Source organism: Kitasatospora sp. NPDC008115 (assembly GCF_042957205.1).
In the GTDB taxonomy this organism is placed as follows: Bacteria; Actinomycetota; Actinomycetes; order Streptomycetales; family Streptomycetaceae; genus Kitasatospora.
On the sequence record NZ_JBIBHU010000026.1, the window covers coordinates 1 to 57,671 of the forward strand.

At 74.7% G+C, this 57,671-nt stretch carries 43 protein-coding genes and 1 pseudogene; 27 read left to right on the plus strand and 17 right to left on the minus strand.

From position 1 onward, the window contains the following. Positions 1-102 precede the first annotated feature (102 nt). Positions 103-846 carry a PIG-L deacetylase family protein gene (locus ACFZBX_RS28215; RefSeq protein ID WP_391536608.1) on the minus strand — a complete coding sequence of 248 codons (744 nt, stop codon included), beginning with the start codon at positions 844-846 and terminating at the stop codon, positions 103-105. 217 nt (positions 847-1,063) lie between these two features. Here ACFZBX_RS28215 and ACFZBX_RS28220 point away from each other — a divergent pair, with 217 nt between their 5' ends. The 6 genes and pseudogenes from ACFZBX_RS28220 (at position 1,064) to ACFZBX_RS28245 (ending at position 7,194) form a co-directional block, all read left to right on the plus strand. Then, complete coding sequence (locus ACFZBX_RS28220) at positions 1,064-2,083, plus strand: MDR family NADP-dependent oxidoreductase (RefSeq protein ID WP_391536609.1); 1,020 nt, start codon at positions 1,064-1,066, stop codon at positions 2,081-2,083. Positions 2,084-2,119: 36 nt separating this feature from the next. Continuing rightward, positions 2,120-2,248: pseudogene (locus tag ACFZBX_RS28225) on the plus strand (MerR family DNA-binding transcriptional regulator); the annotation flags it as partial. A gap of 94 nt (positions 2,249-2,342) precedes the next feature. Continuing rightward, positions 2,343-2,501 carry a hypothetical protein gene (locus ACFZBX_RS28230; protein ID WP_391536704.1) on the plus strand — a complete coding sequence of 53 codons (159 nt, stop codon included), beginning with the start codon at positions 2,343-2,345 and terminating at the stop codon, positions 2,499-2,501. A 79-nt stretch (positions 2,502-2,580) separates the two neighbouring features. Continuing rightward, a complete protein-coding gene (locus ACFZBX_RS28235) occupies positions 2,581-3,252 on the plus strand; it encodes an ArsR/SmtB family transcription factor (protein WP_391536610.1) in 672 nt (223 codons plus the stop codon). Continuing rightward, positions 3,249-4,547, plus strand: a complete 1,299-nt coding sequence (locus tag ACFZBX_RS28240) for an MFS transporter (RefSeq protein WP_391536611.1) — start codon at positions 3,249-3,251, stop codon at positions 4,545-4,547. Before ACFZBX_RS28235 ends, ACFZBX_RS28240 begins: the two co-directional genes overlap by 4 nt. 664 nt (positions 4,548-5,211) lie before the next feature. Beyond that, entirely contained in the window at positions 5,212-7,194 is a 1,983-nt protein-coding gene (locus ACFZBX_RS28245; RefSeq protein ID WP_391536613.1) for an FUSC family protein, read from the plus strand. Positions 7,195-7,274: 80 nt separating this feature from the next. Here the strand turns inward: ACFZBX_RS28245 and ACFZBX_RS28250 are convergent, their stop codons facing one another. Next, positions 7,275-8,681 (minus strand): amidase, encoded by a 1,407-nt coding sequence (locus ACFZBX_RS28250; protein ID WP_391536614.1) that lies wholly within the window; start codon positions 8,679-8,681, stop codon positions 7,275-7,277. A gap of 241 nt (positions 8,682-8,922) precedes the next feature. Here ACFZBX_RS28250 and ACFZBX_RS28255 point away from each other — a divergent pair, with 241 nt between their 5' ends. Further along, positions 8,923-10,719, plus strand: coding sequence for a beta-galactosidase family protein (locus tag ACFZBX_RS28255; protein WP_391536615.1), 1,797 nt, complete (start codon positions 8,923-8,925; stop codon positions 10,717-10,719). Between the two features lie 73 nt (positions 10,720-10,792). Here the strand turns inward: ACFZBX_RS28255 and glmS are convergent, their stop codons facing one another. Next, complete coding sequence (gene glmS / locus ACFZBX_RS28260; RefSeq protein ID WP_391536616.1) at positions 10,793-12,619, minus strand: glutamine--fructose-6-phosphate transaminase (isomerizing); 1,827 nt, start codon at positions 12,617-12,619, stop codon at positions 10,793-10,795. 93 nt (positions 12,620-12,712) lie between these two features. Beyond that, a complete protein-coding gene (locus tag ACFZBX_RS28265) occupies positions 12,713-12,997 on the minus strand; it encodes a hypothetical protein (protein ID WP_327683601.1) in 285 nt (94 codons plus the stop codon). Positions 12,998-13,199: 202 nt separating this feature from the next. Between ACFZBX_RS28265 and asnB the strand changes: the two genes are divergently transcribed. The 7 genes from asnB to ACFZBX_RS28300 all read left to right on the plus strand — a co-directional run bounded on the left by asnB (position 13,200) and on the right by ACFZBX_RS28300 (position 23,338). After that, a complete protein-coding gene (asnB, locus tag ACFZBX_RS28270; RefSeq protein WP_391536617.1) occupies positions 13,200-15,050 on the plus strand; it encodes an asparagine synthase (glutamine-hydrolyzing) in 1,851 nt (616 codons plus the stop codon). Between the two features lie 231 nt (positions 15,051-15,281). Continuing rightward, positions 15,282-16,412: a hypothetical protein gene (locus tag ACFZBX_RS28275; protein ID WP_391536618.1), complete on the plus strand. Its 1,131-nt coding sequence runs from the start codon at positions 15,282-15,284 to the stop codon at positions 16,410-16,412. Positions 16,413-16,561: 149 nt separating this feature from the next. Then, positions 16,562-18,034 (plus strand): pyridoxal phosphate-dependent decarboxylase family protein, encoded by a 1,473-nt coding sequence (locus ACFZBX_RS28280; RefSeq protein ID WP_391536619.1) that lies wholly within the window; start codon positions 16,562-16,564, stop codon positions 18,032-18,034. 56 nt (positions 18,035-18,090) lie between these two features. Continuing rightward, positions 18,091-19,548: a GNAT family N-acetyltransferase gene (locus tag ACFZBX_RS28285; RefSeq protein WP_391536620.1), complete on the plus strand. Its 1,458-nt coding sequence runs from the start codon at positions 18,091-18,093 to the stop codon at positions 19,546-19,548. A 337-nt stretch (positions 19,549-19,885) separates the two neighbouring features. Then, positions 19,886-21,148, plus strand: a complete 1,263-nt coding sequence (locus ACFZBX_RS28290; protein WP_380626515.1) for a MurT ligase domain-containing protein — start codon at positions 19,886-19,888, stop codon at positions 21,146-21,148. 64 nt (positions 21,149-21,212) lie between these two features. Continuing rightward, positions 21,213-21,941, plus strand: a complete 729-nt coding sequence (locus ACFZBX_RS28295) for a type 1 glutamine amidotransferase (protein ID WP_391536621.1) — start codon at positions 21,213-21,215, stop codon at positions 21,939-21,941. A 371-nt stretch (positions 21,942-22,312) separates the two neighbouring features. Then, entirely contained in the window at positions 22,313-23,338 is a 1,026-nt protein-coding gene (locus tag ACFZBX_RS28300; protein WP_391536622.1) for a 6-phosphofructokinase, read from the plus strand. 154 nt (positions 23,339-23,492) lie between these two features. On the opposite strand, the gene ACFZBX_RS28305 is transcribed toward ACFZBX_RS28300, so the two are convergent. Together ACFZBX_RS28305 and ACFZBX_RS28310 are read right to left on the minus strand one after the other, a co-directional pair. Then, positions 23,493-24,320, minus strand: a complete 828-nt coding sequence (locus tag ACFZBX_RS28305) for a tyrosinase family protein (RefSeq protein ID WP_391536623.1) — start codon at positions 24,318-24,320, stop codon at positions 23,493-23,495. Between the two features lie 46 nt (positions 24,321-24,366). After that, a complete protein-coding gene (locus tag ACFZBX_RS28310) occupies positions 24,367-24,795 on the minus strand; it encodes a tyrosinase cofactor (protein ID WP_391536624.1) in 429 nt (142 codons plus the stop codon). Between the two features lie 241 nt (positions 24,796-25,036). On the opposite strand from ACFZBX_RS28310, the gene ACFZBX_RS28315 reads away from it, so the two are divergent. Both ACFZBX_RS28315 and ACFZBX_RS28320 read left to right on the plus strand, forming a co-directional pair. Next, positions 25,037-26,038 (plus strand): 2-hydroxyacid dehydrogenase, encoded by a 1,002-nt coding sequence (locus ACFZBX_RS28315; protein ID WP_391536625.1) that lies wholly within the window; start codon positions 25,037-25,039, stop codon positions 26,036-26,038. A 158-nt stretch (positions 26,039-26,196) separates the two neighbouring features. After that, on the plus strand, positions 26,197-27,162 hold the full coding sequence (locus ACFZBX_RS28320) for a cytochrome c oxidase assembly protein (protein WP_391536626.1): 966 nt from the start codon (positions 26,197-26,199) through the stop codon (positions 27,160-27,162). A 70-nt stretch (positions 27,163-27,232) separates the two neighbouring features. Here the strand turns inward: ACFZBX_RS28320 and ACFZBX_RS28325 are convergent, their stop codons facing one another. After that, positions 27,233-27,946, minus strand: a complete 714-nt coding sequence (locus ACFZBX_RS28325) for a TetR/AcrR family transcriptional regulator (protein WP_391536627.1) — start codon at positions 27,944-27,946, stop codon at positions 27,233-27,235. Positions 27,947-28,087: 141 nt separating this feature from the next. On the opposite strand from ACFZBX_RS28325, the gene ACFZBX_RS28330 reads away from it, so the two are divergent. Further along, on the plus strand, positions 28,088-29,548 hold the full coding sequence (locus tag ACFZBX_RS28330; protein ID WP_391536628.1) for an MFS transporter: 1,461 nt from the start codon (positions 28,088-28,090) through the stop codon (positions 29,546-29,548). A gap of 95 nt (positions 29,549-29,643) precedes the next feature. On the opposite strand, the gene ACFZBX_RS28335 is transcribed toward ACFZBX_RS28330, so the two are convergent. Then, a complete protein-coding gene (locus tag ACFZBX_RS28335; protein ID WP_391536629.1) occupies positions 29,644-31,869 on the minus strand; it encodes an NADP-dependent isocitrate dehydrogenase in 2,226 nt (741 codons plus the stop codon). Between the two features lie 318 nt (positions 31,870-32,187). Here ACFZBX_RS28335 and ACFZBX_RS28340 point away from each other — a divergent pair, with 318 nt between their 5' ends. Further along, a complete protein-coding gene (locus ACFZBX_RS28340; RefSeq protein ID WP_391536630.1) occupies positions 32,188-32,505 on the plus strand; it encodes an SAV_915 family protein in 318 nt (105 codons plus the stop codon). Continuing rightward, entirely contained in the window at positions 32,502-32,813 is a 312-nt protein-coding gene (locus ACFZBX_RS28345; protein ID WP_391536631.1) for a hypothetical protein, read from the plus strand. Before ACFZBX_RS28340 ends, ACFZBX_RS28345 begins: the two co-directional genes overlap by 4 nt. A 67-nt stretch (positions 32,814-32,880) precedes the next feature. Here ACFZBX_RS28345 and ACFZBX_RS28350 read toward each other — a convergent pair whose 3' ends face one another. Then, positions 32,881-33,741, minus strand: a complete 861-nt coding sequence (locus tag ACFZBX_RS28350) for an EamA family transporter (protein ID WP_391536632.1) — start codon at positions 33,739-33,741, stop codon at positions 32,881-32,883. 470 nt (positions 33,742-34,211) lie between these two features. Here ACFZBX_RS28350 and ACFZBX_RS28355 point away from each other — a divergent pair, with 470 nt between their 5' ends. Further along, entirely contained in the window at positions 34,212-35,876 is a 1,665-nt protein-coding gene (locus tag ACFZBX_RS28355; protein WP_391536633.1) for an APC family permease, read from the plus strand. A 64-nt stretch (positions 35,877-35,940) separates the two neighbouring features. Here ACFZBX_RS28355 and ACFZBX_RS28360 read toward each other — a convergent pair whose 3' ends face one another. Further along, positions 35,941-37,566, minus strand: a complete 1,626-nt coding sequence (locus tag ACFZBX_RS28360) for an FAD-dependent oxidoreductase (protein ID WP_391536634.1) — start codon at positions 37,564-37,566, stop codon at positions 35,941-35,943. Positions 37,567-37,871: 305 nt separating this feature from the next. Between ACFZBX_RS28360 and ACFZBX_RS28365 the strand changes: the two genes are divergently transcribed. The 7 genes from ACFZBX_RS28365 to ACFZBX_RS28395 all read left to right on the plus strand — a co-directional run bounded on the left by ACFZBX_RS28365 (position 37,872) and on the right by ACFZBX_RS28395 (position 43,243). Continuing rightward, the gene (locus ACFZBX_RS28365) at positions 37,872-39,038 is read left to right on the plus strand and encodes a SchA/CurD-like domain-containing protein (RefSeq protein WP_391536635.1); all 1,167 of its coding nucleotides are present in this window, start codon (positions 37,872-37,874) and stop codon (positions 39,036-39,038) included. 49 nt (positions 39,039-39,087) lie between these two features. Continuing rightward, complete coding sequence (locus ACFZBX_RS28370) at positions 39,088-39,540, plus strand: cupin domain-containing protein (protein WP_391536636.1); 453 nt, start codon at positions 39,088-39,090, stop codon at positions 39,538-39,540. Then, on the plus strand, positions 39,537-40,796 hold the full coding sequence (locus ACFZBX_RS28375) for a beta-ketoacyl-[acyl-carrier-protein] synthase family protein (RefSeq protein ID WP_391536638.1): 1,260 nt from the start codon (positions 39,537-39,539) through the stop codon (positions 40,794-40,796). Before ACFZBX_RS28370 ends, ACFZBX_RS28375 begins: the two co-directional genes overlap by 4 nt. 5 nt (positions 40,797-40,801) lie before the next feature. Further along, positions 40,802-42,043: a beta-ketoacyl synthase N-terminal-like domain-containing protein gene (locus ACFZBX_RS28380; protein ID WP_391536639.1), complete on the plus strand. Its 1,242-nt coding sequence runs from the start codon at positions 40,802-40,804 to the stop codon at positions 42,041-42,043. Between the two features lie 102 nt (positions 42,044-42,145). Next, positions 42,146-42,406: an acyl carrier protein gene (locus tag ACFZBX_RS28385; protein WP_391536640.1), complete on the plus strand. Its 261-nt coding sequence runs from the start codon at positions 42,146-42,148 to the stop codon at positions 42,404-42,406. Position 42,407: 1 nt separating this feature from the next. After that, positions 42,408-42,863, plus strand: a complete 456-nt coding sequence (locus tag ACFZBX_RS28390) for an SRPBCC family protein (RefSeq protein WP_391536641.1) — start codon at positions 42,408-42,410, stop codon at positions 42,861-42,863. Between the two features lie 2 nt (positions 42,864-42,865). Next, the gene (locus tag ACFZBX_RS28395) at positions 42,866-43,243 is read left to right on the plus strand and encodes a TcmI family type II polyketide cyclase (protein ID WP_391536642.1); all 378 of its coding nucleotides are present in this window, start codon (positions 42,866-42,868) and stop codon (positions 43,241-43,243) included. Positions 43,244-43,309: 66 nt separating this feature from the next. On the opposite strand, the gene ACFZBX_RS28400 is transcribed toward ACFZBX_RS28395, so the two are convergent. The 7 genes from ACFZBX_RS28400 to ACFZBX_RS28430 form a co-directional block, all read right to left on the minus strand. Further along, the gene (locus ACFZBX_RS28400) at positions 43,310-46,141 is read right to left on the minus strand and encodes a condensation domain-containing protein (RefSeq protein ID WP_391536643.1); all 2,832 of its coding nucleotides are present in this window, start codon (positions 46,139-46,141) and stop codon (positions 43,310-43,312) included. Next, positions 46,138-47,979 (minus strand): amino acid adenylation domain-containing protein, encoded by a 1,842-nt coding sequence (locus ACFZBX_RS28405; protein WP_391536644.1) that lies wholly within the window; start codon positions 47,977-47,979, stop codon positions 46,138-46,140. Before ACFZBX_RS28405 ends, ACFZBX_RS28400 begins: the two co-directional genes overlap by 4 nt. 85 nt (positions 47,980-48,064) lie before the next feature. Next, positions 48,065-49,930: a non-ribosomal peptide synthetase gene (locus ACFZBX_RS28410; RefSeq protein ID WP_391536645.1), complete on the minus strand. Its 1,866-nt coding sequence runs from the start codon at positions 49,928-49,930 to the stop codon at positions 48,065-48,067. Between the two features lie 42 nt (positions 49,931-49,972). Further along, the gene (locus tag ACFZBX_RS28415) at positions 49,973-51,172 is read right to left on the minus strand and encodes an acyl-CoA dehydrogenase family protein (protein ID WP_391536646.1); all 1,200 of its coding nucleotides are present in this window, start codon (positions 51,170-51,172) and stop codon (positions 49,973-49,975) included. Beyond that, positions 51,169-54,348 carry an amino acid adenylation domain-containing protein gene (locus ACFZBX_RS28420; RefSeq protein ID WP_391536647.1) on the minus strand — a complete coding sequence of 1,060 codons (3,180 nt, stop codon included), beginning with the start codon at positions 54,346-54,348 and terminating at the stop codon, positions 51,169-51,171. Before ACFZBX_RS28420 ends, ACFZBX_RS28415 begins: the two co-directional genes overlap by 4 nt. Before the next feature lie 63 nt (positions 54,349-54,411). Then, entirely contained in the window at positions 54,412-55,713 is a 1,302-nt protein-coding gene (locus ACFZBX_RS28425) for a non-ribosomal peptide synthetase (RefSeq protein WP_391536648.1), read from the minus strand. Between the two features lie 583 nt (positions 55,714-56,296). Beyond that, positions 56,297-57,592 carry an MFS transporter gene (locus tag ACFZBX_RS28430; RefSeq protein WP_391536649.1) on the minus strand — a complete coding sequence of 432 codons (1,296 nt, stop codon included), beginning with the start codon at positions 57,590-57,592 and terminating at the stop codon, positions 56,297-56,299. Between the last annotated feature and the right edge of the window lie 79 nt (positions 57,593-57,671).

Genomic DNA, 57,671 nt, shown 5'->3' on the forward strand with positions numbered 1-57,671 from the left:
CCCCTGGCTCCACACCTACAATCACCACCGCGGACACACCGCACTCGCAGGCAAACCACCCACCAGCCGCGTTCCCAACCTCACGGGCCAGAACAGCTAGGCCTACCTGAGCGGGAAGACCTCGAAGGCGACGGCGAAGCGCGTCCCGAGCCGGGTGCCCGCGCCGCGGCCGGCGCCCTCCAGGAAGCCGCGGGCGTCCGACATCCCGCCGCCGAGGCCGGCCAGGTACGCCTTGTGGGCCTCCAGCGAGGCGACGCCGCGGTCGAAGTGCTCGGTGGTGTCCACCGCGTGGGCGGACTCGGGCGAGGACGCCGCCCAGATCTGCCGCACGCCGTTCCACGGCTCGTGGCCCTCGTCGACCAGCTCGCGGAAGACCCAGCGGTTGCCCGCGTCCCGCACCGCGTCCAGGGTGGCCCGGCCGACGGCGATGTGGTCGGCCTGGTTGAGGAAGACCCCGCCCCAGGTGTCGCGGAAGTTGCTGGTGATCACGATGTCCGGGCGGTGCCGGCGGACGGCGCGGGCGATGTCGCGGCGCAGCGGCAGGCCGTACTCGACGACGCCGTCCGGGTGGCCGAGGAACTCGACGATGTCGACGCCGACGACGGCGGCGGAGGCGATCTGCTCGGCCTCGCGCAGCGGGCCGCACTGCTCGGGGTCCATGCCGTCGATGCCGGCCTCGCCGCTGGTGACCATCACGTAGACGACCTTCTTGCCCTGGTCCGTCCAGCGGGCGACGGCGGCGGCGCCGCCGTACTCCATGTCGTCGGGGTGGGCGACGACCACCAGGGCGGTCTGCCAGTCCTCGTCGACGGGTTCGAAGGGCGCGGGTGCCTGCTGCTCGGTCATCGTGGTGCTGCCTCTCCGTGGTGCCGGTGCGTGCAGTCGTGCAATCGCTCAGTCGTGCGGTCGTTCGGACATTCGGTCGTACCGGACGCGACTCTAGAAGATCACCGAACCGGCCGCCGGGCGATCGCGGCACACGGAGTGACGCGGCTTGCCCTTGACGCGCACGTCAGGGGTTAGCGTCCACGCACCGCACGTCCTCACCGCCTGGAGGCCGCTCATGCCGTCACTGCCCACCACCACCCGCGAGGTCCGGCTCGTCGCCGTCCCCGACGGCCTGCCCACCCCCGGCACCTTCGCCCTGGCCGAGGCCCCTCTGCCCGCCCCGGGCCCGGAGCAGGTGCTCGTCCGCAACCGGGCCTTCCTGGTCTACCCCGGCCTGCGCACCCTCGTCGGCGGCGCGTTCGAAGGCGCGCCGTTCACGTTCCGGCCGGGCGACCCGCTGGCCGGGCCCGCGGTCGGCGAGGTGCTGGCCGCACCGGCCGACGGCCCGCTGCGGCCGGGCGACCTCGTCACCCACCTGCTCGGCTGGCGCGACCACGCGGTGGCCGGGGCCGCCGCGTTCACCCGGGTGGACGACGGCTTCCCCGACCCGGTCGCCCTGCTCTCCCCCGGCCTCGCCGCGTACGGCGCGCTGACCCGCGCGACGACGGTGCGAGCGGGGGACGTCGTCCTGATCACCGGCGCGGCGGGGGCGGTCGGCACGGTGGCCGGGCAGGTGGCCCGGCTGCTCAGGGCCGCCCGGGTGATCGGCACCACCGGCTCGGCCGCCAAGGCGAAGCGGCTGACCGGGGAGTTCGGCTACGACGCCGTGCTGGTGCGCGGGGAGGGCCCGATCGCCGACCAGCTGGCCGCGGCCGCGCCCGACGGCGTCGACGTACTGCTGGACATGGTCGGCGGCGAGCAGCTGACGGCGGCCGTCGACGCCGCCCGCCCGGGGGCGCGGTTCGCGCTGATCGGGGCGCTCGGCGGGCAGATGGATCCGGCGCGCCGCGGCGCCGACGCGCCGGCCGTGGTGGACACCTTCCGGCTGCTCGCCCGCAACGTCACCGTGCACGGCATCGGCGGGCAGCGCTACGACGCGCTGGAGCCGGAGTGGCGCGGGCGGCTCGGCGAGTGGCTGCGCGGCGGGGAGTTGAGCGTGCCCAGGACGGTCCTCACGGGCATCGAGCAGGCGCCCGGAGCGTTGTCCCGGCTGATCGACGGTGACGTCTTCGGCACCACGGTCGTCGAACTGTAGGCGGGACGCGCCCGGGGAGGACGGATGGCCGGACGGATGAGGATCGGCGACGCGGCGGCGGCCGCGGGCACCACACCGCGGGCGCTGCGCTTCTACGAGGAGCGGGGCCTGCTTCCGCCGCCCGCCCGCACCGCCGCCGGCCAGCGCGAGTACGGGCCGGAGACGGTGACCCGGGTGCGGGTGATCCGCACGCTGCTGGCGCTCGGACTGACCGTCGAGGACCTGGCGAGCCGGGCGCACCGGCTGGACATGCTCGCCGGTGGACCCGCCGCGCAGCTGCGGGTCCACCGGCGAGTACGGGCCGGACACCTTCGAGCCGGTGATCGAGCAGCGGCTCGCCGTCCTGGACGCGGAGATCGCCCGGCTGACCCGGCTGCGCGAGAGCCTGGCGCGGCACACCGGGACCGACACCCCGTAGACCGAACCCCAGGAAGCTTCCAGAGAGTTCTCTGCAGAGACCCCTATGCAGAGAACTCTCTGCATCCTACGATCCAGACATGCCCACCGAAGAACCCCTCAAGCCCGAGCGGCCGGCGCGCCGGCTCGACGCCCGCAGCCTGCGCGGGCTCGCGCACCCCCTGCGCATGAAGATCTTCGAGCTGCTGAACCTCGACGGCCCGGCGACCGCCACCCGGCTCGCCGAGCGGCTCGGTGAGAACACCGGCACCGTCAGCTGGCACCTGCGCCACCTCGCCGAGCACGGGTTCATCGAGGAGGAGACCGGGCGCGGCACCAAGCGTGAGCGCTGGTGGCGGCGCGTCCCCGTCACCAACCGGCTCGAAACCAGCGACTTCCGGAACGACCCGGACACCCGTGGCGCGGTCTCGCTCTACCTGCGTGAACTCGTCGGGCAGTACTTCAATCGGGTCAACACGTACATCACCGAGGACTGGCCGGACGAGTGGCGCAACGCCGGCACCATCTCGGACTGGAGCCGACTGCGGCTGACGCCGGACCAGCTCCTGACGCTCAACAACGAACTGTTCGCCGTGATCCAGCGCCACCTGCCGGACGAGAACACCGAGCCGGACCCGGCAGCGCTGCCGGTCGTCGTCCAGCTCCAGTCCTTCCCGCGCCGTCCGCAGCCCGCCCCACCGGCCCAGCAGCCGGCGAAGCCCGACGGCACCAGCAGCACCGGCGACACCGACGACACCGGGAGCACCGAGTGAACCGCGACGCCACCGCCCCCCGCGGCCTGCTGCGCCGCCACCGCGACTTCCGGCTGCTCTGGTGCGGCGAGACGGCCGGCAAGTTCGGCGCCTCCGTCACCGGCGTCGCCATGCCGCTCATCGCCGTCTCCGAACTGCACGCCTCCACGTTCGAGATCGGCCTGCTCAGCGCCGCCTCCTGGGCGCCCTGGCTGGTCATGGGGCTGCCGGCCGGCGTCTGGGTGGACCGCTTACCGCGCCGCCCGGTCATGCTGGCCGCCGCGGGCGTCTCGCTCGCGCTGTTCGCAGCCGTCCCCGTCGCCGGGTGGGCGGGCCGGCTGAGCGTCGGACTGCTGCTGGCCGTCGCGCTGCTCACGGGCACCGCCGCCGTCTTCTTCCAGACCGCCTACACCGCCTACCTGCCCGATCTGCTCTCCCCCGCCGACCAGCCCGAGGGCAACGCCAAGCTGCACGGCAGCGCCTCCGCCGCCCAGATCGCCGGGCTCGGCTCCGGCGGCCTGATCGCCCAACTCGCCGGCGCCGCCAACGGCATGTTCGCGAACGCCGCGACCTTCCTGGTGTCCCTGCTCTGCCTGGGCCGCATCCGGCACCGCGAGACGCCGCCCCGGCCGGCCGCCGAGCGCGATCTGCGCCGCGAGGTCGGCGAGGGCCTGCGACTGCTCGCCGGGGACCCCTGGCTGCGCACCTTCACCCTGTTCGGCGCCGCCTCCAACCTGGCGCTGATGGGCTACCAGTCGATCCAGGTCGCCTTCCTGGTCCGCGAGGTCGGGCTCGCCCCGGGCACCGTCGGCGGACTGATCGCGACGGCCGGCAGCGGCGGCGTCCTCGGCGCGTTCGCGGCCCGGCGGGTCGCCGCCCGGATCGGCACGGCCCGGGCGATGATCCTCTTCGAGCTGGGCCTGCCCTCGCTCGCCCTGCTCATCCCGCTCACCGGCACCGGCGCGGGCGTGCTCTGCTACGCCGTCGGCGGCTTCGGCGTCGCGGCGGGCGTGGTCGCCGGAAACGTCGTCAAGTCCGGTTTCCAGCAGCGCTACTGCCCGCCCGAGCTGCTCGGCCGGATCGCCGCGAGCGCGGCCGTCCTCAGCTACGGCACCATCCCGCTCGGCGCCCTCCTCGCCGGCGCCCTCGGCACCGCCCTCGGCCTGCGCCCCGCCCTGTGGATCACCACGGCCGGTGTGCCCCTGGCGGCGCTCGTCCTCCTCCTCTCCCCCATCGGCCGCACCCGCGACCTCCCCACCACCCCCCATTCGCCCCCGAACCCCACCGCCCCGGCCCCCGAACCCGCCACCGCCTGACGGGCCGCAGGGACCGCACCCGGGCACGGCGCGCCGACCGGCGGCGGCCGGGGAAGCGCCCACGGACGGCTCGACGCCGTCGGCCACGGCCTGCTGATCACCGGCCGGCCCCACCCCTGGCCGACCACCACGACAGCCGGAGCGGTCCCCGGCTCCGCCACGATCGCGACCCCGCATCCGTGACGTCCATGGCGCTGCCGGTCAGCAGCCGCGCGGCCCGACGCCCGGCCGTCGGCAGCCGTTCCGTCAGGAGCGCGGGTGGCCGGGCGGCGGATGGATGCGCGCCGGGCAAGGCGAAGGGCCGAGCGCGTGCACCCCTGGGCTCACCCCCCCCGGCCGAACACCGGGGCAGACTCCCCGCAACCCCGCACCATCCGGCCACCAAGGCCGTCGACGACCGATCAGCACACGGCAAAGCGGCACCCGCGGCGCGGACAGCCCGGGCACCGGCGAGGGGGTGCTCCACGACGATTCCTGGCCGCGCGGCCGAGCGTGCCACGTGCGGGGGCTGTGGGTGCACGGCATGGCGCAGGATGACGCGCCGACCGGCCGGCTCTCCCCTGCGAAGTGACCAACCGCCGGGATGCGGCCACGGCCGACGGCAATGCCGCAGGCACGCGTGCCGTGGCCCGGCAGGTACGGGCAGCGGCCGTAGGTTGACGGCATGGCACAGGATGACGCGCCGGCCGGCCGGCTCTCCCCTCCGAAGTGGCTGACCGCCGGGATGCGGCCGCAGCCGGCGGCGGTGCCGTGGGCGGCGGTGGCCCGGGCCGCCGTGGCGCTGGCGGCGCCGTTGGCCGTCGGGCTGGCGGCGGGGCGGCCGGCGTACGGGGCGCTGGTGTCGATGGGCGCGCTGTCCGCCGTGATCGGCGACACCGCCGACGCCTACCGGATGCGGGTCTTCAACATCGCCGTGCCGCAGTTGTTCGGGGCGGTGGGGGTCGCCCTCGGCACGCTGGTGTTCGGGCGCGAGTGGGCCGCGGTCGCCGTCCTGACGCTGGTCGCTCTGGTCTCCGGGATGATCTCCTCGATCGGCTCGGTCGCCTCCGTCTCCGGCCTGCTGCTCCTGCTCAACGCCGTCGTCGGGGCCGGCCTGCCGATGCCGCACCCGTGGTGGAAGGCGCCGCTGCTCCTGCTCGCCGGCGGGGCGGTGGTGCTGCTGCTCACACTGTTCGCCTGGCCGCTGCGCGGTGGCCTGCCGGAGCGGGCGGCGGTGGCCGACAGCTACCGGGCCGTCGCCGCGTTCGTCCGCGCCGCCGGCACCCCGGAGCACGACGAACGGCGGCTGGCCGTCACCCGGTCGCTCAACGCCTCCTACGACCTGCTGCTCGCCCACCGCACCCGTCGGCACGGGCGCTCCCCCGGGCTGGCCCATCTGATCGCCCGGCTCAACGCGCTGATACCGGTCGTCGAGGCGGCCTCCGCCGCGAAGCTGCGCCCGGCCCGGCTCGGCCCGCTGCCGGAGGCCTACCCGGCCGCCGTGCTGACGCTCGCCGACGCCGTCGAACGCGGCCGGACCGCCGCCGCCCCCGCACCGGGCGACGACCCCGCCGGCCTCCTCGCCCTGCCGGCGCCCACCGGCCCGTCGGAACGGGCGCTCGACCAGGCCCTGCGCTACGCGGCCGCCGTCGGCGCCGAGCCCGGGCCCGCGGACGCCGCCGTCCCCGACCGGCTCGGCCGCCCCGCCGCCCCCGGCGAGCGGGCCCGGCGCACCGCCCGGGCGGCGCTGCTCTCCGGCGCGTCCTGGCGGTACGGGCTGCGGCTGGCGCTCTGCATCGGCCTGGCCCAGGCGCTGGTCTCGGTGTTGCCGGTGCCCCGGTCGTACTGGGTCGCGCTGACCGTCACCTTCGTCCTGAAGCCGGACTTCGGTTCGGTGTTCTCGCGCGCCGTGCTGCGCGCCTTCGGCACCGCGCTCGGCCTGCTGATCGCCATCCCGGTGCTCGCCGAGGTGCCGCGCGGCTGGTGGGACGTGCCGACCGTCGCGGTGCTGGCCGCGCTGATCCCGGCGTTCTCGGCGAAGGGCTACGCCTTCCAGACGGCGGCCATCACACCGGTCATCCTGCTGCTCTCCGATCTGCTCAACCACGAGGGCTTCGGCCTGGTGCTGCCCCGGCTGTACGACTCGCTGATCGGCTGCGGGATCGCGCTGCTGGCCGGCTACCTGTGCTGGCCGGAGTCCTGGCACACCCGGATCGGCGACCGGCTGGCCGACGCCGTCGCGGACGCCTCCGCGTACGTGGCGCTGGCCTTCTCCGGTGCCCCGGGGCGCGACCAGCCGTCCCGGCCGCGCCGGCGCCGGCGGCTCTACCGGGACCTGTCGGCGGTCCGCTCCGAGTTCCAGCGCGCGCTCACCGAGCCGCCGCCGACCGGCACCCGGGCGGCGGCCTGGTGGCCGCTGGTGATCGCGGTGGAACGGGTGGTGGAGGCAACCACCGCGACCCGGGTACGGATCGAGCACGGGGTCCCGGCGCCGTCGCCGCAGGAGGTCGCCGCCATCGCCGACGACCTCGCGGCCCTGGCCGAGGCCCTGCGCACCGGCGCGCCGCTGCCCGCCGCGCCCAAGGACGCCACCGCCGACGACGTCCTCGCCCCCCTGCGCCGCGAGGTCCGCGCGGCCTGTGCCATCGCCTCCCCGGTGCTCGGCTGACGGACGGACGGAAGGACGGAAGGACGGAAGGACGGCAGCACGGCAGGACGACAGCACGGCAGGACGGACGCCGGGCGCGCTCAGTCCTGGATCCGCCGCCACGGCCGGTCCGCCTCCAGGGCGAACGCCAACTCCAGGAGGACCCGCTCCTCCCCGTGGGCCGCCGAGAGGTGGACGCCGATCGGCAGGCCCTCGGGGCTCGCGCCGGCCGGCAGGGCGATGGCGGGGCCGCCGGTGACGTTGTTGACCGGGGTGAAGGCGACGTAGCGGGTGAGCCGCTCGATCAGCTCCTCGAACGCGACGTTCGGGCTCAGGTGGCCGATCGGCGGCGCCACGTGCGCCAGCACCGGCGAGAGGACCACATCGTGCGTGCGGAACATGTCCGTGTACGTCCGCTCGGCCGCGCGCAGCCGCCGCACCACGCCCGGCACCCGGGCGAACTCGCGGTGGAAGACCCGCCGCAGGCCCGTGGTGAGCCCGTCCAGCCGGGCCGCCCGGAAGCCGGGGTCGACGGTCAGCCGGCCGGTGGTGGCGATCAGGAAGGCGATGTAGCCCCAGTAGAGGATGAAGTCCCGGGAGAACTCCGCCCCGAACGGCAACCGCACCGGCGTCACCTCGTGGCCCAGCGCCGCGAGCCGGGCGGCCGTCTCCTCGACCGCCGCCCGGGTCGGGCCGTCGGTGGGCGCCGTCGGGGAGTCCAGCGCCAGGCCGATCCGCAGCCGGCGCGCGCCGGGGCCCTCGACCAGGCCGAGCGGGGGCAGCGCGGGGTTGCGGTGGTGGCGTTCGGCGGCGGCGAAGAAGGCGGCGGTGTCGCGGACGGAGCGGGTCAGCACGCCGTCGGTGACCAGGTCGACCGGCAGCCGGCGGCCCTGGGCGTTGGGCACCAGCCGGCCACGGGTGGGCTTGAGGCCGACCAGGCCGCAGCAGGCGGCGGGGATCCGGATCGAGCCGCCGCCGTCGTTGGCGTGCGCGATCGGGACGACGCCGGAGGCGACCAAGGCCGCCGCGCCGCCGGAGGAGGCGCCCGGGGAGTGCGAGGTCCGCCACGGGTTGCGGACCGGGCGGGCGGTGGCGTACTCGGTGGAGGCGTTGAGGCCGAACTCCGGCAGCCTGGTCTTGCCGAGGACGGCCAGGCCGGTGCCGAGGAACTGCTCGGTGAAGCCGGCGGTGCGCCGGGCGGGCTTGGCGCGGAAGGCCGAACTGCCCTGGCCGGTGGGCATGCCGCGCAGGTCGGTGTTGTCCTTGAGGTAGCTGGGCACGCCGTAGAGCGGCGTGTCCGCCCCCGCCCCGTCCACGCCGTGCGGCCGCCCGTACGCGGCGAAGGCGACCGGGGCGAGCGCGGCGTCGACCCGTTGGGCGCGGGCCGCGGCGGCCGCCGCCAGTTCGGCGGGGCTCACCTCGCCGGACCGCACCAGGGCGGCCAGGGCCACCGCGTCGTGCTCCCCCAGCGCGTCGTCCCCGTAGGCGTGCACCCGCTCGTCGGCCATCCGGACTCCCCATCCCTGCCAGTCGGTGGCGGCACCCGGCCCGGCTCCCGCCTACCCGTCGGTAATGCCGCGTGAGCTGAGCAGTCTAGGACGCACACCGTCGCGCGGAACAGCCCGGCGTGGCGCGGGCACGATCGCACCGTGCCGCCCGTTCGCCCCTGCGACGCTTCTGGGATCCCGACCGCCGGGCCCGACCCCCGGCGGCCCGCGTCAGCACCGTCACCACCGAAAGCTGGTCCGCATGATCGAGCTCGACTTCGACGGCAACGGCTTCCGCCGCAACGGCGCGCCGCACCGGATCGTCTCCGGCGCGCTGCACTACTTCCGGGTCCACCCCGACCTGTGGGACGACCGGCTGGCCCGGCTGCGCGCGCTGGGCGTCAACACGGTGGACACCTACATCCCCTGGAACTTCCACGAACTCCCCGGCGGTGAGCCGGACTTCACCGGCTGGCGGGACATCGCCCGGTTCGCCCGGCTGGCCGAGCGGCACGGCCTGGACGTCATCCTCCGCCCCGGCCCGTACATCTGCGCCGAGTGGGAGTTCGGCGGCCTGCCCGCGCGGCTGCTGGCCGCGGACGGGATCCGGCTGCGCAGCTCCGACCCCGTCTTCCTCGCCGCGGTGGACGGCTGGTTCGACGCCCTGGTACCCGAGTTGCTGCCGCTGCTGGGCAGCCGGGGCGGCCCGGTGGTGGCCGTCCAGGTGGAGAACGAGTACGGGAGCTACGGCAACGACGCCGCCTACCTGGCGCACCTGCGCGACGGACTGGTGGCCCGCGGGGTGGACTGCCTGCTGTTCACCGCCGACGGCTCCGAGGACCTCATGCAGCAGGGCGGCGCGATCCCGGGCCTGCTGGCCACCGCCACCTTCGGCTCCCGCGCCCCCGAGCGCTTCGAGGTGCTGCGCCGCCAACAGCCCCAAGGGCCGCTGGCGGCCATGGAGTTCTGGATCGGCTGGTTCGACCGGATCGGCGATCCGCACCACGTCCGGGACGCCAAGGAGGCCGCGGAGTCACTGGACGAACTGCTCGCCACCGGCGCCTCGGTGAACCTCTACATGGCGCACGGCGGCACCAACTTCGGCCTCTGGGCGGGCGCCAACCACTCCGGCACCGGACCGGACACCGCCGGCTTCGAGCCGACCACCACCAGCTACGACTACGACGCGCCGATCGGCGAGGCGGGCGAGCTGACCGAGAAGTTCCACACCCTGCGGACCGTCATCGGCAAGTACGTACCGCTCCCGGACGTCGAACTCCCGGCCCCACCACCCCGGTTGGCGCCGCGCCGGCTCGACCGGGCGACCGGCCGGGCCCGCCTGCTCGACTCCCTCGACGCGCTCTCCACGCCCGTCCACCGCCCGACCCCCGAGCCGATGGAGCGCCTCGGCCAGTCGCTCGGCCTGATCCACTACCGCACCCGCGTCCCCGGCCCGCGCCCCGAACTGCCCCTGCGCGTCGACGGCATCGGCGACCGCGCCCAGGTCTTCGCCGAGGGCCGCCCGCTCGGCGTCCTCGACCGCAACCGTCCGGGCGAGACCCTGCCGCTGGCCACCGGCCCGGCCGGCGTCACCCTGGACATCCTGGTCGAGGCGCTCGGCCGCGCCAACTACGGCCCCCAGCTGGACGACCGCAAGGGCATCCGGCGCGGCGTCTCGCACGAACGCCAACGCCTGCACACCTGGGAGATCCGCCCGCTGCCGCTCACCGACCTCGGCCCCCTGGCCTTCCACGACACCCTCGACACCGCCGACGGCGACCCTGCCTTCCACCGCTTCGAGACCGACCTGGACGCCCCCGCCGACGCCTTCGTCGCCCTCCCCGACTGGGGCCGCGGCCTGCTCTGGCTGAACGGCTTCCTGCTCGGCCGCCACACCGACGAGGGCCCCCAGCGCACCCTCTACGCCCCCGCCCCGCTCTGGCGGCCGGGCCGCAACACCCTCGTCGTCCTCGAACTGGCCCGCCACGGCGATTCGTTGGAACTGCGCGACGAACCCGACCTCGGCCCCACCACCCGCGCCCCCAGCGCCGACTACTGAGCCCGCGCCCGGGGGGCGGGCGATCCACCCGCCCCCCGGGCCCCGGACCGACGGCGGGCTGTTCGACGGCGGGCTACTCGACGGTGACGCTCTTGGCGAGGTTGCGGGGCTTGTCGACGTCGCGCTTCAGGGCGACGGCGGCGTGGTAGGCGAGCAGCTGGAGCGGGATGTTGAGGAGCAGCGGGTCCAGCTCGGGCTCGCTCTTGGGGACCAGCACGCAGTGGTCGGCGAGCCTGGCCTCGGGGCGGCGGTGGGCGATGGCGAGGACCCGGCCGGCGCGGGCCTTGATCTCGCCGAGGGTGGTGAGGTTCTTGTCGAGCAGCTCGTCGTCCGGGACCAGCGCGACGGTGGGCAGCTCGGCGCTGATCAGGGCCAGCGGGCCGTGCTTCAGCTCGCTCGCCGGGTAGGCCTCGGCGTGCACGTAGGAGATCTCCTTGAGCTTCTGCGCGCCCTCGCGGGCGACCGGGTAGCCGCGCACCCGGCCGATGAACATCATCCCGGTGGAGTCGGCGTACTCGGCGGCGAGGGCGGCGATCTCCTCGCTCTGCGCGAGGACCTCGCGGATCTGGCCGGGCAGCGCCTTGAGGGCGGAGACGATCCGGCGGCCGTCGGCGGGCGAGAGGTCGTGGATCCGGCCGAAGTGCAGGGCGAGCAGGGCGAAGGCGACGACGGTGGAGGTGAACGCCTTGGTGGAGGCGACCGAGATCTCCGGGCCTGCGTGCAGGTAGATGCCGCCGTCGCACTCGCGGGCGATGGCGCTGCCGACGGTGTTGACGACGCCGAGCACCCGGCCGCCCTTGCGCTTGACCTCCTGGACGGCGGCGAGGGTGTCGTAGGTCTCGCCCGACTGGCTGACCGCGATGTAGAGGGTGTCGGCCTCGATGACCGGGTTGCGGTAGCGGAACTCGGAGGCGGGCTCGCTGTGCGCGGGGATGCGGGCCAGCTCCTCGATGAGCTGGGCGCCCATCTCGCCGGCGTAGTAGGCGGAGCCGCAGCCGAGGATCTTCACCCGGCGGATCTCGCGCAGCTCGCGGGCGTCCAGGTTGAGGCCGCCGAGGTGGGCGGTGGCGAACCGCTCGTCGAGGCGGCCGCTGAGGGTGCGCTCGACGGAGCCGGGCTGCTCGTGGATCTCCTTGAGCAGGAAGTGGTCGTAGCCGCCGGTGTCGTAGGAGTCGATCTCCCAGTCGACGGTGGACGGCTGGCGGTGGGTGGTGCGGGCGTCCTCGGTGAAGGTGCGGAAGCCGTCGGCACGCACGGTGGCCAGCTCGCCGTCCTCCAGGTGGACGACCTGGCGGGTGTAGCGGACCAGGGCGGAGACGTCGGAGGCGACGAACATCTCCTTCTCGCCGATGCCGAGCACGATCGGGCTGCCGTTGCGGGCGACCACGACGCGGTCGGGCTGCCGGGCGTCGAGGACGGCGATGCCGTAGGTGCCGACCACCTTGGCGAGGGCGGACCGTACGGCGTCCTCCAGTTCGCCGCCCTCGGCGGCGTGGGCGGCGACCAGGTGGGCGAGCACCTCGGTGTCGGTCTCGGAGCGGAAGACCGCGCCGTCGGCGGTGAGGCGGGCGCGCAGTTCGTCGGCGTTCTCGATGATGCCGTTGTGGACGACGGCGATGCGCTCGGCGTTGTCCAGGTGCGGGTGGGCGTTGGCGTCGCTGGGGACGCCGTGGGTGGCCCAGCGGGTGTGGCCGATGCCGGTGGTGCCCTTGAAGCGGGCGGGGACGTCGGCGGCGAGGTCGGCGACCCGGCCCTTGACCTTGCGGACCTTGATGCCACCGGTGCGCCCGGCGACGGCGACGCCGGCCGAGTCGTAGCCGCGGTACTCCAGCCGGGCGAGGCCCTCCAGCAGGAAGGGCGTCGCGTCCTTGGGGCCGATGTAGGCCACGATTCCGCACATGGTGGACTCCTTGGTTGCGTGAGAACGAGGGCGGCCGGGCGGGCCGTGCCGACAAGACCTGAACGCGCGCCCGTCACCGAGCGGGAGAGCCCGTCAGCCGTAGACGATCCGGCGCAGCTGGCGGGCCGAGAGCCCGGGCGCCGCGACCCGGCGGGCGGGCAGCTCCTCGGCGAGCCGGGCGAAGATCCGCTCGTTGGTCAGGCCGCGTGCCTGCAGTTCGCCGTGGCGGCGCCGGACGTACTCCTCGGTGGTCTCGGAGAAGTACGCCAGCACCTCCGCCACCACCCGCGCCGCCTCCCGGGGCCCGAGCGGGCTGGTCCGGGTGAGGTGGGCGAGCAGGTCTTCGTGAGGGTGCGAGGGACCGGGCGAGCTGGACACGAGTGGGGAGCCTAGGCGCCCCTCCGCCGAAAGATCAAAGATCCTGCCCGAAATCGGGCAGGATCCCGCCGTGTTCGAAGCATGAACGGGGGTCTTGAAGCCGCACGGGTGACCACGTAGCGTGATGACTTGCTCACACACCGGGGGGCCGGGGGAGGAACGGGAGCGTCGGAAGAGTGTCGGAAGAACCGGAGGCTTGCTGATGTGCGGGATCACCGGATGGGTCGCCTACGACCGCGACCTGACCCTCGAACAAGCGGTGCTCGACGCCATGACGGACACCCAGCTCTGCCGCGGCCCGGACGCCGGCGGCGTCCACCTGGAGCGGCACGCCGCGCTGGGCCACCGCCGCCTCGCCGTGATCGACCCGGAGGACGGCGTCCAGCCGATGACGGCCGAGCACGACGGCCGGCTGCTGGCCGCCCTCAGCTACAGCGGGGAGGTGTACAACCACCACGAGCTGCGCGCCGAACTGGAGGCCGCCGGGCACCGCTTCCGCACCCGCAGCGACACCGAGGTGGTGCTGCGCGCCTACCTGGAGTGGGGCGAACACCTGGCCGAGCGGCTCAACGGCATGTTCGCCTTCGCCGTCTGGGACGCCCGTACCGAGGAGCTGCTGCTGGTCCGCGACCGGATGGGCGTCAAACCGCTGCACTACCACCCAACACCGGACGGCGTGGTCTTCGGCTCCGAGCCGAAGGCACTGCTCGCCCACCCCGCGGTACGCCCGGTGGTGGACCTGGACGGGCTGCGCGAACTGCTCGCGCTGACCCGTACCCCGGGGCTCACCCCCTACCGCGGCATCGCCGAGGTCCGGCCGGGCCACGTGGTCCGGGTGCGGCGCCAGGGCCTCACCGAACGGCGCTACTGGGCGCTGGAGGCCCGCGAGCACACCCAGGACCTGGCCACCACGATCGGCACCGTCCGGGCACTGCTGGAGGACATCGTCCACCGCCAGCTGGAGGCCGACGTCCCGCTCTGCTCGCTGCTCTCCGGCGGCCTGGACTCCAGCGCGGTCACCGCCCTGGCCGCCCGGTCGCTGCGCGCCGCCGGCGCCGGACCGGTGCGCTCCTTCGCGGTCGACTTCACCGGCCACTCCGAGCACTTCGCCCCGGACGCCGTGCGCACCACCCCCGACGGCCCGTACGCGGAGATGCTCGCCCGGCACGTCGGCGCCGAGCACCGGGTGATCGAGCTGGACTGCGCCGCCATCGGCGACCCGGCGCAGCGGCTCGCCACCCTGCGCGCCCGGGACCTGCCGGGCGGCGTCGGGGACATGGACGCCTCGCTGCTGCTGCTCTTCCGCGGGGTGCGCGAGCGCTCCACGGTGGCGTTGTCCGGCGAGTCCGCGGACGAGCTGTTCGGCGGCTACCGCTGGTTCCACGACCCGGAGATGGTCGGAACGGACGACTTCCCGTGGGCGGCCGTGCTGAGCAGCCTCGGCGGCACCGGCAGCGGACCGCGCGAACAGCTGCTCGACCGGGGGCTGCTCGGCAAGCTCGACCTGCCCGGCTACCGGCAGGCCCGCTACCGGGAGGCCCTCGCCGAGGTCCCGCACCTGCCGGCCGCCGACCCGCTCGAACGGCGGATGCGGGAGGTGTCGTACCTCAACCTGACCCGTTTCGTCCGCATCCTGCTGGACCGCAAGGACCGGATGAGCATGGCCACCGGTCTGGAGGTGCGGGTGCCGTTCTGCGACCACCGGCTGGTGCAGTACGTCTTCAACACGCCGTGGTCGATGAAGTACTTCGACGGCCGGGAGAAGAGCCTGCTGCGCGCGGCCGTACGGGACGTGCTGCCGGACGAGATCGCCGACCGGATGAAGAGCCCCTACCCGATCGTGCAGGACCCGCGCTATCCGCAGCTGCTGCGCGCCGAACTCGCCGCACTGGCCGCCGACCCCGGCTCCCCCGGCCTCGCGCTGCTGGACCGGCGGGCACTGTCGGACGCCCTCGCGCCCGACACCGATCCGCAGTCGGTGCGGCTGGCGACCGATCTGGCCCTGGACCTCGACGCGTGGCTGACCGAGTACCAGGTCTCGCTGGAGCTCTGAGACGGGTGACCGGGCGGCGCGGGCACCGCCGCACCGCCCGGCCCCGCGCCGGGCCCGTGCGGCGCGCGCCACCGTCCGTGACCAGCCGCCATCCCGCCTCGTTGACCAGGAGGGGCGTGCGATAGCGTCGCCGACACCTCCCGAATGGCGGCCGATAACACGGAATACCGAGCCCGTGCCGTCAGGATGGGGAGAGTCCCGTCCGTCTCGATCCGCCGGGGGATCTCCGTCATGCAACCGCGAGCCTTCGCGATCGTCACCGCCCTGCTGCTCGGGGTCCTCGGCCTGGGGTCGGTGGCCGTCACCGACTGGACGCCCGAGCCGGTCACCGCCGCGGTGGCCGAGCCGGCCGCCCCCGGGCCCGGCGCCCCCGCCGGCACGGCGGCCGTCGGCGCCGCGCAGCCGGCCGCGGGCGCCACCGCGAGCGCCGACCCGGCGGTGTGGACCCGCTCGACGCTGCGCAACAAGCTGATGGCCGAGATGGAGGCCACCGACCCCGGCATCGCCCTGGCCGAGCTCGACAGGATCACCAAGCAGCTGCCGTACACCGTCCGGTTCTGCCACCCGATCGCCCACGAGCTCGGGCACGCGGCGGTGAAGCGCTTCAACGCCGACTTCCAGAAGGTCATCTCCTTCCCGCACGAGACCTGCGCGGCCGGCTATCTGCACGGCGCCGTCGAGGAGATGCTCAACGCCTCCACCCAGCCGGAGACCGACCTGGTCAAGCTCTGCGCGCCCAGGAACAGCGGCCCGTGCATCCACGGTGTCGGCCACGGCACGATGTTCGTCGCCAAGCAGGACGTCGCCAAGGCGCGCGAGCTGTGCAACACCTTCACCACCGACCAGAACCGGATCCGCTGCTCCGAGGGCCTGTTCATGCAGCTCTTCGGCCCGGACGAGGAGGACGAGAAGGCGAAGGCCAACCTCCCCGCCGACAAGCTCGCCCAGGACCCGCTCTACCCGTGCAAGGAGCAGCCGGCGCTGTTCCAGTCCGCCTGCTTCTTCTACGCGCCGACCTTCTACCTCTCCTCGCACGACTACCCGAACCACCCCGAGGTGTACGCCGAGGCCCTGAAGTGGTGCCTGAACGGCAAGGCCTCCGGCGGGTCGGTGGACTGCAGCCGGGGTGTGGGCTCGCGCACCATGAAGTACAACCTGGACCGCGAGGACTGGGCCGCCCAGCAGTGCGCGACCGCCGCGGACGGCTGGCAGCGCAAGGCCTGCGCGGAGGGCCTGGTCAGCTACTACACGGTGAACTACACGGACGCGGGGGCGGCCGGCCGGCTCTGCGCCAAGTTCGGCGACAAGGAGATGCAGGGCTACTGCCGCTCGGCGGGCGGGCTGTCCGCCTCGCTGGACTGACCGGCCTACCGGCCTGACCGGCCTGACCGCACCCGCTGTCCCATCTGCCGGGCCCGCGCCGCACGGCGCGGGCCCGCTTCCGTAGGATCGCGGGGATTCGGGTGCGCCGAGGACGCCGCGCCACCGGGCCCGCACCTCCGGAGCCGCACATGACCTCCGCCGCCCCCCGGCACACCGACGCCCCCCGGCACGCCGACGACTTCCGCGCCGCCGCGCACACCGCCGCCGACCTGGCCGCCGACCACCTGGCCGGGCTGGCCGCCCGCCCGGTCTGGCAGCCGATGGACGACGCCGCCCGCCGAACCCTGCTGGACGCCCCGCTCCCCGCCACCGGCCGCCCGCTCGCCGAGCTGCTGGACACGGTCGGCCGCGACGTCCTGCCGTACCCGATGGGCAACGGCCACCCGCGGTTCTTCGGCTGGGTGAACTCCGCCCCGGCCCCGGCGGGCGTGCTCGCCACCCTGGCCGCCGCCGCGATGAACCCCAGCTCGGCCGGCGGCGACCACGCCGACGTCCACCTGGAGCGGGCCGTGGTCCGCTGGATCGCCGAACTGGTCGGCTTCCCGCACCCGGCCGGCGGCGGGCTGCTCACCTCCGGCGCCTCGATGGCGACCATCGTCTGCCTGGCCGCCGCCCGCGACCGGGCCGCGCGCGCCGCCGGGTGGGACGTCCGCGAGGACGGCCTGGCCGGGATGCCGCCGCTGGTCGGCTACGTCACCGGCGAGACCCACTCCTGCGTCCGCAAGGCCGCCGAGCTGCTGGGCCTCGGCAGCAGGCACCTGCGCACCGTGGCCACCGGCCCGGACGGGCGCCTCGACCTCGCCGACCTGCGCGCCGCGGTCGCCCGCGACCGGGCCGCCGGGCTGCTGCCCTTCCTGGTGGTCGCCTCGGCCGGCACGGTCGGCACCGGTGCGGTGGACGCCTTCGGCCCGATCGCCGACCTCTGTGCCGAGCAGCGGCTCTGGCTGCACGTGGACGGCGCCTACGGAGCGTTCGGCGTGCTGGACCCGGTGATCGCGCACCGCTACGCCGGGCTCGACCGGGCCGACTCGCTCGCCCTCGACCCGCACAAGTGGCTCGGCGTCCCGGTCGACTGCGGCTGCGCGCTGGTCCGCGACCCCGCCGGGCTGCGCGCCGCCTTCAGCCTGGTCCCCTCCTACCTGCGCGACGAGGCCGCCGGGGACCTCGGCTGGTTCTCCGAGTACGGCACCGAGCAGACCCGCCCGTTCCGCGCCCTCAAGGTGTGGGCCACCATCGCCCACCGCGGCCGGGACGGGCTCGCCCGGGACATCGCCCGCACCACCGCGCTCGCCCGCCGGCTCGGCGAACTCATCGCCGAGGACCCCGGGTTGGAGCTGCTCGCCGAGGTCCAGACCTCCATCGTCGCGTTCCGCCTGCGCCCGCCCGGCCTCACCGGCCCCGCCCTGGACGCCGTCAACCGCGAGCTGCCCGCCGCCGTCCAGCGCCGCGGCCGCGCCTTCGTCACCGGTGCCCGCCTCGGCGACCAGGAGATGCTCCGCGCCTGCCTGCTCAACCCGGCCACCACCGAGGCGGATCTGGAACTCCTCGTTCAGGAAGTGAAGACCGCGGGCACCGAGGTCGCCGCGGCACTGCACCATTAACCGACAGGTCACGGGGGATTCGTGATCGTGAAACACCGGGGCGGCAGATTGATGGCATGGAGCACCTGGAGAAGCCGAAGCCCGGAACCGTCCCGACCACGAACCCCTCCCGTGCCCAGCGCCGCGGCGCCCGCGGCCACCGGTGGCGGCGCGACGCGGTGGAACTCGCCGCCGTCTTCCTCTCGGTGACCACCGCCGACCTGGTGGCCAAGCTCGTGGTGCACGGACCGGACGGGCCGGTGGTGCTCGCCGCGTCCGCCTCCGCGCTGCTCGCCACGGCGCTGTTCCACACCTGGTGGTCGCACCGCCACCGCTTGCACGGGCCGCCCGCGCCGGACGCGCCCGCGCCACCGCCGACCGGTCCGCCGGCCGGCCCGGCGGCGCGGCCCGGGGCTCGGGGCGAGCCGCTGACGGAGTCGCTGAAGGGACCGCTGCACGACTTCGAGGAGACCGCGCTGTGGCGGGTCCGCACCACGGTGCAGGACTCCCCCGGCAGCCTGGCCCGGGTCTGCGCGGCGTTCGCGGCGCGGCGGGTGAACATCGTCTCGATGCAGTCCCACCCGCTGCCGGCCGGCGCCGTGGACGAGTTCTTCGTCCGCGCCCCGCGCTCGCTGGCCCGGGCCGACCTGACCGCGCTGGTGGCCGGGGCCGGCGGGCACGACATCTGGACCGGCCCGGCCGACGCCCACGACCTGGTGGACGTGCCGACCCACGTCCTGGCGCTGGCCACCCGGACCGCGCTGGACGCCGCCGAGCTGCCGATCGCGCTGCGCCAGCTGTTCGGGCGGTGCGGCATCCGGCAGTACCCGGGCGCGGCCGCGCGCGGCGCCGCCGGGGTGGACGGGCACGTGCTGCGGCTGCCGGTGCCCTCCGGGGACCTCATCGAGCTCACCCGCCCGCAGCTGCCGTTCACCCCGACCGAGTTCGCCAGGGCGCAGGCCCTGGTGGAGCTGGACACCCTGCTCGGCCCCCGGGTTCCGGACGTCCGGGCCCGGCTGAGCCTGCCGGCCGGCGCCGACCTGACCGTGCGGCGCGCGGACGCGGCCGACAAGGAGGCCGCGCTGGCGATGCACCACCGCTGCTCCCCCGACACGCTGCGCAAGCGCTACCACGGCCCGGTCCGGGACGCCGACCGCTATCTGGACCACCTGCTCGACGCCCGGCACGGCCAGACGCTGGCGGTGGAGGCCGCCGACGGGCGGATCGTCGCCCTCGGGCACCTGATGTGGGACGACGAGGGCGCCGAGGTGGCGGTGCTGGTCGAGGACGCCTGGCAGCGGCGCGGGCTGGGCCTGGACCTCATGCGGCGGATGTCGGCGCTGGCCCTGGAGGCCGGGGTCGACACGGTGTACGCGGTCACCCAGTCGTCCAACTCGGGGCTGATCGCCACCATGCGCCGGCTGGCGGCGCCGCTGGACTACCAGATGGAGGACGGCACGCTGGTGATCACCGCGCACCTGGCGGAGGCCGCCGAGGAGCTCCCGGTGCCCTGGCAGACCCGCCCGGGGCGGTGAGCCGGCGAGCGGGGCCGGCCGGCGGAGCCAACGAGGCAGGTAATCATCCGGTCATTTCTTCACCACACCCTCACCAAGGGCCTCCCCCGCCCCCGCGTACGGAACCGCCGCGCCCCGCTCACGCGTCCCCCACGGCGAACGGCCCCTCCGTACACCGCCGGTCCTGACCCCGGGTCAGGACCGCCCGGGCGGGCTTTCCGGGCACGTCGCAGCAGGCGGCGCGGGGTCCGGGGCGCCGAGCCCGGCGGCGGAGTCGGTAGGCTGATCCCGTCCCCGCCGCCCGACGGCCCGTAGTCCGGCCCCCGGGCGGTGCCGCAGCAAGGAGGAACCACTGAGCATGGCAGGCACCGAATCGGAGCCCACAGGCGCACGCGACGCCTCGCTGCCGGCGCGCGCGAAGATCGCGGTGACCGCCGGCAAGGTGGCCGCCGCCGTCTCCCGCAAGGCCGGGCGCGGCAGCGGCTCGGTGATCGGCGGCAAGGTCGCCCTGAGGCTCGACCCCGATCTGCTCGCCACCCTCGCCGAGAACCTCGACGTGGTGCTGGTCAGCGCCACCAACGGCAAGACCACGACCACCCGCCTGATCGCCGAGGCGCTGCGCGCCGCCGGCCCGGTGGTCTCCAACGCGCTGGGCGCCAACATGCCGGCCGGCATCACCTCCGCCCTGGCCGGCGGCTCGGAGGCCCGCTTCGGCGTCATCGAGGTCGACGAGAAGTACCTGTCGATGGTGGCGCGGGACACCCGCCCCAAGGCGATCGCCCTGCTCAACCTCTCCCGCGACCAGCTCGACCGCGCCGCCGAGACCCGCATGATGGCGGAGAAGTGGCGCGAGGGCCTCCAGGACACCGAGGCCGTGGTGATCGCCAACGCGGACGACCCGCTGGTGACCTGGGCCGCCTCCTCCTGCAAGAAGGTGGTCTGGGTGGCCGCCGGACAGGCGTGGAAGGAGGACGCCTGGTCCTGCCCCGCCTGCGGCGGTGTGATGCAGCGCCCCGGCGACGACTGGTTCTGCCAGGAGTGCGGCTTCCGGCGCCCGAACCCGCACTGGGCCCTCCAGGGCACCCACGTGATCGACCCGCAGCGCGGCGCCTGGCCGATCCAGCTCCAGCTGCCCGGCCGGGCCAACCTGGCCAACGCCACCAGCTCCGCCGCCGTCGCGGCCGTGTTCGGCGTCTCCCCGCAGGTCGCGCTGGAGCGGATGCGCTCGGTCACCGCGGTGGCCGGCCGCTACGACGTGGTCCAGTACCAGGGCCGGGACATCAGGCTGCTGCTGGCCAAGAACCCGGCCGGCTGGCTGGAGACCTTCTCGCTGATCGACGGCCCGCCCACCCCGGTGGTCCTCTCGGTCAACGCGCTCGACGCCGACGGCACCGACACCTCCTGGCTGTGGGACGTGGACTACGAGCGGCTCGCCGGGCACCCGGTGTTCGTGCTGGGCCAGCGCAAGCTGGACCTGGCGGTGCGCCTTGAGGTCGCCGGGCTGCAGTTCCACGTGGTGGACTCGTTGGAGCAGGCCGTCCGGATGGCCCCGCCCGGCCGGATCGAGGCGATCGCCAACTACACCGCCTTCCAGCAGCTGCGGAAGGTCGTGGCCGGCTGATGCCGGACCGGCGCCCCGCAGCCCCAGCAGCCCACCGCACGTACGTCATGGAAGGCCTTCGAGGATGAGTGAGAGCAGCCTGCGCGTGGTCTGGGTGTACCCCGACCTGCTCAGCACCTACGGCGACCGGGGCAACGCCCTGGTCGTGGAGCGCCGGGCCCGCCAGCGCCATCTCAACGTGACCCGGATCGACGTCCGTTCCGACCAGGCGGTGCCCACCAGCGGCGACATCTACCTGATCGGTGGCGGCGAGGACCGTCCGCAGCGGCTCGCCGCCGAGCGGCTGCGCAACGACTCCGGGCTGGTGCGGGCCTCGGAGAACGGCGCGATCATCTTCGCGGTCTGCGCCGGCTACCAGATCCTCGGCCACGAGTTCGTCAACGACCTCGGCCAGCGCGAGCCGGGCCTGGGCCTGCTGGACGTGTGGACCACCCGCGGCGAGGGCGAGCGCTGCGTCGGCGACGTGCTGGCCGACGTGGACCCGCGGCTCGGCCTGCCGCAGCTGACCGGGTTCGAGAACCACCAGGGCGTGACCCACCTCGGCCAGGGCGTCAACCCGCTCGCCCGGGTCACCGCCGGCCGGGGCAACGGCACCGGCGACGGCACCGAGGGCGCCTGGCGGGACACCGTCTTCGGCACCTACCTGCACGGCCCCGTGATGGCGCGCAACCCCGCCGTCGCCGACATGCTGATCAAGCTGGCGCTGGACGTGAACGCCCTGCCGCCGGCCGACACCACCTGGTACGACGCGCTGCGCGCCGAGCGCATCGCGGCCACGACGCGCCCCGCGTAGCACGCTCCGCGCCCGTCCGCCCGGGTGCCCGCCATGCGGTCACCCGGTCCACGGACGGGCCGGAACGTACGACAATGGGGCTGCCCCTCCCCGGGGCTGCCGGCTGCACACCCTCCTCGGCAGCAGGCTGCAATTCCACGCGGGGGCGCCGACGGCGCCGCTCCCGCGTCGGCTCCTGCCCGGCCGGACGCAGGGGCCGTATGCTCGACATCCACGGCCGGTTCCGGACGCCATGTCCGATTCCGGCCGGTCCTTCACCCGGCGGCCATCTCCGCGTCGACCCGACGCGGGAACGGCTCGCTACGGTGACGGTCCGTCGTCCCAGCCTGTAGTCCGGCCGTTCCTCGGTTCTGCTCGGGAGTTGCAAAGCAATGCGTATTGGAGTGCTGACTAGCGGCGGTGACTGCCCCGGCCTGAACGCGGTGATCCGCTCCGTGGTCCACCGGGGGGTGGTCGACCACGGCGACGAGATCATCGGGTTCGAGGACGGCTGGCGAGGTTTCCTGGAGGGGCAGCACCGGCCCCTGACCCTGGACTCGGTGAGCGGCATCCTCGCCCAGGGCGGCACCATCCTGGGTTCCTCCCGGGTACAGCCCAGCCACCTGCGCGACGGCGTCGAGCGCGCCAAGCAGTACTGCGCGGACCTCGGCCTGGACGCGGTCATCCCGATCGGCGGCGAGGGCACCCTCAAGGCCGCCAAGCTGATGAGCGACGCGGGCCTGCCGATCGTCGGCGTGCCGAAGACCATCGACAACGACATCGCCTGCACCGATGTCACGTTCGGCTTCGACACCGCCGTGTCGGTGGCCACCGAGGCGCTGGACCGGCTGAAGACCACCGCCGAGTCGCACCAGCGGGTCATGGTCGTCGAGGTCATGGGCCGGCACACCGGTTGGATCGCCCTGAACGCCGGCATGGCGGCCGGCGCGCACGCGATCGTCGTCCCGGAGCGCCCGTTCCACATCGAGAAGCTCACCGACGTCGTCCGGGAGCGCTTCGACCGGCAGAAGAAGTTCGCGATCGTGGTCTGCGCCGAGGGCGCCAAGCCCGAGCCCGGCTCCATGCACTGGGAGGAGGGCACCAAGGACATCTACGGCCACGAGCGGTTCACCGGCATCGCCACCCAGCTCTCCCGCGAACTGGAGCACCGGCTCGGCAAGGAGGCCCGTCCGGTGATCCTCGGCCACACCCAGCGCGGCGGCACCCCGACCGCCTACGACCGGGTGCTCGCCACCCGCTTCGGCTGGCACGCGGTGGAGGCCGTCCACAAGGGCGCCTTCGGGCACATCACCGCACTGCAGGGCACCAACATCAACCTGGTGCCGCTGGGCGAGGCGGTGGCCGAGCTGAAGACGGTTCCGGCCGACCGCTACCTGGAGGCCGAGACGGTCATCTGACCGCCCCCGCTCCCCCGTGGAGCGACCCCCCTGCGGACCGGAGCCCCGGCCCCCGAGCGCGCGAGTCTCGGGGGCCGGGGCCGTTCCCGGCAGCCGCCCTGCCGGGTGGCGGGACGGCGGGGTGATGGGACGGCCGGGTGATGGGACGGCCGGATCAGAACCCGGTGTCGTAGGTGTACAGGGCGCTGTGGCTCAGCAGATCGGCCGGGGAGACGGTGTTCCACGGCTTCATCGGCTCATTGAGGTCCACCACGTCCGCCGTACCGGCCGTCGGCAGGTAGCCCTGGCCCGGGTTGCGCTTCTGCCACTCCGACCAGAGCTTGTCGACGAAACAGTGGTGCAGCCAGAACACCGGGTCGTTGGGCGAGACCCCGGTGGCCATCTGGCCGCCCACCCAGACGTGCACCCGGTTGTGCAGGTTGACGCCGCGCCACCCCTCCAGCGCGTTGCGGAAGCCGGACGAGGAGCTGTTCCACGGCGCGGCGTCGTAGGTGGTGATGGCGAGCACCGACTCGGCATCGGGCCTGGTGGGCAGCTGGGCCACCCCGGCGCCGAGCTGGCGGCGCAGGTAGGTGCGGCTGTCGACGTTGACGTTGAGCGTCCAGTTGCCGGTGGAGAAGGCGAACGGACCGGTGGTCACCTGACCGTCGCTCGCCCGGCCGTTGCCGCCCAGGAAGTCGGCGCCCCAGAGGCTGGAGGCGGTGGAGCGGTCCGCGGTCCAGTCCCAGTACGGCAGGTTGACGCTGGGATCGATGGCCTGGAGCGCCTGCTCGAACTGGAGCAGGTACTTGCGGTGCCAGGGCAGGAACGACGGCGAGCGGTGGCCGGTGCGCTCGCCGTTGTCGACGTCGCTGAGGATGAACTGGTTGTGCGTGGTGACGAACGGGTCGTACCCGCCGTTCGCCTTGAGTGCCAGCACCGCGTTGACGAAGGCGCGCTTCTCCTGGGTCGTCAGGGTCGCCTGGTTCTTGCGGACTCCCATGAGTCCCCCCTCTTGTGGTGGGTGTCGGTGTCGGGTGGTGGCCGGATCAGGCGGTCGCGACCGGAACGAGCGTGGCGCCCTGGAGGTCGTTGACGGCGGCCCGCGCGAGCGCGCGCGGCGTCGCGAAGGTCTGGTAGTGGTTGACGACGCTGATCCAGGTGCCGTCGGCGTTGCGCATCATGTGCAGGTCCTCGCCGTCGATCCGCACCTCGTAGCCGGTGCCGCCGCCGTTCCCGGTGCCGCCGCCGTGCTGGTGGCTCCCCCCGTCGACCGGGCGGCCCTGGATCCGCCGGCCCTGGAAGATTTCGTCGAAGCTGTCGGAAGCGCCGGGATCGGCGGCCGTGGCCGCCCCTCCTCCCGGGCCGGCCACGCCGATCACGACCGTCCCGGCGGCGACGGCCAGGGCGGCCCCTGCCCCCTGGAGCATCCGCCGACGGGTCAGCTCGGTACCGGTGCCGTGGGTGTCCTCGGACATGCCAAATACCCCCTCGTGTGCCTTCGCTTTTGTTAAGGCACTGTTCACAAACGATTGGTGAATCGTCAATCAAAGGCGATTTCGTGATCGGAACCGCCATTTCGATGCTCGCAAGGCGCCATGGCCTAGGGAACAGCCGATCGGCGGGGGTACGGAGGGTTGTGCTCACATTCGGTCATCTTTTGCTCTACCTTGACCGGTGGACCAGAGTGGACCGGACCCACCCGGAAGGACCCAGGCGATGGAGATCCTCGCGTACGGCGTACAGGCGGACGAGCGGCCGCTGTTGGAGAAGGCGTTCGCGGACCGGCACGAACTGCGCTGCCTGTCCGTCTTCCTCAACCACGACACCGCCCCGCTGGCCGCCGGCTACCCGGCCGTCAGCAGCAGCGTGAACGCCGAACTGGACGCCGGGACGCTGGCGGTGCTCGCCGAGGGCGGCACCAGGCTGATCGCCCAGCGCTCCACCGGCTTCAACAACATCGACCTGGACGCCGCCGCCGAACTCGGAATGACCGTCGCCCGGGTCTCCCATTACAGCCCGTACGCCGTCGCCGAGCACGCCTGGACGCTCGCGCTGGCGGTCAACCGGAGGCTCACCCGGGCCGCCAACCGCAGCCGTGAGTTCGACTTCCGGCTGGACGGCCTGCTCGGGCGCGACATCCACGGGATGACCGTCGGAGTGATCGGCACCGGCAAGATCGGCGAGTGCTTCGCCCGGATCGCCTCGGGCTTCGGCACCGAACTGCTCGGCTGGGACATCGCCCCCAACCCCGCCTGCGTCGACCTCGGCATGGCCTACACCGAGCTGCCGGAACTCCTCTCCCGCGCCGACCTGATCAGCCTCCACGTCCCGCTGCTGCCGGCCACCCACCACCTGATCGACGGCGCCGCGCTCGCCCGGATGAAGGACGACGCCATCCTGGTGAACTCCAGCCGCGGCGGGCTGGTGGACAGCGCGGCCCTGGTCGAGACGCTGCGGGCCGGCCGGCTGGCCGGCGTCGGTCTGGACGTCTACGAGGAGGAGACCGGCGTCTTCTTCACCGACCGCTCCATCGAGGGCATCGCCGACGACGTCCTCGCCCGCCTGGTCACCTTCCCCCAGGTGGTCGTCACCTCGCACCAGGCCTACTTCACCCGCACCGCCGTCGGCCAGATCATCGACGCCACCGTCCGCAACGTCGACGACTACGCCGCCGGCCACCGCGGCGAGAACGTCCTCGTCCCCCGCCCGGGCGCGTAGCGCGACCCGCGGCCCGCAGGCGGGGGACGGGGGGCGGGGAACCGGCCGGGGTAAGGCCCGCCTAGGCTGTATGCCGAAGCAAAACGGGCGAACCGGACCCATCCAGGGGCCGTGACGAGGGAAAGCGGGACCCGCCGATGGGCGACGGAATGTCAGGCATGCACCACCACGGCGGGATGACCGAACTGGGCCCCTTCTCGCTCTCCAACGTGCTCACCTGGTCGCCCGACTGGGTGTTCCTGATCGGCAGCCTGGCCGCGCTCGCGCTGTACCTCACCGGGGTGGTCCGGCTGCGGCGCCGTGGCGACAGCTGGCCGGTCGGGCGCACGGTGGCGTGGGTGCTGGGCGTCGGCACGGTGATCCTGGTCACCTGCACGGGGCTGAACGACTACGGCATGGTGCTGTTCAGCGCCCACATGATGCAGCACATGGTGCTCTCCATGCTGTCGCCGATCCTGCTGCTGCTCGGCGGGCCGATCACCCTGGCGCTGCGCGCCCTGCGACCGGCCGGCAAGGGGCGTCCGCGCGGGCCGCGCGAGCTGCTGGTGGCGCTGCTGCACTCGACCTACATCAAGGTGATCTCGCACCCGGCCTTCACCATCCCGCTGTTCATCGCGAGCCTGTACGGGGTCTACTTCACCCCGCTGTTCGACTTCCTCATGGGGTACCGGCTCGGGCACATCTTCATGATGGTGCACTTCCTGGCGACCGGGCTGGTGTTCTTCTGGCCGATCATGGGCGTGGACCCGGGCCCGCACCGCCCCGGCCACGTGATGCGGATCATCGAGCTGTTCATGGGCATGCCGTTCCACGCCTTCTTCGGCGTCGCGGTGATGATGGCCAACCACCAGCTGGTGAACACCTTCACCACCGAGGGCGCGCCGCCCGGCACCGACCTGCTGGCCGACCAGAAGCTCGCCGGCGGCATCACCTGGGCGTTCGGCGAGATCCCGACCGCGATCGTGCTGATCGCGCTGGTCTACCAGTGGATGGGCTCCGAGCAGCGGCTCTCGCGCCGCCGGGACCGCGCCGAGGACCGCAGCGGCGACGCCGAGCTGGCGGCGTACAACGCCTACCTGGCCTCGCTGGACCAGCGCAGCCGGCCGGCGGCCGACGCCGGCTGACCCCCAGGCAACCCGCGGGAGCCCCCCGTCCGATCCGGACGGGGGGCTCCCGCGTTTCCGGGGGCGGGTCTCAGGCGCCGCCCCGGGCCTGCCGGGCCAGTCCGGCGACCAGGATGTCCAGACCGAACTCGAAGCGCTCCTCACCGACGTTGCGGGTCAGCGCGACGGCCATCGAAGTGATCATCGGATAGCGCTCGGCCGGGATGGTCGCGAAGTAGTCGCGGACCCGGTCGGTGAACTCCCCGGTGTCGGCGCCGCCCCGGGTGGAGGCCTCGAAGGCGGTCGCGGTGGTGTAGAGGCCGAGCAGGTCGACCCCGTAGGCGGCGGTCCGCTCGTCCAGGCCGCCGGCCCGCAGCATGGCGAGCATGGCCTCGGCGATGTCCATCGCGTGCGGGGTGACCGGCACATTGGCGACCACGGCGGCCTTGGCCAGGTCGCGGTGGGCGAGCAGCGCCGCGCGGGAGTTCCGCAGCAGGCTCTTGACCTGCTCCTGCCACCGCCCGTGGTCGGCCGGCTCCAGTTCGATTCCGGCGTAGACGAGGTCCAGGACCAGTTCGAGCAGCTCCTCCTTGGAGCCGACGTGGGCGTAGAGGCTGGCGGCGCCGGTGCCGAGCTCCTGGCCGACCCGGCGCATGCTGAGCGCGTCCATGCCCTCGGCGTCGACGATCCGCAGCGCCGCCTCGACGATCCGCTCCCGGCTCAGCGGCTGCCTCCTGGGTGCGGCCTTGGCCTTTCCCGGCCACTGCTCGGGCGGCCAGCCGGAGCGCGGGGCGGCACTGGTCATGGGGGCTCCTTCGGGGTCGGCGACGGTCCCAGATTACTTGACACGAACACCGTTCCATGGGAGAACACTGTTCGTTGAGAAAAACAGTGTTCGTTATGACGAACAGCGTTCGTCGACAGCTCTGATTCCGGAGAGCACTCCATGACCAGTCAGATCGCACCTCCCCAGGCCCCCGCGGCCCCGTCGGCCGGCTACCGGCTGCGCTGGGCGGGCCTCGCCGTCATCCTCGCCGCCGAGGTGATGGACCTCCTCGACACCACGATCACCGGCGTCGCGGCGCCCGCCATCCGCCAGGACCTCGGTGGCGACGACGCCCAGATCCAGTGGATCACCGCGTCCTACACGCTCGCCTTCGCCGTCCTGCTGATCACCGGCGGCCGGCTCGGCGACCTCTTCGGCCGCAAGCGCCTGTTCGTCCTCGGCGCGGCCGGGTTCACCCTCGCCTCGGTGCTCTGCGCGGCGGCGCCCGGCGCCGGCACCCTGATCGCCGCCCGCACCGTGCAGGGGCTGTTCGCGGCACTGCTCATCCCGCAGGGCTTCGGCCTGATCAAGGCGATGTTCCCGCCCAAGGAGGTCGGCGCCGCGTTCGGGCTGTTCGGCCCGGTGCTGGGGCTCTCCTCGGTGCTCGGCCCCACCCTCGGCGGCTACCTCACCGACGCCGACCTGTTCGGCCTCGGCTGGCGGACCGTCTTCCTGATCAACCTGCCGGTCGGCCTGCTCGCGGTGCTCGCCGCCGGCCGGATCCTGCCCGCCGACACCACCGACCGGCCCTCCGGTGCCGGGCGGCTCGACCCGGTCGGCGTGCTGGTGCTCGGCCTCGCCGTCCTGCTGCTGGTCTACCCGCTGGTCCAGGGCCGCGAGCTGGACTGGCCGTGGTGGACCTTCCTCTCGATGGCCGCCTCGGTGCCGGTCCTGTGGCTGTTCACCCGGCACCAGCGCGGCGTCCTGCGGCGCGGCGGCACCCCGCTGATCGAACCCTCGCTGTTCGCCAAGCGGCCGTTCGTCTCGGCGCTCGCCACCGGGCTGGTGTTCTTCGCCGCGCTCTCCGGGCTGATGCTGGTCTTCAGTCTGCACCTGCAACTCGGCCTCGGCTGGACGCCGCTGCACGCGGGGCTGTCGATGATCCCGCTGTCGGTCGGCGTGGTGGCCGGCGCCGTCCTCTCCGGCGGCCTGCTGGCCCCGAGGTACGGCCGCCGGGTGCTGCACGCGGGCATCGCCGTCGCTGCCGTGGGCGCGCTCGGCCTCTGGGCCACCGTCGAGCGAGGGGCGGGCGGTCTCACCTCCTGGCAGCTGATCCCGGCGCTCGCCGTCACCGGTCTGGGCCTCGGCCTGATCATGGCGCCGTTCTTCGACATCGCGCTGGCCGGGGTCGAGGAGGCCGAGACCGGCTCGGCCTCCGGCGTCCTCAACGCCCAGCAGCAGCTCGGCGGCTCGGTGGGCGTCGCGCTGCTCGGCACCGCGTTCTTCGGCTGGGCCCGTACGGACGGCTTCCTGCACGCGGCCGGCTGGACGTACGGCCTCATCGCGGCGCTGCTCGCGGTGGCCTTCCTGGTCGCCTTCCTGCTCCCCCGCTACGCCCGGCCCGAGGGCGAGGGGCACTGAATCCGTCGGGCGGGGGCGGGAAACGGCCGGGAGGCCCCGGAGGTCCGTGACAGGACCTCCGGGGCCTCCCGGGTTCAGCTACTGCGCCGTCGGGCTCAGGCGAGGGCGGCGAGCGCCTCGTTGAGGGTCTTCGACGGGCGCATCACGGCCTCGGCCTTGGCCGGGTCCGGCTGGTAGTAGCCGCCCAGGTCGACCGCGGAGCCCTGCACCGCGATGAGCTCCTCGACGATGGTCTGCTCCTGCTCGGTCAGCGTCTTGGCCAGGCCCTCGAAGGCCTGCGCGAGCGCGGCGTCCTCGGTCTGACCGGCCAGCTCCTGGGCCCAGTAGGTGGCCAGGTAGAAGTGGCTGCCGCGGTTGTCGATGCCGCCGAGGCGGCGGCTCGGCGACTTGTCCTCGTTGAGGAAGGTGCCGGTGGCGCGGTCCAGCGTGTCGGCCAGCACCTGGGCGCGGGCGTTGCCGGTGGTGCGGGCCAGGTGCTCGAAGCTGGCGGCCAGCGCGAAGAACTCGCCCAGGCTGTCCCAGCGCAGGTAGTTCTCCTTGACCAACTGCTGGACGTGCTTCGGGGCGGAGCCGCCGGCGCCGGTCTCGAACAGGCCGCCGCCGTTGATCAGCGGGACGACCGACAGCATCTTGGCGCTGGTGCCCAGCTCCAGGATCGGGAACAGGTCGGTCAGGTAGTCGCGCAGCACGTTGCCGGTGACCGAGATGGTGTCCTCGCCCCGGCGGATGCGCTCCAGCGAGAACCTGGTGGCCTCGACCGGGGACTTGATCTCGATCTGCAGACCGTCGGTGTCGTGGTCCGCCAGGTAGGTCTTGACCTTCCCGATCAGCACGGCGTCGTGGGCGCGGCTCTCGTCCAGCCAGAAGACGGCCGGGCTGCCGGTGACCCGGGCGCGGGTGACGGCCAGCTTCACCCAGTCGCGGATCGGCAGGTCCTTGGTCTGGCAGGAGCGGAAGATGTCGCCCGGCCGGACGGCCTGCTCCAGGACGACCTCGCCGGTGGCGGCGTCGACCAGGCGGACGGTGCCGGCCGCGGCGATCTCGAAGGTCTTGTCGTGGCTGCCGTACTCCTCGGCGGCCTGGGCCATCAGGCCGACGTTCGGGACCGAGCCGATGGTGGCCGGGTCCAGCGCGCCGTTGGCGCGGCAGTCGTCGAGGACGGCCTGGTAGACGCCCGCGTAGCTGCTGTCCGGCAGCACGGCGAGGGTGTCGGCCTCCTGGCCGTCCGGGCCCCACATGTGGCCGGAGGTGCGGATCATGGCCGGCATCGAGGCGTCGACGATGACGTCGCTCGGCACGTGCAGGTTGGTGATGCCCTTGTCCGAGTCGACCATGGCCAGCGCCGGGCCGGAGGCCAGCTCGGCCTCGAACGAGGCCTTGATCTCCTCGCCCAGGTGCGGGACGTTCTCCAGGCCGGCCAGGATGCCGCCGAGGCCGTTGTTCGGGTTGAGGCCCGCGGCGACCAGCGCCTCGCCGTACTTGGCGAAGGTCTGCGGGAAGAAGGCGCGGACCACGTGGCCGAAGATAATCGGGTCGGAGACCTTCATCATGGTGGCCTTCAGGTGGACCGAGAACAGCACGCCCTCGGCCTTGGCGCGGGCGACCTGCGCGGCCAGGAAGGTGTTCAGCTCGGCGGCGCGCATGACCGAGGCGTCCACGACCTCGCCGGCCAGCACCGGGACGGACTCGCGCAGCACGGTGGTGGCGCCGTCCTCGGCGACCAGCTCGATGCGCAGCGCGCCGTCGGCGGCGACGACGGCCGACTTCTCGGTGGAGCGGAAGTCGTTCTCGCCCATGGTGGCGACATTGGTCTTGGAGTCGGCCGACCAGGCGCCCATGCGGTGCGGGTGGGTCTTGGCGTAGTTCTTGACCGACGCGGGGGCGCGGCGGTCCGAGTTGCCCTCGCGCAGGACCGGGTTGACGGCGCTGCCCTTGACCTTGTCGTAACGGGCGCGGACGTCCTTGTCCTCGTCGGTCTGCGGGTCGTCCGGGTAGTCCGGCAGCGCGTAGCCCTGCGCCTGCAGCTCGGCGATGGCGGCCTTGAGCTGCGGGATCGAGGCCGAGATGTTCGGCAGCTTGATGATGTTGGCGCCCGGGGTCTTGGCGAGGGCGCCCAGCTCGGCGAGCGCGTCGCCGATCCGCTGGTCCTCGGTCAGACGCTCCGGGAAGCTCGCGATGATTCGCCCGGCGAGGGAGATGTCGCGAGTCTCCACCTTCACGCCCGCCGTCGAGGCGTACGCCTGGACCACCGGCAGGAACGAGTACGTTGCCAGGGCCGGCGCCTCGTCGGTGTGCGTATAGATGATGGTCGAGTCAGTCATCGGTACTCCGCTTCACGTCTCCAACGTCTTGACGTCAAGATATCTCGTGACCGCCCCTCCGCTCCACCTCCCCCCGGATTCGGATCAGCTCCACCGTCGTCCCGGCGCCGCCGCGGGGCAAGCGGAGCGGGCCGGCGGGTGCCTGCGGCAAGGGGCGGGCCCGACCGTCAGGACTCCGTCAACGCGGCGCTGCATTCGGTCAACGCTGCGTCAGGACGGTTCTCCGGGTGCCCGTACCGGGCCTAGCGTCATGGGGAGCGGCTCCGCGCAGTCCCGCGCAGTTCCGGCAGGCCCCACTCCACAATCGGGAGCACCCGCATGGCCCGCGTCGTCGTCTGGCACGTCCCGGTCACCGTTATCGGACGGACCACCTCCCTCCGCCTCTTCCGCCTGCGCGACGGCCGGCGGTGCGCCGTCGGCTTCAGCTCGGCGGGCGCGCTCGCCGAGCTGCTCGGACCCGAGCAGGCCGCCGTCGTGCTCGGCGAACCGGCGCTGCGCGCGCTCACCGCGCCGCTCGGCATCGAGGAAGTGGTGCTGGATCCGCGTCTGGTCGCTCCTCCGGTGGCCGGTCCGGCCGCCCGCCCGGCCGCCGGGCACCCCGCCTCCCGCTCCGGCGCGCGGCTCCAGCGCCGGTGAGCGCGCTCCACCTCGTCCCCGGCGGGCCGCTGCCCGAGCCGGCCCGCCCGCTCCAGGCCCTGGCCCGGGTGAGCTACGGCCCGGTCCCGCTGGACTTCGACCGGCTGGCGGCCGAGATCCCGGCCGTGCAGAGCGGCCTGGCGCTGGCCGGTGACGCCGACCTCGAACTGCGGCTCGCCTGCACCGGGCCGGAGGAGTTACGGGCCGTCTCGGCCGCGCTGCTCCGTGCCGGGGCCGCACACGTCCACGTCGACCTGGTCCTGCGCGCCCTCGTCCCCGGCCAGCCGGCCCTGCGGCCGGTGCCCTGACACCGCCGCCCCGGGCTCCCCGCGCCCGCCCGCCGCCCGGACAGCGGGCGGGCGGGCGCGGGGCACGCTAGCGGCGGGTGAGCGCGGCGATGGCGGTGAGCAGCAGGGCGGAGCCGGCCAGCAGGGCCGCGGTGAGCGGTTCGCCGAGGAAGGCCACGCCCAGCACGGCGGCGGCGGCCGGTTCGAGCAGCACCAGGACGGCCGCGGTGGCGCCCGGCACGACCGCCAGGCCCGCGAAGTACCAGCGGTAGGCGAGCAGCGTCGGCACGGTGCCGAGGAAGAGCAGGGCAGCGGCGTTCACCAGCGGTGCGCCGGTGGTCGGCAGCACGCCGCCGTCCACCGCGAGGGCGAGCGGCAGCAGGCAGACCAGGCCGGTGGTGAACGCCCCGGTCGAGGCGCGGGCGGTGCCGCCGGCGCGGGCCCAGAGGGTGAGTCCGCTCTGCCCCGCGCCGGCCAGGACGGCGAGCGCCACCCCGAGCACGGGCCGCGGTCCGCTCGCCGGGCCGGCCACCAGCAGGACCAGGCCGCCCAGGGCGAGCAGGTTGGCGGCCACCGCCCGGGCGGTGAGGCGTTCGCCGAGCAGCAGGTGGGCGCCGAGGCTGGTGAGCACCGGTCCGGCACCGATGGTGATCAGGGTGCCGAGGCCGAGCCCGGCGAACCGGACCGAGCCGAAGTAGGCGCACTGGCTGACGGCCAGGCCGAGCCCGGTGAGCACGGCGGCACGGGGCGAGCCGGCGGCGCCGCGGGCGGGCAGCAGGGCGAGGCAGCCGGCGGCGACGGCGAACCGCCAGGCGCAGACGGCGACCGGGCCGAGCCCGGCGGCGCCCATCAGCAGGGCGGCCACGGCTCCGCCCGCGCCCCAGGCGACGGCGGCGGCGGAGATGGACAGCAGGCCGTGCCGGACCGGCACGGCGGCATGAGTGGTCATGCGTTCGTTCTCCACGACGGGGTGCCGGGCGGGGCCCGGCCGGATGAGGTCCACCGGCGGAGCGGGCGGCACTCATCGGCCCGGGTACGGCGCAGGCCGCCAGGCTGGGAGCGTGGAGGGGCCGCCCGCTAGCGGACGGGCGGCGGCAGGATCCGGGAACGCATGGGAGGGACCCTACAGGCTGTGCGGCGCGACCGCATTTCCATACGGCCGCGCCCATTTCCACAACCCGGGGATCGCCGTCCGTAGCACGGGCACGAACCGAAGCTCAATGGACGCTCAAATCCTGGAATTACCCGCAGGTAGCGTAACGGTCGCATGAACAGGTGGCCTCCTACCTGCGGAGATATCCAGAAAAGTAGGTAACCATTCGGTAAGGAAACCTGTGCAGATGTCTCTGCATCCGCCTACTGTGTTGCAACTCTCCGCGCTCCGTACTCCGGAGAACCCTCACCACAGAGAGATTGCGCATGGCCTCCCTCAACCAGCTCTCCCCGCCCGGTACGGGCACCGGTTCCAGCACCGGGACCACCACCCACCGGTCACTCCGCCGAGAAGTCGGCCTCATCGGCCTCATGTGGGCCTCGGTCGGCTCCATCATCGGCTCGGGCTGGCTCTACGGCGCGAAGAACGCCGTCGTCGTCGCCGGACCGGCGGCGCTCGTCGCCTGGGGCATCGGCGCGGTCGCCATCGTGCTGCTCGCCTTCGTGCACGCCGAGCTCGGCGGCATGTTCCCGGTCGCCGGCGGCACCGCCCGCTACCCGCACTACGCCTTCGGCGGGCTGGCCGGCATGTCGTTCGGCTGGTTCTCCTGGCTCCAGGCCGCCACCGTCGCCCCCATCGAGGTCCAGGCGATGATCGGCTACGCCGGGCACTGGGAGTTCGCGCAGGGCTTCCTCAACGCCAACGGCACCCTCACCGCGAGCGGCATGGTCGTCGCCGTGCTGCTGATGGGCCTGTTCGTGGCGGTCAACTTCCTCGGCGTCCGGGCGCTCGCCCGCACCAACAGCGCCACCACCTGGCTGAAGATCTTCGTCCCGCTGTTCGCGATCTTCGTGCTGGCCGTGACCAACTTCCACGGCTCCAACTTCACCTCGCACGGCTTCGCCCCGTTCGGCATCAAGGGCGTGCTGACCGCCGTCAGCGCCAGCGGCATCATCTTCGCCCTGCTCGGCTTCGAGCAGGCGATCCAGCTGGCCGGCGAGAGCAAGAACCCCAAGCGCGACATCCCGCGCGCCGTGCTCGGCTCGGTCGCCATCGGCACCGTGATCTACGTGCTGCTCCAGGTCGTCTTCATCGCCGCGCTGCCCGCCGCCTCCTTCGCCAACGGCTGGGAGAACCTCGACTTCCCCGGCATCGAGGGCCCGTTCGCCGGCCTCGCCACCGTGGTCGGCCTCGGCTGGCTGGCCTGGGTGCTGTACTTCGACGCCATCGTCTCCCCCGGCGGCACCGGCCTCATCTACACCACCTCCACCTCGCGCATCGCGTACGGCCTCAGCAAGAACGGCTACGCGCCGCAGCTGTTCGAGCGCGTCGACAAGCGCGGCGCGCCGTGGTTCGGCCTCATCATGTCGTTCGTCACCGGCGTCATCTGCTTCATGCCGTTCCCGAGCTGGCAGGAGCTGGTCGGCTTCATCACCTCGGCCAGCGTGCTGATGTACGCGGGCGCCCCGCTCGCCTTCGGCGCCCTGCGCCGCCGGCTGCCGGCGCGCGAGCGCTCCTACCGCCTGCCCGGCGGCGCGGCCGTCGCCCCGGCGTCGTTCATCGTCTCCAGCCTCATCATCTACTGGGCCGGCTGGCACACCCTGTCCCGCCTGGGCATCGCGATCGTCATCGGCTACCTGCTGCTCGGCAGCTACGCCCTGTACGCCACCCGCAAGGGCCTGCCGAACGCCCCGCACATGGACTGGCGGGCCGCCCAGTGGCTGCCGGCCTACCTGCTGGGCCTCGGCCTGATCTCCTGGCAGGGCGGCTTCGGCGACGGCACCGGCCGGATCCCGATGTGGTGGGACATCGCGGCGGTCTCGGCCTTCTCCCTGGTGATCTACTACTGGGCGATCCGGGTCGCGCTGCCGGCCGAGGTCATCGAGCGGAACATCGAGGACATCGAGGTCGTCGACGAGGGCGGTCACTGACCCCTCGGCCGACACCACGAAGGGCCCGCCGGTCACCACGACCGGCGGGCCCCTGTGCTGCCGGCTACAGCGACAGCACCGCGCGCAGGGCCAGCTCGACCGCCGCCTCAGGGTCGTCGACCGGGTGCTCGGAGCGCCAGGCGACGAAGCCGTCCGGGCGCACCAGCAGGGCGCCGTCCGGGCCGACGCCGTGCAGGGCGGCGAAGTCACCGCCGGGCTCGGGCGCGAGGTCGTCGTCCGCGCCGTCGCCGATCCGGTAGGCGTCCAGCGGGACGGCCAGCCGGTCGGCGGCCCGGCGGGCGGCGTCCTGCCAGGCGGTGCCCGCCGAGCCGGTCAGCAGCACCATCGCCTGCTCGTACAGGTCCAGGGTGGACAACCGCACACCCGCGCGCAGCAGCCACTGGTGCGGCGCCCGGCTGCCCGGCTCGCCCGCCGACTCGAAGGCCTCCGGGACCACCGGGCCGGCCGGGTCGGTGCCGGTGGCCGCGCCCTGCCGGTAGCGGTAGCCGAGCGCCACCGACAGCACCCCGGCCTGCCGTCCGACGCCCGGGACGACGGCGTACCCGGGGTGGCTGTGCTCCGCCGAGCGGGCCGAGGCGCGCTCACCGGTCACCCGCGCCACCGGCCGGCGCTCCTGCCCGTAGGTCTCCAGCAGGCCGGGGCCGGCCCAGCCGCAGAGCACCGCGGAGAGCTTCCAGGCCAGGTTGTGCGCGTCCTGGATGCCGGTGTTGGAGCCGAACGCGCCGGTCGGGGACATCTCGTGCGCCGAGTCCCCGGCCAGGAACACCCGCCCCGCCGAGTAGCGGTCGGCGACCCGCTCGGCGGCGTGCCACGGGGCCTTGCCGGTCACCTCGACGTCGAGCTCGGGCAGCCCGACGGCGGCCCGGATGTGCCGGGCGCAGCGCTCGTCGGTGAACGCCTCCAGCGGCTCGCCGTGCTCCGGGTGCCAGGGCGCGTGGAACACCCACTCCTCCCGGTTGTCGACCGGCAGCAGGGCGCCGTCCGCCTCCGGGTCGGTGAGGTAGCAGGCGATGAAGTGGCGGTCACCGACCACCTCGGCCAGCCGCTTCGCCCGGAAGGTGATGCTGACGTTGTGGAACAGCTCGCCCTTGCCGCTCTGGCCGATGCCCAGCCGGGTGCGGGCCGGGCTGCGCGGGCCGTCCGCCGCGACCAGGTACTCCGCCCGGACCGTCCGCTCCTCGCCGGTCTCCCGGCTGCGCAGCAGCGCGCTCACCCCGTCGGCGTCCTGCTCGAAGGAGAGCAGCTCGGTGCCGAAGCGGATCTCGGCGCCCAGCTCGCGGGCCGCGCGGCGCAGCACCGGCTCCAGGTCGTTCTGGCTGCACAGGCACCAGGAGCTGGGGCTGAAGCGGGCCAGCCGCCCGCCCGGGTCGATCTCCCGGAACAGCCACTCCTGCTCCTCGCCGGTCAGCGAGGGGGCCTGGAGGATGCCGTGGTTCGGGGCCAGTACGGACGCCGCCTCGCGGATCGCCGTCTCGACCCCGGCCACCCGGAACAGCTCCATCGTCCGCACGTTGTTGCCTCGGCCACGCGGGTGGTGCGAGGTGTCGGCGTGCTTCTCGACCAGCAGGTGCCTGACACCCAGTCGGCCCAGGAAGAGCGAGGCCGACAGCCCGACCAGCGAGCCGCCGACGATCAGGACCGGTACCCGGTCGTCCACCTTCGGATTCATCAATTGCTCCAGCCTGTACGGGAGTTCTGGGCCGAATGCGGGGCTCGGCGGAGCCCTCGGAGGGGCTCGCGGGCACGGCGGCCCGGTCCTAACCTCCCCCGCGCCGGGCGCGTTGTGCGGTCTCTTCGCCCGGATGGCCCGCATATCTCGCGCCACCCGGGAGCGCCGCGCACGATCGACCTCAGGCCTGGTGGCCGACGGCCACCGCAGCACCCCTCCCGCCGGGGGCCCGCCCGGCCCCCTCCGGCACCGGAGCCGCCGCACGCGGCCCCCGACGCGCGCGGCCCAGAAGCAGAAAGTGGATCATGACGACTCTGTCCGAACCGCCCGCCCGGCAGCACTCCTCCTCCGAGACCCGCCTGCGGGTGGTGCTGATGCTGGAGATCCAGGACGGCGCCCAGCAGCGCTTCATGGACGTGTACGAGAAGCTCCGTCACCAGGTCGCGACCGTGCCCGGCCACGTCAGCGACCAGCTCTGCCAGTCCATCAACGACCCCCGCCAGTGGCTCATCACCAGCGAGTGGGAGGACCAGGAGACCTTCCTGGAGTGGGTGGACAGCCCGGCCCACCGGGAGATGGTCAAGCCGATGCACGGCTGCGTCAGCGACACCTTCCGCTCGCTGCGCTACACCATCCTCCGGGAGACCTCCGCCGCCGGCGCCACCGGCAGCCGCGCACCGCTGGAGGTGCCGGCCGGCCTGCCGCGCACCGCGCCCGCCGGCCAGGCCGGTCCGCCCAGGGCCGACCCGGGCCCGGACGGCGTGGTCCGGCACGCGCTCACCTTCACCGTCGAGCCCGGCAGCGAGCCCGAGGTCGCCCGGATCCTGTCCGGCTACGCCTCCCCCCGGGCAGAGGTGGACGACCACACCCGGCTGCGCCGCACCTCGCTGTTCATGCACGGCAACCGGGTGGTGCGCGCGGTCGAGGTGATCGGCAGCCTCGGCGACGCGCTGCGGCACGTCGCCATGCAGCCCGAGGTGCGGGCCGTCGAGGAGGCGATCAACCCGTACCTGGAGGAGGCCCGCCAACTGGGCGACCCGCAGGCCGCGCGCGCCTTCTTCGCCCGGGCCGCGCTGCCGGCCGCCAACCAGGCCGTCGCCGGCTCCCCCGCCTCCGGGCGGCTGCACCGGCACGCCGTGCTGTACCCGGTGAAGCCCGGCAAGGGGAAGGTGGTCACCGAACTGCTCGCCGAGTACGACGACGTCGCCACCGCCGACCCGACCGGCCCGGTCGCCGCGAGCACCGTCTTCCACCGCGAGGACGTCGTGGTGCGGCTGGTGGACCTGCGGCTGCCCCCCGAGGCCGACCCGGCGGCGGCGCTCGGCGTGGCCGGCGAGCGCGAGGCCACCGTGCTGGGCCGGCTGCTCGACCTCGGCCCGGAGGGCGACCTGCGGACCGACGCCGGGCTGCGGGCCTTCCTCGCCGCCCGCAGCATGAACCCGGTCACCGACCGGACGTCCCAGGACTCCTGACGACCACGGCCCCCGGTCCACCAAGCCCCGGCAAGAGAAGGAAGAAACCATGTCCACGCAGTACCCACGGATCGTGCACGTCTCCGAGGCGCCGGAGAACCGCCGGCGCGGCGGCGACCTGCGCGCCATGCTCACCCCGACCACCTGCGGCGCCACCAGCGGGTTCATGGGCCTGGCCATCGTGCAGCCCGGCGAGCGGATCGGCGAGCACTACCACCCGTACTCCGAGGAGTTCGTGTTCGTCGTCACCGGCGACCTGGAGGTGGACCTGGACGGCGAGACCCGGGTGCTCAGGCCCGAGCAGGGCCTGATGATCCCGATCAACATGCGCCACCGGTTCCGCAACGTCGGCGACTCGGTGGCCAAGATGGTCTTCCACCTCGGCCCGCTGGCGCCGCGCCCCGAACTCGGCCACGTCGACACCGAGGAGACCGCCGCGCCGTCGGGGAAGGCGGGGGCGGTCAACTCCGGCCCGCCGGAACACGCCAAGGTGGGCTCGTGAGCCGCCGTCGGGTCGCCGTCACCGGGATCGGCGTGGTCGCGCCCGGTGGGGTCGGGGTCCCGGCGTTCTGGGACCTCCTCACCGCCGGGCGGACGGCGACCCGGGGCATCACGCTCTTCGACCCCGCCGGGTTCCGGTCCCGGATCGCCGCCGAGTGCGACTTCGACCCGGCGGCCCACGGGCTCGGCCCGGACGACGTCCAACGGGCCGACCGCTACGTGCAGTTCGCGATGGTCGCGGCCGACGAGGCGATCGCCGACGCCGGACTCGACCTGGCCGCCGAGGACCCGTGGCGGATCGCCGTCTCACTCGGCACCGCCGTCGGCGGCACCACCCGCCTGGAGCACGACTACGCCCTGGTCAGCGCCGGCGGCGCCCGCTGGGACGTCGACCACCGGCTCGCCGAGCCGCAGCTGCACCGGGCGTTCGCGCCCAGCACGCTCGCCTCGGCGGTCGCCGAACGGACCGGCGCGCACGGCCCGGTGCAGACCGTCTCCACCGGCTGCACCTCCGGCCTGGACGCCATCGGCTACGGCTTCCAGGCGGTCGAGGACGGGCGCGCCGACATCTGCGTCGCCGGCGCCTCCGACTCGCCGATCTCGCCGATCACCGTCGCCTGCTTCGACGCCATCAAGGCCACCAGCGAACGCAACGACGACCCGGCGCACGCCTCCCGGCCGTTCGACGCCCACCGCGACGGCTTCGTGCTCGGCGAGGGCGGCGCCGTCCTGGTGCTGGAGGAGCTGGAGCACGCCCGCCGGCGCGGCGCGCGGATCTACGGCGAGATCGGCGGGTTCTCGACCTTCGGCAACGCCTACCACATGACCGGCCTCACCCAGGAGGGGCTGGAGATGTCCCGGGCGATCGACCACGCGCTCGACCACGCCCGGGTCGACCGCACCGGCGTCGACTACGTCAACGCGCACGGCTCGGGCACCAAGCAGAACGACCGGCACGAGACGGCGGCCGTCAAGCGCTCGCTCGGCGAGCACGCGTACCGGACGCCGATGAGCTCCATCAAGTCGATGGTCGGGCACTCGCTCGGCGCGATCGGCGCGATCGAGGTGGTCGCCTGCACCCTCGCGCTGGACCGCGGCGTGGTGCCGCCGACCGCCAACTACGAGACGCCCGACCCGGAGTGCGACCTCGACTACGTGCCGCGCACCGCGCGGGAGCTGCCGCTGCGCACCATCCTGTCGGTCGGCAGCGGATTCGGCGGATTCCAGTCCGCCGTCGTGCTCACGAGAACGGGGTGATACCCATGACGTCACGTCAGCAGAACCGCCGGGCGGTGATCACCGGCCTCGGCGTGGTGGCACCGAACGGCGTCGGGGCCGACGCCTTCTGGAAGGCCACCCGGCAGGGCGTGAGCGTCCTCGACCGGATATCCCGCGAGGGCTGCGCGGACCTTCCCCTGCGCGTCGCCGGCCAGGTACGGGACTTCGACCCACGGACCGCCATCGACAGCCGCTACCTGGTGCAGACCGACCGGTTCACGCACTACGCGATGGCCGCCGCCGATCTGGCGGTGGCGGACGCCGGCTTCACCGCCGACCCCGAACAGCCTTACGCGGTGGGCGTGGTGACCGCGGCCGGCTCCGGCGGCGGCGAGTTCGGCCAGGGCGAGCTCCAGCAACTGTGGGGCAAGGGACCGCAGTTCGTCGGCCCCTACCAGTCGATCGCCTGGTTCTACGCCGCCAGCACCGGCCAGATCTCCATCCGCGGCGGCTACAAGGGCCCGTGCGCGGTGGTGGCCAGCGACGAGGCCGGCGGACTGGACGCGATCGCGCACGCCGCGCGGGCCGTCCAGGAGGGCACCGACGCGGTGGTGGTCGGCGCCGCCGAGGCCCCGCTCGCGCCCTACTCGATGGTCTGCCAGCTCGGCTACCGCGAGCTGAGCCTCGACGAACGCCCCGACCGGGCCTACCTGCCGTTCTCCCCCGACGCGGCCGGCTTCGCGCCCGCCGAGGGCGGCGCGATGCTGCTGCTGGAGGACGAGCGGACCGCCCGCCGGCGCGGGGCCGCCGTCCGGGCGTACATCGCCGGCCACGCCGCGACCTTCACCGGCGCCTCCCGCTGGACGGAGTCCCGGGAGGGCCTGGCCGCGGCGATCCGGATCGCCCTGGAGCGGGCCAGGATCTCCGCCGAGGAGATCGACGTGGTCTTCGCCGACGCCCTCGGCGTCCCGGCCGCCGACCGGGCCGAGGCGCTGGCGCTGGCCGACGCGCTCGGTCCCTACGCCGAGCGGGTCCCGGTCACCGCCCCCAAGTCCGGGACCGGGCGGGCCTACTGCGGCGCCCCCGCGCTGGACACCGCCGCGGCCGTGCTCGCCATGGAGGACGGCGTGCTGCCGCCCACCCCCAACGTCACCGAGGTCGGGCACGACCTCGCCCTGGTGACCGGCCGTGCCCGTCCGGCCGAACTGCGCACCGCGCTGGTGCTCAGTCGCGGGCTGATGGGCTCCAACTCGGCGCTGGTGCTCCGGCGCGGCGAGCCGTCCTGAATCCGTCCTGAATCCGTCCTGACCACCTGCTCAGCCCGTTCCACCCCTGTTCCACCCCCGCTCCACCCGCTCACCACTCGCTCGCAACGAAGGGACACCCCCGTGAGCAACACCCTCAGCTATCCCGAACTCGCGGCGCTCATCCAGGCCCGGGCCGGCGTCGTGATCGCCCCGGACGACCTGGAGCGCCCCGGCGCCGCCTTCGACGAGTTCGGCGTGGACTCCCTCGGCCTGCTCGGCGTGGTCGGCGAGCTGGAGAACCGGCACGGCGTGAAGGTCACCAACGGCGCGGAGTCGGCCAAGACGCCGGCCGAGTTCCTGGAGCTGGTCAACTCCGCCGTCACCGCGAAGGCCGGTGCCTGAGATGCCCGGACACACGGACAACGAGATCGTCATCGCGGCCCCGCTCGACCTGGTCTGGGAGATCACCAACGACCTGGAGAACTGGCCGCAGCTGTTCAGCGAGTACGCCTCCGTCGAGGTGCTCGAGCGCGAGGGCGACCGGGTGCGGTTCCGGCTCACCATGCACCCGGACGACGACGGAAAGGTGTGGAGCTGGGTCTCCGAGCGCACCACCGACCGCTCCGAACTCGCCGTCCAGGCCCGGCGCGTCGAGCCCGGCCCGTTCGAGTTCATGGACATCCGCTGGGAGTACGCCGAGGTGCCGGCCGGCACCCGGATGCGCTGGGTGCAGGACTTCGCCATGAAGCCCACCGCACCCGTCGACGACGAGGGCATGGTCAACCACATCAACCGCAACTCCCGGATCCAGATGCAGCTGATCCGCGAGAAGGTCGAGAAGAAGGCGGCGGAGCTCTGACCATGGCATCCCCCGTGACCAACCCCGGGAGCGTGCCCGGGACGGCGCAGACCCACCGCGCCCTGATCGTCGCCCGGATGAAGCCCGAGGCGGCCGCCGGCATCGCCGAGGTGTTCGCCGACTCCGACAACAGGGGCGAACTCCCCCACCTGATCGGGGTGACGGGGCGGAGCCTGTTCCAGTTCGGCGACGTCTACCTGCACCTGATCGAGTCCGACCGCCCGCCGGGCCCGGCCGTCGCCCAGGTGGTCGGCCACCCCGAGTTCCGGGCGATCAGCGACGCGCTCACCGCGTACGTCCAGGCCTACGACCCGGCCACCTGGCGGGGGCCGAAGGACGCGATGGCGCGCGAGTTCTACCGCTGGGACCGCCACCGCTGAGCGCGCGGAGGCGGTGGCCGGGCGGACACCCCGAGGGCCCTCCGGTCCCGGGGTGTCCGCTCGCGCTCACCCCCCGGGGGCGGTCGCGGCCGTCATCGTGGCGAGCACGGCGCGCCAGTCCTCGCCGGGCTCCGGGCGCAGCGCCCCGGCCAGCGCGTCGGCCCGGTAGTGCCAGGGGCGCAGCAGTTCGGGGTCGGCGTCCGGGCCGTACCCGACCGGGCTCGACGAGCCGAGCAGCCGGACCAGTTCGGTGGCGAGGTCGGCCCAGGAGACATGGCCGGTGACGGCGTTGACGACCCGGCCGGGGGCGCGGGCGGCGCTCTCGGCGACGGCCCGGGCGAGCGCCGCGGAGTGCACCCAACCGACGCCCGACCAGCCGGAGTCGCGGGGTGGCAGGAGGATCGGGCGGCCGGCCAGCGCGGCCTGGTAGAGCGCGCCCGTGGCGCCCCAGCGGAGCTGGTCGCGCAGCCGCCGGTGCGGTCCCCAGACGATCGGCGAGCGGACCACCGAGACCGGGCCGCGGGCCCGCGCGGCGGCGTCCAGGAGGATGCGCTCGCAGTCGAGCTTGGCCCGTCCGTACGGGCTGAGCGGCCCGGCCGAGGGGGCTCCCTCGGGGACCTCGCCCGGGGCGGGGCGGCCGTAGGCGTCGACGCTGCTGACGAGGACGAACCCGCCGGTGCCGCGCCAGCCCTCGACCAGGGCGCGCATCGCGGCGAGGTCGACGGCGTGCTCGGTGAAGGTGCAGGCGGCGTGGACGACGGTGTCCGCGCCCTCGACGGCCCGGCGCAGGCTGTCCGGGTCGGCGAGGTCGCCCTCGGCCACCTCGACGCCGGCGCCGGACACCAGGTGGGCCGACTCGGGGCGGGCCAGGGCCCGCACGGGGCGGCCCTGGGCGAGGAGTTCCTGGAGGATCGCCGCGCCGACGCCGCCGGTGGCGCCGGTGAGCAGCACCGTCCCGGCGCGGGCGGGGCGGATGCCGGCGCGGCCGGGGGTGCCGCGGCGGTGGGCGGCGCGGCCGGCGAGCAGGGCGGCCAGGGCGCGCGGGGTGCGCTGTTCGAGGACGTCCAGGCCGGTCAGCGGCAGGCCGAGGCCGGTGCGCAGTCGCTCGGCCAGCCGCACCGCCACCAGGGAGTGGCCGCCGAGCCGGAAGAAGTCGCCGTCCGCCGACGGGCGGGCGCCGAGCAGGGCCGCGAACGCGTCCAGCACCTCGGGGAGGTGGGTCCGGTCGGACGGGCCGCCGGGGAGGCGGGCGGGGTCGAGGGTGCCGTCGGGGCGGCGCGGGATGCGGTCCAGCAGGGTGACGGCGAGCGGGAGGTGCTCGGGCGCCGCGAGCCGGCGGCGCAGGGCGGCGCGCAGTTCGGCGCCGCTGGGCGCGACCGGGCCGCGGACGGTCGCGTAGGCGAGCGCCTGGCCGTGCTCGGCGAGGTGGAGGGCGGCGTCGGTGACCCGGGGGTCGGTGAGCAGGGCGGTGACGGCGGGGTGGTCGGCGCCGGCCGGGGTGAGGCGCTCGCCGGGGAGCGCGGAGAGCGGGCGGTCCGCGTCGGCGGCGACGGCGGTGAGCAGGTCGGTGAAGGCGGTGTGCAGCCGGCGGGCGGTGGGCTCGTCCAGGGCCGCCGGATCGTGTTGCAGCAGGCAGCGCGGCCGGGGGCCGTCCTCGACCAGCAGGGTGAGACCGAACTTGGCGAGCCCGAGGTCGACGTCGACGGCCCGCGCCGTGAGGCCGGGCAGGGTCAGCGGCTCGGGCGGGCGGACCAGGTCGCAGCTCGCGGCGAGCAGCGGGGTGCCGTCCGCGCCCCGGGCGGCGGGGCCGAGGCGCTCGACGACCAGGTCGAAGGGCACGTCGTGGTGCTCCTGGGCGTCGAGCAGGGCGGTGCGGACGGTGGCGAGGACCTCGGTGAAGGCCGGGTCGCCGCCTGGGCCCGGCAGGGTGGCGCGGACGGGCAGGGTGTTGACCTGGAGGCCGATCAGCCGGCGCAGTTCGGGCCGGGCGCGGTGGCCGCCGGCGCAGCCGAGGACCAGGTCGGACGCGCCGCCGGCGGTGCGCAGGGCGGCGAAGGCGGCGGCCAGGACGACGGTGAACAGGGTGGCGCCGTGCCGGGCGCCGAGTCGGCGCAGGCCGTCGAGGGTCCCGGTGGTGAGCGGGGCGGTGTGCAGGACGGCGCGGCGCTCGGGGGTGCCGGGCGGGACGGCGCGCAGCAGGGGCAGCGGGCGGGCGCCGGCGAGGCGGGCGGCGCGTTCGGCGGCCACGGCGGCGAGCCGGTCGTCGCGGGCGCGCTCCTGGCGGGCGTGGTCGGCGTACTGGAGTTCCGGGTCGGGCAGGCCGGAGGGGCGGCCTTCGGCGGCGGCCGCGTAGAGCGCGGCGAGTTCGGCGGCGAGGACGGGCAGCGAGCCGCCGTCCACGGCGATGTGGTGGAGGGTGAGCAGCAGGGTGTGGTCGTCGGGGGCGTGCCGCAGGAGCAGGGCGCGCAGGGCGGGGCCGGTGGCGAGGTCGAAGGGGCGGGCGGCCTCGGTGTGCAGCAGGGCGGTGGCGGCCTCGGGCGTGGCGTCGCGGACGGGCAGCGGGACGGGGGTGGCGGGGGCGGTCTCCTGGTGGGGGTGGTCCTCGCGCCGGCCGTAGCGGGTGCGCAGGATGTGGTGGCGGGTGGTGAGGGCGGTCAGGGCGGTGGCGAGGGCGTCGGTGTCCAGCGGGCCGCGCAGCCGGGTGGCGAGCGGGACGTGGTAGCGGGGGCCGCCCTGGCCGAGGCGGTCCATCAGCCACATCCGGTGCTGGGCGTGGGAAAGCGGGGCCGGGCCGGAGGCGGTGGGGGCGGGGGTGGCGGCCGTGGCAGCGGCGGAGGTGCGGCGGCGGGCGCGGCGGAGCAGGTCGGCCTGGGTCGGGTGTTCGGCGGGGGCGGTCATCGGGTGGGCTCCTCGGCTCCGGCTCCGGCTCCGGCTCCGGCTCCGGTTTCGGCGGCGTCGGCCGCTCGTAGGGCGCGTTCGACGAGATCGGCCTGGCCGGCCACGGTCGGGTGGCCGAGGAAGTCACCGAGCGGAAGCTCGACGCCGAGGTCCTCGCGCAGGTCGTCGACCACCCACATGGCGAGCAGCGAGTGCCCGCCCTCGGCGAAGAAGTCGGCCTCCGGGGCGGTCACCTCGTGCTCCAGGGCGCGCGACCAGGCGGCGGCGACCACCTGCTGGATCGGCGTCAGCGCGGCGGGCGCGGGCGGGGTCCCGGGGGCGGCGGCCGCAGCGGCTTCGTCGGCGGCCAGCGCGCGCCGGTCGACCTTGCCGCTGGTGGTGAGCGGCAGGGCGTCAAGCAGCGTCCAGGCGGTGGGCACCAGGTGGGCCGGGAGCCGTTCGGCGAGCCGGCGGCGGAGCGCCTCGGGCACCGGGCGGACACCCTCGGCGGGGACCACGTACGCGGTGAGCGCGGCGTCCTCGCGGCCCGCCCGGCGGACCACGACCGCCGTCTGCGCCACCTCGGGCAGGCTCCGCAGGGCGTGCTCGACCTCGCCGGGCTCGATCCGGAAGCCGCGCACCTTCACCTGGTCGTCCAGCCGGCCGTGGTACTCCAGCACCCCGTCCGGGCGTCGCAGCACCCGGTCGCCGGTGCGGTAGGCGCGGCCGGTGCCGGGGAGGTCGGCGAAGTGCCCGGCGGTCAGCTCGGGGCGGCCGAGGTAGCCGAGCGCCACCCGGGCGCCGGCGATCCACAGTTCGCCGCGGCGGCCGTCGGGGACGGGCCGGCGGTCCGCGTCCAGGACGAGGACGCGGGCGCCGCCGAAGGGGCGGCCGATCGGCACCGGTCCGGTGCAGTCGGCGGGCCGGATGCGGTGCAGGGTGGTGAACGTGGTGGCCTCGGTGGGCCCGTAGACGTTGAACAGGTCGAGCCACGGGAAGGCCCGGAGCACGGCGGCGGCGTGCTCCGCGGAGAGCGCCTCGCCGCCGGCCAGCACGGTGCGCAGCACGCCGAAGACCCGCGAGCGGCGGGCGGCCAGCTGGTGGAACAGCGCGGTGGTGAGGAAGGCGGTGGTGACGCCGAACCGCTCGATGTCGCGGGCGAGTTCCTCGGCGCTGGGGCGTTCGGCCGGGGCCAGCGCGACGGCGGCGCCGCGCGCCAGCGGGCCCCACAGTTCGAAGGTCGCGGCGTCGAAGGCGACCGGCGAGTGGTGCAGCACCCGGTCGCCGGGGCGCAGGGCGGGGCCGTCGGCGGCGGTGACCAGGTCGGCGACGGCGCCGTGCGGGACGAGGACGCCCTTGGGGCGGCCGGTGGAGCCGGAGGTGTAGTAGACGAGGGCGGTCGCGTCCGGGGCCGGGGGCCCGGGTGTCGGGGTCGTCCCGGGTTCGCCGGCGGCGATCGTGGCGGGGCCGAGTTCGGTGAGGACGAGGACCTGCTCCTCGGGCAGGCCCGCCTCGGACAGCAGCGCCTTGTCGCCGAGGGTGAGGCGGACGCCGGCGTCGTCGAGCATGGCGTGCAGCCGGGGTCGCGGGTAGGCGGGGTCGAGCGGGACGACGTGGCCGCCGGCCCACCAGACGGCGAGCTGGGCGACGGGGAGGCGGGCGGCGCGGGCGCAGAGCAGGCCGACGGCGCTGCCGGGGCGGACCCCGCGGGCGGTCAGCTCGGTGGCCAACCTGGCCGCGGCGGTGGTGAGTTCGCGGTAGGTGAGGGTGATGCAGCCGTCGGTCGCGGCGAGCGCGTCGGGGTGCTCGGCGGCCTGCCGGGCGACGAGTGCCGGGACGGTGGTGGCGGGGCCGGTCATGGGCGGGTCCGTTCCGGGCGCCCCGGCGGCATGCCGGAGCGCCCTGCGGCGAGGGTCGGGAGGAGTGGCGCAGGCGGGGGCCGGGTCAGCCGACGGCCGGGCGCCGCTCGTCGATCAGGCGCGCCACGGCCCGCAGGTCGGGCTGGCGCAGCAGCAGCGGGGCGCGCAGCCGTACGCCGCACTCCTCCTCCAGGGCGGCGAGCAGCCGGGCCGCGGTGATGGAGGTGCCGCCCGCGTCCAGGAGGTTGTCGGCGAGGGTGAGGCCGGTGCGGCCGAGCAGTTCGCGGCAGAGCCGCAGCACGGTCCGCTCGGTGGGTGTGGCCTCATCCTCCCCGCCCTGGCCGCCCTGGCCGTCCTGCTGGGCGGCGGCCTCCTCGGCCTTGAGCAGCGCGGCGCGGTCGATCTTGCCGTTGGCGTCCAGCGGGAAGGCGTCGACCAGCCGCAGCACGCTCGGCACCGCCTGCTCGGGCAGCCAGGGCCGCACGGCGTCCAGCAGCGGCGCGCCGTCCACCGGCCCGCTCCCGGCGGCGGGCTGGACGAAGGCGAGCAACTGGGCGCCGCCGCCGGCCGGGGCCGGGCGGGCGACCACGGCGGCGCGCCGCACCCGGGGGTCGCGTTCGAGGGCGGCCTCGACCTCGGCGGGCTCGATCCGCACCCCGCTGACCTTCACCTGGTCGTCCAGCCGGCCGAGGAACTCCAGCACGCCGTCCGCGCGCATCAGGACCCGGTCGCCGGTGCGGTAGACCCGGTCGGTGCCGTCGACCTCGTCGGGCGCGGAGACGAAGCGCTCGGCGGTCAGCCCGGCGTCGAGGTAGCCGATGGCCAGGCCCTGGCCGCCGATCCGCAGCTCGCCGGCCTCGCCGCGCGGCAGCGGGCGGCCGTTCTCGTCGGTCACCAGGACGATCGCGCCGGGGATCGGGCGGCCGATCGGCGGCGCGCCGGTGGCGTGCCCGGCGCCCGGGGCCATGCTGTGCACGGTCGTCACCACGGTGGCCTCGGCCGGGCCGTAGGCGTTGTGGACGGTCGCGGTGACGTCCGGTGCGGGGGTGCGGCGCAGCCGGTCGCCGCCGATCGTGAGGTGGCGCAGCGGCAGGCCGCCGGGCCAGGGGCGGTCCAGGACGGGTTCGGCGAGCGGGGTGGGCAGCACGCCGACGGTGATGCCGGCGGTGCGCCACCAGTCGGTGAGCGCGACCGGGTCCCAGCGGACGGCGTCGGGGGCGACGACGAGCGCCGCGCCGGAGCTGAGGGCGGCCCAGAGCTCCATCAGATGCGGGTCGAAGGCGACGCCGATCAGCAGGCTGTGCCGGTCGCCGGGGCCGAGGCCGGTCAGCTCGCGGTACCAGGTGAGCAGGGCGCCCAGCGCGGTCTGGCCGACCGCGACGGCCTTGGGCAGGCCGGTGGAGCCGGAGGTGAGCACGGTGTACTGGGCGCCCTTGGGGGCCTTGACGGCGGCCCCCCGGGTGGCCGCCGGATCGGCGAAGGCGGCCACGATCCCGTGCGCGCCGGGGGCGGCGAGCCGGCGGTGCCGGCCGTCCCAGTGGACGGGCGGCAGCAGCGCCGGGTCGCCGATCAGGCAGGCGGGGCGCAGCTGTTCGGCGACGGCCCGCAGCCGGCGCTCGCCGGGGCGCGGTCCAAGCGGCAGGTGGACGGCGCCGATCCTGGCAACGGCCAGGGTGGCCGCGACCAGGGCGGCGGAGTGGTCGAGGCAGAGGCCGACCAGGTCGCCGGGCCGCACGTGTTCGGCCAGCTGTCCGGCCACCTGGTCGGCGACGCGGTCGAGTTCGGCGTAGTTCAGGGCCAGCTCGCCGTCGACCAGGGCGGGGGCGTGCGGGGCGCGGCGGGCCCAGCTGGTGAACAGGTCGAGGACGGCGCCGTCGCGGTGCGGACGGCCGTGGGCGACGGAGAGGCCGGGCAGGAGTCCGGGCACGGGGCGGGCCGGGGTGGTGGTCATGGTCAGTCCTCCGGACGTCGGTCGATGGTCGTCGGTACGGGGTCAGCCCAGGCCCATGGCCCGGGCCACGATCACCTTCTGGACCTCGGAGGTCCCTTCGATGATGGTCGTCATCCGGACGTAGCGGTAGAGGTACTCCAGCGGATGGCCACGCACCCAGCCGGTGGCGCCGTGCACCTGGAGCGAGCGGTCGACGGCCCGGACGGCGGTCTCCGAGGAGGTCAGCTTGGCGAGCGCGGCGTTCTCGGGGGCCTCGGTGCCGTCGTCGACCAGCCGGGCGCAGGCGAGGGTGAGCAGTTTGGCGGCCTCGACCTCGGCGCGGGTGCGCACCAGGTGCTCCTGGACGTGCTGGTAGTCGCCGATCGGCTGTCCGAAGGCGCGCCGTTCGCGGGCGTACTCGACGCCGAGCCGCAGCGCGTACTCGGCGATGCCGTTGCACATGGCGGCGACCACCAGGCGCCCCCGGGAGAGGCTGTCCATGGCGAGGCCGGTGGCGGCGCCGACGCCCGCCTCGCCGCCGATGACGGAGGCGGCCGGGGCGTGCAACCGGTCGAGGGTCAGCTCGAACAGCGGCTCGCCGGACATGCCCTCGTAGCGCTGGCCGATGCGCAGGCCGGGGTGGTTCATGGGCAGCACGAAGGCGGTGGCTCCGGCGGTCGGTCCGGCGCCGTCGCCCAGGTCGGTGGCGGCGACGACGAGGGCGAGGTCGGCCCGGTCGGCGTTGCTGACGAAGGTCTTGCGGCCGTTCAGCAGCCAGCCGTCGCCGTCGCGGACGGCGGTGGTGGTGAGCCGGAAGGCGTCGGAGCCGGCCTGCGGTTCGGTGAGGGCGAGGCAGCGGGTGCGCTCGCCGCGGACCAGCGGGACGAGGTGGCGCTCGATCTGCTCGGGGGTGCCGTGGCGCAGCAGCGGGCTGGGCCCGTCGGAGCCGGCCAGCGCGTACGGGGCGAGCGGGCAGCCGCTGCGTCCGGCGGCGTGGTGGAGCTGCACGACGGCGGTGAACGGCATGCCGGCGCCGCCGAGTTCCTCGGGGTAGTCGCCGGCGTAGAAGCCGAGGGCGGCGGAGCGCTTGCGCACATAGGCCCGCAGGTCGGCCGGAGGCTGTTCGGCGGACTCGGCCAACTCAGCTGCCAGCGGGTCGAGTTCGCGGCGGATGAAGCTCTCGAAGGCGTCGGTGAGTTCGCGGTGCCCGGCTTCGAGGACGGCGGACGGGGCGGAGAGGCCGGGGGCGGGGGTCTTCGTCACTGCCGGCCTCCGGTCAGGGCGCGGGCCTGGTCGGCCAGGACGGGGTGCTGGAAGAGGGTGCGCAGCGGGGGCCGGCTGCCGAGGCGCGGCTCCAGCCAGGCGGCGAGGCGGGCGGCGAGCAGCGAGTGGCCGCCGACCTCGAAGAAGTGCGAGTCGGCGGTGAACCGGTCGTGGCCGAGCACCTCCTGCCAGGCCTCGGCGAGCAGCTGCCGGCCGGGGTCGGTGAGGTTCCGGGCGGGCGCGCCGTCGGCGGGCGCGTCGGGTGCGGTGGGTCCGGTGGGCGCGGGTGCCTCGGTGGCCAGCCGGGCGAGGGCCGTCCGGTCGGGCTTGCCGCCGGACAGCAGCGGCATGGCGTCCAGGGCCGTCCAGTGCGCCGGGACGAGACCGGCGGGCAGCCGGCGGGCGAGCGCGGCGTGCAGGGCGGCCTGGTCGGGCTGCGGGCCGCCGTCGAGGAAGCCGAGCAGGCGCGGGCCCGTGGTGTCGTCGTGGTGCAGGACGACGGCGCAGGAGCGGCCGCCGAGTTCGGCGGAGGCGGCGGCCTCGATCTCCTCCAGCTCGATCCGGAAGCCGCGCAGCTTGACCTGGTTGTCCTGGCGGCCGAGGAAGCGCAGCCGGCCGCCGAGGTCGCGGTAGCCGCGGTCGCCGGTGCGGTAGACGCGCTCGCCGCCGAGTGCGGGGAGGCTGGTGAAGCGGGCCTCGGTGGCCTCCGGCAGATTGAGGTAGCCGTCGGCCAGGACCGCTCCCCCGATGGCGAGTTCGCCGACGGCGCCGGGCGGCAGCGGCTGTCCGCCGGCGTCCAGGACGTGCACCCGGACGCCGGGCAGGTCGGTGCCGAGCGGGATCTCCGCGGCGTCGGCGCCCTGGGTGAGGTCGTCGGCGGTGATCTCGTGCACGGCGGAGGTGACGGTGGCCTCGGTGACGCCGTAGGCGTTGAGGACGGTGACGGCGGTGCCACCGGTGCCGTCCGTACCACCGGTGCCGTCCGTACCACCGGTGCCGTCCGTCAGCCCGCGCAGGGCGCGCGCGGGCAGCCGCTCGCCGCCGAGGACCAGCAGGCGCGGGGACCAGCGGCCGTCCGCCAGTGCCTCGCGCAGGTCGTCGCGGACGGCGAGGGCGTAGCTGGTGGGCAGGTTGGCGACGGTCACGCCGCGGGCGGCCAGCACGGCGACCAGCTCGGGCCCGGTCGGCACCTCGCGCTGCGGCACCACCAGGGCGGCGCCGGCCGCCAGCGAGGGCAGCACCTCCTCCAGCGCCACGTCGAAGGAGGGCCGGGCGAACAGCAGCACCCGGTCGGCGGGGCCGAGCCCGTAGCGGGCGGCGATCGCGGTGGTCCAGCGGGCGAGCGCGCCGCGGCCGACCAGGACCGGCTTGGGCACGCCGGTGGAGCCGGAGGTGTGGACGATGTACGCGGCGCCGTCCAGGACGGCGGCGGGCTCGGCCTTGGGGAACGGCGGGCCGTCCAGCAGCGCCGCGGTCACCTCGCCGGGCAGGGCGAGCGCGCTCTGCCGGGTGGCGAGGACGAGCGCGGGCGCGAGCCGCTCCAGCAGCAGGGCGAGCCTGGCCTGCGGGTCCTCGGCGGACAGCGGGGCGTACACCGCGCCGTGGCGCAGACAGGCGAGCAGGGCGACGACGCTGTCCACGCCGCGCGGCAGGACGGTGGCGACCGGCTGGCCGGGGGCCACGCCGGCGGCGCGCAGGCGTTCGACGAGTTCGCCGACGCGGCGGTCGAGGTCGCCGTAGCTCAGCCGCTCGGGGCCGGCGAGCAGGGCGAGCGCGGTGGGGTCGTGGGCGGCGGCCGGGTCGAGGTCGGCGGGCTCGGGCGCCTCGGCGGAGGCGGGCGCGGGGGCCGGTGCGAGGTCGGCGAGCGGGGCGTCCGGGCCGTCCAGGTAGCCGCGCAGCAGGTCGAGCAGCCGCTCGGAGAGCAGGGTCGCGGCCGGCTCGTCGAACAGGTCCGCGTCGTAGTCCCAGACCAGGGTCATCCCGGCCGCGCCGTGCTTCTCGCCGACCACCCGGCGGTCGTCGGGCAGCAGCACGAGGTCGAGGTCGAAGCGGGTGGTACCGGTGTTGAACCCCTCGTGGAGCGACACCTCCAGGCCGGGCGCCCGGACGTCGGGCAGCGGCGCGTCGTGCGCGCTGAACATCACGCTGAACAGCGGGTTGTCGGCTCCGCCGGTGTGCCGGCCGAGCGCGCGGGTCAGCTCCTGGACCGGCACGTCCTGGTGCGGCAGGGCGCGGAACAGCACGTCGGTGACCTCGTCCACCGCCTCCGTGCCGGGTGCGGCCGGATCGAGCCGCAGGCGCAGCGGCACGGTGTTGACGAACATGCCGACCGTGCCCTCGAAGCCGGGCGGGCGGTTGCCGACCGCGGTGCCGACCACCAGTTCGCGGTGGCCGCTGTGGCGGCGCAGCAGTTCGGCGAAGAGCGTGAGCAGGGTGGAGAAGGGGGTGTGCCCGTCGGCCTTGGCGCGCTCGCGCAGCCGCTCGGCGAGGTCGGCGCCGATCGACTGGCGCAACTGCCCGCCGCGGTGGCGGCGGACGGCGCCGGGGCGGGCCAGGCCGGGCAGCGCGAGGTCGAGCGGGGCGTCGGCCAGTTCGCGGGTCCAGTAGGCGAGTCCGCGCTCGCGGTCGGCCTCGCCGGCGGCGCTCACGTGCCCCTCGTAGGAGGGTGCGGCGGGCAGGGTGACGGCGTCGGCCGCAGCGCCGAGCACGTGCGCGCGGTAGACGGTGAACAGGTCGCGCAGCAGGATCGCGAAGGAGTGGCCGTCGTGCACGAGGTGGTGCTCGACGTGGATCAGCCGGTGGTGGTCGGTGCCGAGCCGGACGAGGTGCCAGCGCAGCAGCGGGGCCTCGGTGGTGTCCAGCGGCTCCTCCGCCTCGGCGGCGAGCAGGGTGCGGAACGCCGCCTCGGGGTCGGGCTCGGCGCTCAGATCGCCGGTGCGCAGCCGCGGCTCGCTCCGGGCGCCGACCCGCTGGAGCGGCAACCCCTCGGCCTGCTCCACCAGTTCGAGCCGCAGGCCCGGGTGGTGGGCGAGCACGGCGGTCAAGCCGGCGCGCAGCGCGGCGGTGTCGAGCGGGCCCCAGAGGTCGAGGGCGGCGGTGAAGTTGTAGGCCCGGCTGCCGGGCAGCAGTTGCTCGTGCAGCCAGACGACCTGCTGCGAGGGGGACAATGGGAACATGGGCAACTCCCTTGTGGTGTCGGGTGGTTGTTCGGACGCGGCGGCGCCGGGGAGCCGGTGGGATCAGGCCGGTGTGCCGAGGTGGCGGCGCAGGGTGGAGAGCAGTTCCGCGAAGGCCGCCTCCGCCAGGGGCCGTGGGTGGCGCTCGCCGTCCCAGGCCAGCCGGACCAGCAGGTCCTCGCCGTGCGAGGCGGACACCGCGAGCGGCGCGGCGAGCGGGCGCCCGGCCAGGTGGACCTCCCGCCCGGCGGTCCCGTCGAGCACCAGCGGCGGGCGGCGGTGCAGGTCCTCGAAGGTGAGCAGCCCGTCGAGCGTGCCGGACCAGCCCGCCCCGGCCGAGCGGGCGGCGCGCACCACCTCGTCGAACGGGGTGTCCGCGTGGTCGAGGTCGTCCCACCAGTCGGCGCCGAGCGCGTCGAGGCCGCGCGGCGGGCCCGGCGGGGCCGGGTGGACGAGGGTGTTGAGGAAGCAGCCGAGGACGGGGGCGGCCCCGGCCGGCCGGCCGCCCCACGGGTAGCCGAGCGCGAGCACCCGGTCGCCGCCGTCGAGGTGGCGCGCCGCGGCGGCCACCGCGTCCAGCAGGGCCGGGAAGACCCCGCCGCGGGCTGCTCCGGTCACCGCGGGCAGCCGCTCGACGACCATGCCCGTCGACCGGACGGCCCCGGCCGGCGCGGCTCCCCCGGACGGCTCGCCGAGAGCGCCGAGCCGAGCGGCCCAGTGGGCCCGCGCGGCCTCGCTCGCGGCGTCCGCCTCGGCGGCCAACTGGCCTTCCACGGCGGACCGGTAGGCGTCGACGGCTTCGTCCCGGACGGCGGCGGGGGCCGCCTCGTCGCCGTCGGCGGCGTAGGCCGCGCCCAGCCCGGCGGTGACCAGGCCGAGCGACTGCTCGTCACAGGCCGCGTGATCCAGCGCGACGGCGAGCAGTTCCTCCTCGCCGTCCGGCGCGGCGGCCAGCAACAGCCGCAGCACCGGCCCACCGGCCGGCCAGTCCAGCAACGCCCGGCGCAACGCCACCCGAGCCGGGGCCTGCTCCGCTCCGGCCCCCACCCGGGCCACCTCCACGGACGGCTCACCGAGCCGCAGCACCGGCGTGCCGCGTTGCACGGTGAACTCGCCGCGCAGCGCGGGGTGCCGGTCTGCCAGTCTGACGGCGGCGCGGCGCAGCCGGGCCAGATCGACGGTGCCGCGCGGGAAGGCGAAGTACAGCGGAACGACGTCCGCCCGGCCACGCGGGTCGCGGCGACGGGTGATCAGGAACCGCCGCTGTGCGCCGGTGAGCGGGAGCAGTTCTGCCGAGGCGACCTCGGAAACGGAGGCGAGGGACCGGTAGCGGGCGAGATAGGCGGCCGTGATGCTGGACTGCACGGGAGGGTCTCCGCTTCGGGTTCGGTTCAGGTCGTTCGGATGGCCGAGGGGCCCGCGTCGGCAACGCCCGCCGGGCCGGCACCCGGGCCGGCACCCGGGCGGGCGGCCCGGCCCGCGCCCGGCAGCTCCTGCGGGCCGCGCGAGCACAAGAGCACCGGCGATGCCGGGCCATCGCTCAGCTCGGGGTGCCGGTCGGCGTCGCGGTGCAGCCGGGGCGTCTCGGCCGCGCCGCGCGAAGTGGCGGAATACAGCGCACAACATCCGCCCAGCCACGCGGCACGGGCCACTCGGCGCCCGCCACCCGGCGCCGATCAGCCGGCCGGACGGCGGGCTGCAGATCCTGCGGGTCGTGCAAGCGCGAGTGCACCGGGGTCCCGCGTGGCACGGCGAACTCGCCACCCGCCGCCGGGTGCTGATCGGCCACCCGGGCGGCGGCGCGGGGCAGTTGGGGCAGGTCGGCCATGCCGTGCCGAGCGCGGCGCTGGGCGCCGGTGGGCGGGAGCGCGGGCGCCAGGGCGGTCCTGGCGGCGGGGCGGGCGGATGTGAGGTCGGAGTGCACGGGAGGGTTCTCTCCGGTTTCGGTTCAGGGTGTGCCGATGTCCACGGGGTCGGCGGCGGCTTCCGGTTGCGGCGGGGCGGGGGGCAGGTCCCGTAGGGCGCGCAGGGGTGAGAGGAGCAGCGGCACCGGGATCATCACGAAGCCCACCGCGCAGAGCCAGAGTGCGGTGCGCGGGCCGGACGCGTCGGCGACGGTGCCGCCGAGGAGGGCGCCGAGTGGCAGGGTGCCCCAGACCAGGAACCGCATGGTGGCGTTCATCCGGCCGAGCAGCCGGGGCGGGCAGAGGCTCTGCCGGAAGCTCACCTGGGCGACGTTGTAGACCACCGCGCCGAACAGCACCACCACCCCGCCGACCGCGAACAGCACCGCCCCGAGCGCGCCTTTCGCGAGCGGCCACAGCAGCGCGAACGGCGCGGTGGCCAGCGGGGCGAGCCAGATCAGCCGGGCCTGCCCGAGGCGGGCGGCGAGCCGGCCGGCGCACAGCGCGCCGACGAGGCCGCCGACGGCCGTCGTCGAGAGCAGGATCCCGATCGCGGCTGGTGAGAGCCCCAGCACCCGCACCCAGTAGACGGTCTGCACCGCCATCAGCACGGCGCCGAACAGGTTGGACAGCGCGGTGGTGCCCGCGATCACGCGCAGCAGCGGGTGGCCCGTCACGAACCGCAGCCCCTCGGCGACGTCCGCGCGCAGCGAGCGTCCGGGCTCGGGCTCGGGCAGCCGCTCCTCGGCGCGGATCCGGCCGAGCAGCACCGCCGAGAGCAGGTAGCCGGCCGCGTCCGCGACGATCGCCAGTGGTGCGCCGAGGAGTTGGACCAGTCCGCCACCGAGGCCGGGGCCGGCGATCTGGGCCGAGGAGCGGACGGTCTCGATCGCGCCGTTGCCCGCCACCAGGCGCTCGCGCGGCAGCAGCACCGGGAGGAAGGACTGGTGGGCGACGTCGAAGAAGACCGTCGCCACGCCGGTGACCAGGGCCACCAGGTAGAGCTGGAGCAGGCTGAGCACGTCCAGCGCGGCGGCGAGCGGGATCGACCCGACGGCGAGGCAGCGCAGGACGTCGGAGCGGACCAGCACGGGCAGTTTGCGCATCCGGTCGAGCCAGGCGCCGGCGGGCAGGCCGACCAGCAGGAAGGCGGCGGTCTCGGCGGCGGTCAGCAGGCCGATCTGGAAGGGCGTGGCGTCGAGTTCGACCAGTGCCACCAACGGCAGTGCGACCAGGGTGACTTGACTTCCCGCCTGCGCCGCGACGGCTCCCGAGAGCAGGAGCCGGAAGTCACGGCGGGCCGGCGGGCCGGTGCGGGACGGGGAGGGCTTGTCGTTCATCGGTTCGACTCTCGGTTACCGCTTCGCTACCGGGCAACCGGCTGGCCGGATTCCGGCCCCCGGCCGAATCGACCGGATA

Coding starts and splice junctions, on each gene's coding strand:
- ACFZBX_RS28330 (WP_391536628.1), top strand. CDS start 28,088: ATGACCAGTCAGATCGCACCTCCCCAGGCCCCCGCGGCCCCGTCGGCC.
- ACFZBX_RS28300 (WP_391536622.1), top strand. CDS start 22,313: ATGCGTATTGGAGTGCTGACTAGCGGCGGTGACTGCCCCGGCCTGAAC.
- ACFZBX_RS28360 (WP_391536634.1), bottom strand. CDS start 37,566: ATGAATCCGAAGGTGGACGACCGGGTACCGGTCCTGATCGTCGGCGGC.
- ACFZBX_RS28355 (WP_391536633.1), top strand. CDS start 34,212: ATGGCCTCCCTCAACCAGCTCTCCCCGCCCGGTACGGGCACCGGTTCC.
- ACFZBX_RS28365 (WP_391536635.1), top strand. CDS start 37,872: ATGACGACTCTGTCCGAACCGCCCGCCCGGCAGCACTCCTCCTCCGAG.
- ACFZBX_RS28315 (WP_391536625.1), top strand. CDS start 25,037: ATGGAGATCCTCGCGTACGGCGTACAGGCGGACGAGCGGCCGCTGTTG.
- ACFZBX_RS28220 (WP_391536609.1), top strand. CDS start 1,064: ATGCCGTCACTGCCCACCACCACCCGCGAGGTCCGGCTCGTCGCCGTC.
- ACFZBX_RS28325 (WP_391536627.1), bottom strand. CDS start 27,946: ATGACCAGTGCCGCCCCGCGCTCCGGCTGGCCGCCCGAGCAGTGGCCG.
- ACFZBX_RS28370 (WP_391536636.1), top strand. CDS start 39,088: ATGTCCACGCAGTACCCACGGATCGTGCACGTCTCCGAGGCGCCGGAG.
- ACFZBX_RS28275 (WP_391536618.1), top strand. CDS start 15,282: ATGCAACCGCGAGCCTTCGCGATCGTCACCGCCCTGCTGCTCGGGGTC.
- ACFZBX_RS28250 (WP_391536614.1), bottom strand. CDS start 8,681: ATGGCCGACGAGCGGGTGCACGCCTACGGGGACGACGCGCTGGGGGAG.
- ACFZBX_RS28430 (WP_391536649.1), bottom strand. CDS start 57,592: ATGAACGACAAGCCCTCCCCGTCCCGCACCGGCCCGCCGGCCCGCCGT.
- ACFZBX_RS28305 (WP_391536623.1), bottom strand. CDS start 24,320: ATGGGAGTCCGCAAGAACCAGGCGACCCTGACGACCCAGGAGAAGCGC.
- ACFZBX_RS28295 (WP_391536621.1), top strand. CDS start 21,213: ATGAGTGAGAGCAGCCTGCGCGTGGTCTGGGTGTACCCCGACCTGCTC.
- ACFZBX_RS28335 (WP_391536629.1), bottom strand. CDS start 31,869: ATGACTGACTCGACCATCATCTATACGCACACCGACGAGGCGCCGGCC.
- ACFZBX_RS28235 (WP_391536610.1), top strand. CDS start 2,581: ATGCCCACCGAAGAACCCCTCAAGCCCGAGCGGCCGGCGCGCCGGCTC.
- ACFZBX_RS28255 (WP_391536615.1), top strand. CDS start 8,923: ATGATCGAGCTCGACTTCGACGGCAACGGCTTCCGCCGCAACGGCGCG.
- ACFZBX_RS28380 (WP_391536639.1), top strand. CDS start 40,802: ATGACGTCACGTCAGCAGAACCGCCGGGCGGTGATCACCGGCCTCGGC.
- ACFZBX_RS28410 (WP_391536645.1), bottom strand. CDS start 49,930: ATGACCACCACCCCGGCCCGCCCCGTGCCCGGACTCCTGCCCGGCCTC.
- ACFZBX_RS28245 (WP_391536613.1), top strand. CDS start 5,212: ATGGCACAGGATGACGCGCCGGCCGGCCGGCTCTCCCCTCCGAAGTGG.
- ACFZBX_RS28285 (WP_391536620.1), top strand. CDS start 18,091: ATGGAGCACCTGGAGAAGCCGAAGCCCGGAACCGTCCCGACCACGAAC.
- ACFZBX_RS28280 (WP_391536619.1), top strand. CDS start 16,562: ATGACCTCCGCCGCCCCCCGGCACACCGACGCCCCCCGGCACGCCGAC.
- ACFZBX_RS28215 (WP_391536608.1), bottom strand. CDS start 846: ATGACCGAGCAGCAGGCACCCGCGCCCTTCGAACCCGTCGACGAGGAC.
- ACFZBX_RS28290 (WP_380626515.1), top strand. CDS start 19,886: ATGGCAGGCACCGAATCGGAGCCCACAGGCGCACGCGACGCCTCGCTG.
- ACFZBX_RS28405 (WP_391536644.1), bottom strand. CDS start 47,979: ATGACCGGCCCCGCCACCACCGTCCCGGCACTCGTCGCCCGGCAGGCC.
- ACFZBX_RS28420 (WP_391536647.1), bottom strand. CDS start 54,348: ATGTTCCCATTGTCCCCCTCGCAGCAGGTCGTCTGGCTGCACGAGCAA.
- ACFZBX_RS28340 (WP_391536630.1), top strand. CDS start 32,188: ATGGCCCGCGTCGTCGTCTGGCACGTCCCGGTCACCGTTATCGGACGG.
- ACFZBX_RS28310 (WP_391536624.1), bottom strand. CDS start 24,795: ATGTCCGAGGACACCCACGGCACCGGTACCGAGCTGACCCGTCGGCGG.
- asnB (WP_391536617.1), top strand. CDS start 13,200: ATGTGCGGGATCACCGGATGGGTCGCCTACGACCGCGACCTGACCCTC.
- ACFZBX_RS28400 (WP_391536643.1), bottom strand. CDS start 46,141: ATGACCGCCCCCGCCGAACACCCGACCCAGGCCGACCTGCTCCGCCGC.
- ACFZBX_RS28350 (WP_391536632.1), bottom strand. CDS start 33,741: ATGACCACTCATGCCGCCGTGCCGGTCCGGCACGGCCTGCTGTCCATC.
- ACFZBX_RS28395 (WP_391536642.1), top strand. CDS start 42,866: ATGGCATCCCCCGTGACCAACCCCGGGAGCGTGCCCGGGACGGCGCAG.
- ACFZBX_RS28320 (WP_391536626.1), top strand. CDS start 26,197: ATGCACCACCACGGCGGGATGACCGAACTGGGCCCCTTCTCGCTCTCC.
- ACFZBX_RS28390 (WP_391536641.1), top strand. CDS start 42,408: ATGCCCGGACACACGGACAACGAGATCGTCATCGCGGCCCCGCTCGAC.
- glmS (WP_391536616.1), bottom strand. CDS start 12,619: ATGTGCGGAATCGTGGCCTACATCGGCCCCAAGGACGCGACGCCCTTC.